This window comes from Streptomyces sp. NPDC107559, assembly GCF_055657365.1.
This window is the reverse complement of record NZ_JBVKBD010000014.1, coordinates 1-57,671: the sequence shown is the minus strand read 5'-3', so window position 1 is coordinate 57,671 and position 57,671 is coordinate 1. Positions and strand designations below refer to the sequence as shown.

Genomic DNA, 57,671 nt, shown 5'->3' with positions numbered 1-57,671 from the left:
ACATCGTCGCCGAGCGGGTGCTGGGACTGCCGTCCGAGCCGCGCACCGACAAGGACGTCGCCTGGAAGGACCTGGCCCGATGAGCACCACGCCGGACCTGCTGTACTCGGAGGAGGAAGAGGCGCTGCGGTCGGCGGTGCGGGACCTGCTGACCGACCGCTGCGACCCGGCCGCGGTGATCGCGCGCACCGAGTCGGACGCCCCGTACGACCTCGCCCTGTGGAAGACGCTCGCGGACGGAATGGGCCTGGCCGGACTGCTGGTTCCGGAGGCACTCGACGGCCAGGGCGCCACCCACCGCGAGGCCGCCGTCGTACTGGAGGAACTCGGGCGGGCGGTCGCTCCGGTGCCGTACCTGACGAGCGCCGTGGTCGCCACCGAGGCGCTGCTGGAGTGCGGCGCCGACGACCTGCTCGCACGGCTGGCCTCCGCCACCTCGATCGGTGCGCTGGCCGTCGGACTGCACACCGCCCCGGGCGCCGCCTTCGCGACCGTTCGGCTGGAGAACGGCGCCCTGCACGGCGAGTTGACGGGCATCGCGGACGCGGCCGTCGCCGACCTGCTGCTCGTACCCGCCGACGACGGCGGGCTGTACGCGGTGGACTCCGCCGCGGTGACCGTCACCCCGCAGGTGTCCCTCGACCTCACCCGCCCGCTCGCCACCGTGCTGCTCGACGGCGTCGCGGGCCGCCGCGTCGGCGATGCCGGACCGGCCGTGCGGCGCGCCCTGCGGGCCGGTGCCGCACTGCTCGCCTCCGAGCAACTCGGCCTGGCCGAATGGACGTTGACGGAGACGGTGCGCTACCTCAAGGAGCGCAAGCAGTTCAACCGGCCCGTCGGCGGGTTCCAGGCCCTCAAGCACCGGCTCGCCGGGCTGTGGCTGGAGACCGTCGGCCTGCGCGCCGCCGCCCGCAACGCGGCCGACGCCCTCGCCACCGGTGAGGACGCCGACGTGGCGGCCGCCGTCGCCCAGGCGTACGCGGCCCCCGTCGCCGTGCACGCCGCCGAGGAGGCCCTCCAGCTGCACGCCGGCATCGGCATGACCTGGGAGCATCCGGTCCACCTGTACCTCAAGCGGGCCAAGGCCGACTCGATCGCGTACGGCACGGCGGGCGCCCACCGATCCGCGCTGGCCGAACTCGTCGACCTGCGCGCCCCCTGACCGGCCCCGGTGAAGCCCGCCCCACCCGGACGCGAACCACTCGCCGCGTCCACCGGGGCGGGCTTCGCCGTGTGCCCGCGCGCAAGGAGTGAACGAGCGGCGGCGGTCCGGCCAACTCCTGGCATGTACAGGCCTGCCGAGGTCCGGGCCGCCGCATACTCCCTGTGGTTCGGACCCGCCCCACAGGGAGGAACGACATGGCCCCCGTCACCCGCCGCAGCGCCCTCACCGCCTTCGGTGCCACGCTCGCCACGGTGCTCGCCCCGCCCGCTGCCGACGCGTTCGCCGACGGTCGAGGGCACGGCCCCCGCCCGCTGTGGCACGCCCACGCCCACAACGACTACGAACACCCCCGCCCCCTCCTCGACGCCCTCGACCACCGCTTCGGCAGCGTCGAGGCCGACATCTACCTGGTCGGCGGCCAACTCCTCGTCGCCCACGACCCGGAGGACCTCGACCCGTCCCGCACCCTCGAATCCCTCTACCTCGACCCGCTCGCCGCCCGCGTCCGGGCCGGCCACGGCTCCGTCTACCGCGGGCACCGCGCGCCCCTGCAACTCCTGATCGACATCAAGACCGAGGGCGCGTCGACCTACCTGGAACTCGACCGCAGGCTCCGGCGGTACCGGCACCTGTTCACCACGTACGCCGGCGGCGGCCGGGTGCACCCCGGACCGGTCACCGCCGTCATCTCCGGCGACCGCGCGGCCCGGTTGCCGATGGAGGCGCAGACCGTCCGCAGGGCGTTCTACGACGGTCGGCTCGCCGACCTCGGCAGCGCCGCGCCCGCCTCCTTCATCTCGCTGATCTCCGACAACTGGACGCTCAACTTCGGCTGGCTGGGCGAAGGCGCCTTTCCCGACGTCGAGCGGCAGAGACTGAGGGACATCGTCAGCACGGCGCACGCGCACGGCCAGAAGGTGCGGTTCTGGGCCACCCCGGACCTCGCCGGACCCGCCCGCGCCGCCCTGTGGACCGAACTCCTCGCGGCCGGGGTCGACTACCTCAACACCGACGACCTGGCGGGCCTGGAGGCCTTCCTCGACTCCTATCGCCCCGCCGCGTAAAACCACTCGTTCGGCGGACAGGTCAACCGCCCGGACGGACCCTCCGCTACGCCACACTTACGGCCGAACGCCGCGAAGCGGACGTGGCGGAGGAGGTTGACGATGGCCATTTCCATCTCTGCGGTGCTGTTGCTGCTGATCCTGGCAGTGATCTTCCTGCGCCACGGCGGACTGAAGATCTCCCATGCGCTGATCTGCGCACTGTTCGGCTTCTGTCTCGCGAGCACCAGCATCGCGCCCGCGATCAGCAGCGGGATCACGGCGACGGCCGACGTCATGAGCGGCCTGCGGCCGTGATCCCGCCCGGGGTCACCCGACGGTGAAGACCCCGATCCCGTTGGCCACGGCGCGTTCCGCCCCGCCCGAGGGGTGGTTGCGCACCGAGACCCGGGTCGCGCCGGGGGCCCTGGCCACCAGCGTCGACGAGCCGCCGCCGTCCAGGCTGAACCCGTCGACCGCGCCCAGGTTCCGCAGCGCACCCGCCACCTCGGCGATCGTGAGACCGCTGCGATAGGCGGGCGCGCCGTCCAGGGCCAGGAGAATCACGCGCCGCCCACCGCCCGCGATGCCCACGGCGGTGCGCACCGCCGACGTCGCGTCGTTGAGGCCGGCCAGCGGAACCCCGCCGCGCAGGACCGGGTAGCCGCCCAGCGCGAAGCGGTAGGGAATCCGGCTGCCCGAGGCCACCAGCCGGTACCGGACCGAGACCGCCTCGCCCCGGAAGAACCTGCGCAGCTGCTGCGCGCCCGCCTCACGGCCGACGAGGACGGTCGTGCCGGGGGCGACGGCGCCGCTGCCGGGCCGGCCGGCGAGCGCGACGACCCTGCCGTGACGGAGCGTCACCTCGTAGGTGTCCGCGCTGCACGACGCGGCCCGCTCGGTGTCCGTGCCGCAGGTGGCCCGCACCCGCGAGACGCCGCCCCAGTCCGAGGTGAACGCGCCGATGGCCCCCACCGGCAGCGCGTACTGATTGAGCCCGCCGAGCGCGAGCGTGCCCGCGGGCGTGCGGACCGACCCGACGAGGCGCAGCCGGTCGAGCCGGGCGCGCCAGTCGGCGCCGACGCCGATCACCTCGGTGGCGTCGGTGCCCGGCGGCAGTCCGGGGCCGAACCGCTGCCCGTCCGGCACCGCCGCCTTGAGGGCCCGGCCGGACACGATCGTCGGTCCCACGGCGGCACCCGTCGCCCGGACACCCGGATGCTGAGTCTCGGTGATGTTGAAGAAGTCGCCGTTGACGCCCGCGACCGCGCCCTGTGCGTCGGCCAGCGCGGAGATCCTGGCCCGTCCCGCCACCGCCTTGGGCCGGAGCAGGCCGAGGCGCACCCCCCGGCGCAGGTCGACGCTCAGCACATGGGCGTGCGTCACCCCCCTGGCTCCCCGGATGTCGAACTGCCGGTACACCACACCCGGCGCGACCGCCGTGCCCTGCGCGGCACCGGCGGGTGCCGCCCCCACCACGGTCGCACCGGCCAGCGCCGTGAACGCCGTGAGAACCGTCAGTGCCGATCTGCCTCTGCCTGCCCCGAACCACGTCCGACGTAAGGTCACCTGATCCCCTGAGGTCGCGTCAACTCACTCGTACGTCGGAAAAGTTCAGCAGAACCCCTTTCGTCACGGGGTGGCCTGCGGGCTACTGCACGAGAACGAGTGAGGGAACGCCTGCCATCGGGTGAATCCCCTCGGCCTGGGTATCAGTGCCGCGGTCGGACGCCGCCGGGCGGTGCCGGATCCGTCACGTTCCGTGCGCGTTTTGCCCGTGCCGGGCGCCGGGCGCAGGCTGGTGGTATGAGCGCTCAGGACGGCCCCACGCTCATCACGTCCGTCCAGCGGGCCTTCCGCCTGCTGGAAGCGGTGAGCGGGCACGTGAACGGTGCGCCCGCCAAACAGCTGGCGCGGGAGACGGAGCTGCCCCTGGCCACCGCCTACCACCTGCTGCGGACGCTGGTGCACGACGGTTACCTGCGCAAACTCGACGACGGCGGCTTCGTCCTGGGCGACAGGATGCAGGCGCTGCACACCACCAGCCGCGAGCAGGCACTGCTGAGCCGGGTCCGGCCGGTGCTCGCCGCGCTGCGGGACGAGCTCGCGACCGCCGCCTACCTCACGTTCTACGAGGAGGGCGAGATCCGGGTCGCCGAGATCGTCGACGGCCCCCGCGCACCCCGGGTGGACCTCTGGGTGGGGTTCGAGGACGCCGGGCACGCCACCGCCCTGGGCAAGTCCGTCCTGCGGGAGCTGGACGAGGACGCCCGCCGGGACTACCTCTCCCGGCACCTGCTGGCCGACCTCACCCCGCGGACCGTCACCAGCTCCCCGGAACTGCTCCGGCGGATCGACTGCTCACCCGTCGCGCCGGCCGTCACGGACCTGGAGGAGTACGCCCTCGGCACCGTCTGCGTCGCCACGCCCGTCTACAGCGGGGACACCCTCGGCTCGCTCGGCGTCTCCATGCCGGCGGCGCGGGCCTCCCGGATCACGGAGGTCCTCGCACGGCTGATCCCGACCGCGGACCGGGTGACCCGGAGCCTGTCGCTCACTATGTGAAATCCCGGTCCTTGTGGCACCTGCCCTCGACGCCTTTACCTGGACATAACGGACATGCCGGGAGTTCCAGAGCGCACGTGAGGACAACGGACGCAAGATGACCCAGGCCCGAGGATCCACCTGTCGGCCCGCCGCGGCCCGGCCGACCGCCAAAGCCGTACTGCCCGTACTGCTCGTCGCCGTCGTGGTGTTCGCCGAGCTGATCGAAGACGGGATGATCTGGCTGCCCCTGCTCGCCGCCGGGCCCGCGCTGGCCGCCACCACCAACCGGCCGCGCGGGGTCCTCCTCGTCGGCTTCCTCGCCCTGGTGTTCGGTTCGATCCTCGGGGCCCGCGCGGACGTCCCGGACGGCGAGCTGGCGGCCGTACTGGCGGGCCTGCTGGCCGTCACCCTGGCGAGTGACCTGGCCAGCGCGCTGCGCGCACGCCGGGAGCGCGTGCTCGCGGCCGTCCGCTCGGTCGCGGAGGCCGCGCAGCACGCCCTGCTCAGGCCCGTACCGGAGACCGTCGGCCCGTTCCGGGTCGCGGTCCGCTACAGCGCCGCCGCGGCCGAGGCCCGGATCGGCGGGGACCTCTACGCGCTGATCTCCACCCCGTACGGGATCCGGATGATCGTCGGTGACGTGCGCGGCAAGGGCCTGCCCGCCGTGGGCACCGCCGCCCTGGTGCTCGGTGTCTTCCGCGAGGCCGCCCACGACGAGCCCGACCTCGTCGCCGTGGTGGACCGGATCGAGCGGAGCCTGGAGCGCAACCTGGACTGCGACGACTTCGTCACCGCCGTGGTCGCCGGATACCCGGGCGCCGGCCGCCTGGAGCTGGTCAACTGCGGCCACGCGCCGCCGCTGCTGGTCCGCGCGGGCGGTGACGTCGTACCGGTGGAGCCCGCCGATCCGGCCCCGCCGCTCGGGCTGCGCGCCCTGTCGGGACAGACTCCCGGTCTCCAGGCGCTGACCTTCGCCGACGGTGACCAGCTGCTGCTCTACACCGACGGGGTGACCGAGGCCCGGGACCGTGACCGGGCGTTCTATCCACTGGCCGAAGGGCTGGCGCGCCATGCGAGCGACGAGCCGGAGCGTACCCTGACCGCACTGCACACCGAGCTGCTGGCGCACGTGGGCGGGCGGCTGGACGACGACGCGGCGCTGCTCCTGCTCCACAAGCCGGCACACGGTACCGGTCTTCCCCTGCGGGGCCGGGTCCGACCGGCGAAGGACCGGGTCTGACCGGTGTGCCGCACAGCACCGGGCCGGCGTCGGCGGTCGCGCCGCGCGTTCGCGGGACCGGGCCGGTCGGCCGGGTGTCGTACGTGTCGTACGTGTCGTAAGTCGGTGCGCGAGAGCGCTCAGGCCGCGACGAGATCGGCCCACCGGGACACGCCGCCGGAGTGGATCCGGATGCCGTGCCGGGTTGCCAGCGCGTGCACGATCTGCTCGCCCCGGCCGTGCTCGTCCGGGTCGATCCCGTCCTGCGCCCGTCCCGTGCCATAGGCGGGACCCGCGTCCGTGACCTCGATCCGCAGGGTGTCGAGCCCCGCGTCCCGGACCCAGGTCAGGCGCAGCTGCGCCGGGGGGAGGGCGTGCACGACGGCGTTGGTGAGCAGCTCGGAGACGACCAGGAGGGCGTCCTCGACGATCTCCGGGCAGACGTCCCAGGCGGCCATGACGTCCGCGGCGCTGCGCCGTACGGCCGAGACGGCCCCGGGCACGGGCGGCAGAGGGCAGACGTGTTCGCATGTCTGCCCGAGCATCGTGTTCAGCTGTGCCGCCATCTGTACTCCTCCGGGACGAACGCTGCCGGACTCCTCCGGTGGACGCTGTCGGTCTGGCGCCGGGGTCCGGCATGGGTGCCGGGCCTCAGAGCACCGTAGGAAGCCGCACGAAGGGGGTCAATGAACACAGGTCGCCATTACCGAACGCAAGCACCGTATCCAGGGGCGAAGCCTCCATCTGTACGTGAAGCGGGCGTCTCCGGGCAGTAATAGGCTCGCCTCATGGCCGGGCCGGTCCAGTCGATCGAACGGGCGGCGGCGATCCTGCGGCTGCTCGCCGGCGGACCCCGCCGGTTGGGGCTGGGTGAGGTGGCCGCCTCGCTGGGTCTCGCGAAGGGCACCGCCCACGGCATCCTGCGCACCCTCCAGCACGTGGATTTCGTGGAGCAGGACGCGGCGACCGGGAAATACCAGCTCGGAGCGGCCCTGCTGCATCTGGGCACCAGCTACCTCGACGTGAACGAACTGCGGTCGCGCTCCATCAACTGGGCCGACGCCCTGGCCGCGCGCAGCGGGGAGTCGGTCCGTCTGGGCACCCCCCTGGAGGGCAGGGTCCTCGTCGTCCATCACGTGTTCCGGCCGGACGACACGCTCCAGAGCCTGGAGGTGGGCTCGCTGCTGCCGCTGCACGCCTCCTCCCTCGGCAAGGTGCTGCTGGCCTTCGGGGCCGCGCCGCTCGAGGAGGCCCTGGAGCCCGCTCCGGAGGCGTACACCCGGCACACCCTGGTGACCCGGGCGCAGCTCACCCGGGCGCTCGCCGACGTCCGTGAGAACGGCTGGGCCGCCGAGGTCCAGGAGATGGACATGGGCGAAGCCGGGGTCGCCATGCCGATCCGGGGGCACGGCGGGCTGGTGGTGGGGGCGATCGGGCTCTCCGGCGCGGTCGAGAGGATCTGCGACGGCCAGGGCCGCCCCCGGCCGGAGCTGGTCACCCTGCTCCGTGACGCCGCCCGGGCGATCTCCCGGGATCTGGGGGCCGCCCGCTGGTGAGCCCGCCCGCCTCCTCGGACCGTCGGAAGGCAGACCCGATCATGGTTGAACGGTATGTGATGTCCATCGACCAGGGCACCAACTCCACCCGATGCATCCTGTTCGACCATCACGGACGGCTGGTGTCGGTCGCCCAGCGTGAGCACCGGCAGCACTTCCCCCGGCCCGGCTGGGTCGAGCACGACGTCGTCGAGATCTGGCGCAATCTGCTGCGTGTCGTGCCCGAGGCCCTGTCCGCCGCGGAGGCGGGCCCGGACGAGATCGCCGCCGTCGGCATCGCCAACCAGCGCGAGACGACGGTGCTCTGGGAGCGGCGCACGGGCGCCCCGCTGGGCCGGGCGATCGTCTGGCAGGACACCCGCACCGCGCCGCTCGTCGAGGAGCTCAGGATCCGGCCCGGTGACGGCTTCTTCCTGGAACGCTGCGGACTGCCTCCGTCCACCTACTTCTCCGCGCTGCGCATCCGCTGGCTGTTCGACCATGTCAAGGGGCTGGAGGAGCGGGCCAGGGACGGCGAGGTGCTGTTCGGCACCATGGAGAGCTGGCTGATCTGGAACCTCACCGGGGGAGTGGACGGCGGGCTGCACATCACGGACGCCACCAACGCCGGCCGCACCATGCTGATGAACATCCGCTCGCTGACCTGGGACGACGAGCTGCTGGCGTTCTTCGGGGTGCCCCGCCCCATGCTGCCCGAGATCCGTTCCTCCGCCGAGAGCTACGGCGAGGCCCGCGCGGCACTGCCCGGCGTCCGGATCACCGCCGCCCTCGGCGACCAGCAGGCCGCACTGTTCGGGCAGACCTGCTTCTCCCCGGGCGAGGCGAAATGCACGTACGGCACCGGCAGTTTCCTGCTGCTCAACACCGGCACCGATCTCGTTCGCTCCCGGCACGGGCTCCTGACGACCATCGCCTACAAGGTCGGGGACGGATCCACGGTCTACGCCCTGGAGGGCTCGATAGCCGTCACCGGCGCCCTGGTCCAGTGGTTCCGCGACCGGCTGGGGCTGATCAGCAGTGCGCCGGAGATCGAGACCCTCGCGCGGACGGTCGAGGACAACGGGGGCTGCTACATCGTCCCCGCCTTCTCCGGCCTGTTCGCACCCCGCTGGCGCAGCGACGCGCGCGGGGTCATCGTCGGCCTCACCTCCTACATCACCAAAGGGCACCTGGCCCGGGCCGTCCTGGAGGCCACCGGCTGGCAGACCCGCGAGGTGGTGGACGCCATGAACGCCGACTCCTCGGTCGGCCTGCGGGAGCTCAAGGTCGACGGGGGCATGACCGCGGACAATCTGCTGATGCAGTTCGTGGCCGACGTGCTCGACGTGCCCGTGGTGCGCCCCATGGTCGCCGAGACGGTCTCCCTCGGCGCCGCCTACGCCGCCGGGCTCGCCGCGGGGTACTGGCCGGACCTGGAGGTCCTGCGGCACAACTGGCACCGGGCGGCGCAGTGGCTGCCGGCCATGGACCCGGCGCGCCGCGTGGCGGAGTACGAGAACTGGCAGCGGGCCGTCGAGCGGTCACTGGGGTGGATCAGACCACCGGGCGTCCTGTGACGGCGGGCCCGGAACCTCGCGCGGCTCTTTTCCCTTCAGGAAAACCGATGATCGGAAATGCTTTGTTCGTGATCGTGTGATGGCATTCTGATTTCGAGCTCCGGGCCGTTCCCCGTGCGGAATTCCCATCGCGCGCCGGGCGTGGCACGCCGTGGAGTATGGTCGCCTGCCTTGGCGTGCGCGGTGCCGTCCGTCGGGTCGTCGGGAAATATTTCAGCGGGGGAATCTCAGCGGGGGAATGCCGTGAACGGTACGCGGACGTCCACCGGGCCCGTCCTGGTGCTGACCGCCCTGCCCGTGGAGTACCGGGCGGTGCGCGAGCTCCTGGTCTCCGTGCGCAGGGGCCCGAGCCACCAGGGCACGGTGTTCGAGGTGGGCTGGCTCAACGGCACGCCGTGGCAGATCGTGCTGGCGCAGACCGGAGCCGGGAACCACGTCTCCGCGGTGCTCGCGAGCCGTGCCATCGAGGCCTTCGGCCCCCGCGCGCTGTTCTTCGTCGGCGTCGCGGGCGGGCTGCGGCCGGACATCGCCCTCGGCGACGTGGTCGTGGCGACCAAGGTGTACGCCTACCACGGCGGCAAGGAGACCGGCGAGGGATTCGCGGCGCGGCCCGTCTCCTGGCAGGCCCCGCACGAGCTGGAGCAACTGGCCCGCTTCGTCGGCCGCGACGGCACCTGGCCGGGGGCGCGGCCCCGGACCGGCGGCGGACACGCCCCGCCGGCCGTCCACTTCAAACCGATCGCCGCAGGCGAGGTCGTCTCCGACGCACCGCAGTCCGCGCTGCGGCGACAGCTGGACCGGCACTACCAGGACGCGGTGGCCGTCGAGATGGAGGGCGCGGGGGTGGCGCACGCGGCCCACCTCAGCAACCGGCTGCCCGCGCTGATCGTGCGTGGCATCAGCGACCGGGCCGACGGCACCAAGCAGCTCAGCGACGAGGCCGACTGGCAGAGCGCCGCCGCCCGCAACGCGGCCGCGTTCGCCCTGTGCGTCGTGCGCGAACTGGCGGCCGGGGACGAGCAGCCGGACGCGTCCCCCGGCTCCTGCGCGTCCCCCGACCCGTACGCCTTCCTCGACCCGTACGCCGCCTCCGACCCGGACGGGTTCCTCGTACCCGACGGATTCTTCGTGCCCGACGGGTACCGGGTACCGGCCGCTCCCTCGGCCTCCCTGGTCCACCGCAGCGAGTCCGCGCCGCCCCTGCCGTCCGGCGCACCGGCGCACCCGGCGCCGTCCCCCTGGCCGCCCTCACCACCACCGTCGCCCCGGCCGGGGTCGCCGTACCCGCCGACGCCGTCGGCCGCGGGGGCGGACGGGCAGCCGTGGGCCCCCGGGCAGCCGTGGACCGGCGGACGCCTCCTGGCCACCCCGGCCTGCCGCTATCTGCTGCACGACGAACTCCTCGACGAACAGCCCTCCCCGGACCACGCCCTCGTCCGGCACCAGGCGGTGGCCTGCCGGCTGGAGCCGTCCGAGGCGGGCACCGCCTCGCCCTACGTCTGGCTGCGGCACGCCGAGGTACGGCAGCCCACCCCCGACGCCCTGGAGGCGCTGGCCGCCCTCGGCCGGGAACACGACCTCCTCGGCCGGATCCACCGACGCGCCCGCGGCCTGCCGGGCCCCGGACGGTACGAGCGGATCGGCGACCGCCGGGCCGTGCTCACCCTGCCCTGGCCGCCGACCCGGTCCGGCCGCCGCTGCGGGACGCTGCACAGCGGCTGGCTCGCCGGCCGGCCCGCCCCCCTGAGCGCCGGCCGTCTGGCGCGGCTGCTCGGCGCGGTCGCGGGGCTGTGCGACACCCTGGCCGCGCTGCACCGGGCCGGCGCCACCCATCGCCGGCTCGCCCCCACGGCCGTCCTGGAGCACGACGACGGACGTCTGGTCCTGCGCGACCTCGGTCTGGCCGCCCACGCCCCGCGCCCCGGCGAAGGACCCACCCCCTACCGGGCGCCCGAACAGTGGCGCGGCGGCCACCGGCCGGGCCTCGTCGGACCGCCCGCCGACGTCTACCAACTGGCCGCCCTCACCTACCACCTGGCCACCGGCCGGCCACCGGAGCCGCAGGGAGCCCCGCCGCCGAGCTCCCGGCTGGAGCGCGCCCCCGGCAGCCTGGACCGCGCGCTGCGCGCGGCGCTGGCCGAGGACCCCGGCGAGCGTCCCGCCGCCCGCGCCCTCGGCACCGCCCTGCGCGCGGCCCGCGACGACCTGCTCGGAGACGCCTGAATGCGCCTGCGCACCGTGGACGTGCCCGGGAACCTCGTCCTGGTCCCGGGCGCCGCCCTCGAAGCCGAACTGCTGCGACGGCGCACCGACCACCTGCCCGAGGACGTCCACGACCTCGCGGCCGATCTCGGCGGCCGGGAGCGCGGCGTACCCGCGATCGTCGCCGAACCCCGACGGCCCGGCGGGGACCGCAGCCTGCTGCTGTACGGCAGGTCCTACGTCGCGCGCCTGTACCGCAGCAGGAGGGAACAGGGCGCCTACCGGGTGGCCGCCGTCCTGCCGCTCGGCTTCCGCCACCATCGCGACATCGAGCGCGGCTGCCTGCTGGTGCGGCCCGGCGGCTGGCTGGCCCGCCACCCCGACGCCGGGACCCCCGCGGGCAGCGACACCCACTGGTCCCTGCTGGAGGACGCGTGGCGACGGCTCACCGAGGAGCTGGCCGCGCGGCACGGCGCACCGGGACTCGCCGAACGGCACGCCCGCTTCCTCGACACCGTCGAGCGGGCCGTCGACACCGTCGAGGAGATCACCGCCGACCGGGCGCGCGAGACCGGCGACTTCCCCTACCGCGCCGCCCGCGCCGCGGGCGAGCGGCGGCACGGCACCCGGGCCGTCTACACCTTCGACCTGGCGGTCGACCGCCTGCCCGACGAGGGCGCCTTCGTGCAGATCAGCGGCGAACGAGACCTGCGCGGACAGGTCGTGCGCGCCCCCGCGGGCGGCACCTCGGTCACCGTGTCCTTCGACCGGGCCGTCGGCTGGGACAGCGTGCCGCGGCAGGGCGCACTCCAGCTCCCCACCGCACAGGCGGTCCACGAACGACGGCGCGAGGCGGTACGGATCCTGCGTGAGCGCCGGTCGCTCAACCCGCACCTGCTGGACGTCCTGGTGGACCACCGGGTCCGCCCCTCGGACCCGGCCCCGGACGTACTCGGCGCGACACGCGACCCCGCCCAGACGGAAGCCTTCCGCAGAGCCCTGTCGGCCGAGGACCTGATGCTCGTGCTGGGGCCGCCCGGCACCGGGAAGACCCGGGTGATCAGCGAGATCGCCCGGGCGGTCGCCGCCCGGCCGACCAGGGAGCGCGTGCTGATCGCCTCCCACAGCAACCGGGCGGTGGACAACGTCCTCGGCCGGCTCCCCAAGGACCTCGTCGTCGTCCGGGTCGGCAACGAGGCCCGGGTCACCCCCGAGGGCCGGCCCTACCTCCTGGAGGAGCAGGCGGCCGGGCTGCGGCAGGAGATCCTCGGCCGGCTGGAGACCCGGCTGGCCGCCCGGGGCGACATCGAGGCGGTCCAGGAGTGGTCCGAGACCCTGGGCCGGCTGCTGGACCGGCTCGGCACCCTGGCGGCCGAGGAGACGGCCCGGCGCGCCGCCCTCGCCGAGGCCAGGCGGGCCGCGGGCGGACCCGCCCTGACCCGGGTGGACGAACTGCTCGCCGAGCGCCGACGCCTCGACCGCGAGGAGGAGCGCAGCACCCGCAGGACCGAACGGCTCACCCGCTCGCGCGACGCGGCCCTGCGCCGCACCGGTCTGCGGCCGGTCGGCTTCGTCTTCCGGTTCCTCGCCCGGAGCCGCGCGCGCCGTCTCGCCCGCGCGGAGGCGGCGGCCGCCGCGCTCGCCGGGCGACGGGCACGCCACCGGCGGGACCTGGCCGAGGCCGAGCGCGTCCTCGACGAGGCCACCGCAGGCATCCCGGCCGTGCGCACGACACTCCGCGCGCTGGAGGAGGCCGCCGGGCGCGCCGCGGCCTGCCGCGCCGAGGCGCGCCACGCGGCCGGCCGCTGCCGGACCCTGCTCGCGGCCGCCGGGGAGCCCGCGCCCGACATGGCCGGGCCGTCGGCGGAATCCGGTGGCGCCGAACCGGAACCGGCCCTGCTGTACGACAGCCTGACGCGGCGGCTGCCGGGCCTGCTGGCCCGGCACACCCTGCTGACCGAATGGCACGACGAGGTGGCGTCGGCGACCGGGCAGCTGCACACGGAACTGATCCGCTACGCCCATGTGGTCGCCGCCACCTGCATCGGGGTGGCCTCCCGCCCCGAGCTGACCGGCCTCGGCTTCGACCTCGCCGTCATCGACGAGGCGGGCCAGATCGCCGTCCCGGACCTGCTCGTCCCGCTCGTCCGGGCCCGCCGCGCGGTACTCGTCGGGGACCACCGGCAACTGCCGCCCTACCTGGACGCCGAGGCCGGCGGCCGGGGCGGGCGCCGTACCGATCCGGACGTCACCGCCCTGCTGGCCACGAGCGCCCTGGAGATGCTGCAACCGCACCTGCCCGGCTCGGCCGTCGTGTCGCTGACGAACCAGCGCCGGATGCCGTCGGCCGTCGCCGACTTCGTCTCGGGCGCGTTCTACGAGGGCAGGCTGCGGACCCCCGGACCCGACCTGCCGCACGACTCCCTGCTGTTCCGTGCCCCGATGGTGTTCGTCGACACCTCGCGGCTGCCGGACGGCCGACGCTTCGAACAGGACGCGGGCGACCCGTCGGGCGGAGCGCGCACGGGATACGTCAACCCGGCCGAGGCCCATCTGCTCACCCTGCTCGCCGCCCACTACGCCGCCCGGGGCGAGGAGTGGGCGGTGATCGTGCCGTACGCCGCCCAGGCCGCGCTGATCGGCACGGCCCTGACCCGGCGGACCGGCCGGGCGGAACACGTCGGGCAGAACCTCGGCACGGTCGACTCGTTCCAGGGCGGCGAACGGGACGTGATCCTCTACGGCTTCACCCGCAGCAACCCCGCCGGCCGGGTGGGGTTCCTGGACGAACTGCGCCGGGCGAACGTCGCGTTCACGCGGGCCCGCCGCCAGCTCGTGCTGGTGGGAGACCTGTCCACGTTGGCCCGGGCCCGGGACCCGGGCTTTCGCGACCTCGTCCGCGCGCTGCGCGAGCACGTCGCCGCCCGCGGCGAGCTGCGGTCGTACGACGAGCTCCGCGCGCTGCTGGACGGTATCGGGACGGAGGGCGGCGGCCGGTGAGCGCGGGGACCCTGCAGGCGCCGTGTCCGCCGTACCTGGCGCTGGAGAACGCCGCGTACACCCTGGGCGTGCGGCCCACCGGCATCCACGCGGTGCTGCTGCCCGTGTGGTGCGTGCAGGTGCGGGCGACGGTCACCGAGGCGCAGCCCTACGACCTGATCGACCGCTTCGTCGAGCGCGGCATCGCCGAGGCAGGGCTCGCCACCGCCGGAGAGCTGGCCTCCTTCCTCGCGCTCGACCCCGCCCTGGTGGCCCAGGTCCTGGCCTTCCTGACCGCGATCGGCCATGTCACCGAGGACGCGGGCCGGCTCGGGCTCACCGCGCTCGGCCATCGGTCGGTGCAGGACGGCAAGCGCTACACGGTCAGGCACGACGACCGGCGCAGCCTGTACTTCGACGGGTTCCGCTCCGGTCCGCTGACCACCGCCCACTACCGCAACGACACCGTCGTCCGCGTCCCGCACGACGGCACGGCGCCCGGGTGGCACCGCGGCAGCCGTCCGCACCGGCTGATGGCGCACCCGTTCCGCGACGAGGCCGTGCGGGAACTGGCGGACGCCCCCGGACGGGAGGGCTTCAACCTGCCCGCGGGCATCGACGACCTCGAACGCGTGGGCGAGCCGGAGTGCCTGCACCTGCCCGCGTACGTCGTCCGCGCGGCCGAGGACGACGGACGGACCCGCCATCTGGTGTACACCCGGGCCCACGACGGCGAGCACGACGTCCTCCTCTCGGCCGCGTGCGAACAGACGCCGGAGTGCGTGCACGCCCTGCGGAACGAGGAAGTGGCCGTCGCCCGGTCGGTCGAGCAGCGGATCACGGGCTGGCTCAGCGATCAGGGCCTCGGGCAGTACCCGCCGGTACGGGACCCGCAGGGGGCCTGGCGCGTCACGCTGCCGCGCGACCGGGTCGGGGCGGGCGGCCCGGTCGGGCTGCACCGGATCGGCGGGTTCGTCGTGCTGGGCGGCTCGTTCTTCCGGTTCTGGTGCGAGGACCGGGACACCAGGGCCTGGGCCCTCGTCGAACGCCTCGACCGGCGGTTCGGCGCCCGGCTGCGCCACGATCCCGTCGGTCTGCGCGCCCGGGTCGACTCCCTCTGCCGGCAGCTGGAGCTGGGGCAGGTGGACCTGGAGGCGTTGCGCCGGGCCGCGGTCGCCAAGGGCAAGCACGGGCTCGCCGAACGGCTGCGCGCGGCCGGGCTTGCGGAGCCGACAACAGGCGATCGGAAATAGGTCATGAATGAACAGACAATGATGGCGAGCGTGCTCGAAAAGGCGAAATATATTTTCGGATGATCGCTAATTAAGAGTGGTCGCTTTATCTGTCGGGGAAAGAGGGGATTCCGGCCAAAAGCGTGGCCCGGTGACACTAATCTCTTCGTGCAGGACGCCACCGAAGGGATGTCGTTCCGGCAGTCGTCGGAATGCGGGGAATTTCGGGGGCTTCGGAATGTGTGGGGGAGCCAAGCGTGACGTATACAACGGGGGCGGTCGGGCGTGCGTGCGCACGCGCCTCGACGACGAAGGAGCACCCCCTCCTCGCGGTGCGCGCAAGGGCGTACCGCCTCGCCGCCGTGGCGCTCGCCGCGGCCGCGCTGCCCGCCGCGGCACTCCCGGCGGCGGCGCTCCCCGGCACCGCGCCGACGGTCCTCGGCACGGACGCCGCGGGACACGGCCGGCCCGCCGCCGTGGCCCCGGCCGCGACGGGCGCCGCCGACGACCCCGTCGACTACGCCGTCGCGGTCGACGAGTCGGCGAGCCTGGGGGCCGGGGAACTCGACCGGGAGAAGGACGCGGTGGCGGCGATCGCCGTCAGCGACCCCTCGCCCCGGTCGAGGATGGTGGTGTTCGGCTTCGCCGACGCCAGGACCGCCACCCAGTCACCCGTCGACGAGGTCTGCCCGATGCGGCAGCTGGACACCGTCGGCCGGGAACAGATCGCCGAGTGCGCGGGACAGCTGCGCGAGCGCACCCCCCAGGGCGGCTCCGGCACCGACTTCATCTCCGCCGTCCGCCAGGGCGTCACCCGGCTGAAGGAGGCACCGGACTCCGAGCGGCCCCGGGTGCTGTTCCTCCTCACCGACGGCTACCTCGACGTCAAGGACAGCTACCGCTACCGGGGCCTCGACGACCGCACCCGGGACGAGCAGGCGAACGAGGACCTCACCCGCGCCCTGCGGGAGGCCGCCGACGCCAAGGTGCAGATCCGGCCGCTCGGCTTCGGCAGGGCCGTCGACCGCAAGCGCCTCGACGAGATGGCCGCCGGCGGCTACCGCAACGGCTGCCGCGACCTGCCGCAGACCAGGCCGCAGGCGGAGGTCGTCGACGCGGAGAACCTCGGCAGGGCCCTGGAGACCGCGTTCGCCGCCGCCCGCTGCCTCTACCGGGACCCGGGCTCGCGGACCAGGCCCCCCGGCGACCTCAGCGTGCGCGTCTCCCCGCTGGCCACCGAAGGCACCATCGTCGTCTCCAAGGGCGACCCCCTGGTCACCGCCACGTACTACGACCCCGAGGGCCACAAGGTCACCGACTCCGGTGACGGCGCCGGGGACGGGGAGTCGTCCTTCGAGTTCACCGGGCGCGGCAAGCCGGTCGAGTCCCTGCGCATCACCCGGCCCCTCGCCGGGACCTGGCGGGTGCACCTCGACGCACCCGCCGGACACCGCGACGGCACCGCCAGCATCAGCGTCCTCTGGCAGGGCGCGGTCCGCTCCGACATCCGGCTGGAGAAGCCCTCCCCGAGCGCCGGAGAACGCACCCGCGTGGAGGTCGAGGTCCTCACCAGGGCCGGCGTCAAACTGGACGAGCGGGACCTGCACGGGATCACCGTCTCCGGACAGCTGACCGGCAAGGGGTTCACGCAGAAGGTCCCCATCACCCTCACCGACGACGGCCGCGGCCAGGACGAGCACGGCCTCGACGGCGTCTTCTCCGGGACCGTCACCGTGCCCCGCGACGCCACCGGCGACCTGCTCTTCTCCAGCACCGTCGAATCCGTGGGCCTGCGGCCCGACACCCGCTCCTACCCCACCGGCATCGCCCCGCTGAACGCGAAGTTCGGCGCCGTCCTCGACATCCCCGCCGCCACCGTCCACCCCGGCGGCCGGGTCACGGGCACGCTCAAGGTCAGCAACAAGGACACGGCGGCACACACCGTGCGGCTCGCCGTCGCCGACGCCGAGGGCACCGGCCTGAGCGTCGACCCCGCCGAGGTACCCGTCGAACCGGGCGCCGCCCGCACGCTCGACGTCACCGTGCGGGTGGCCGACGCCGACGGGCTCGGCGCGCCGGTCGACGACGACGGCACCGCCCTGGGCGGCAAGGTCACCGCCGCCGACGGCACCCGGGTCCTCGACGACGCACCGCTCAGCATCACCGTCACCGCCGTACCCAGCCTCCCCCGGCGCATCTGGGACGCCTGGTGGCAGCTCATCGTCCCCGGGGCGTTCGTCCTCGTCGCCGTCGTCGCCGGGCTGCTCTCCCGCCGTCGCGTCAAGCGCCTGCGGCTCGCCCCGGGCGGACTCCTCCTGGAACTCCTGGACGCCGACGGCACCCCCGTGTGCAGCCGCAAGGCCAAGACGGGCCGGGGCAACCGGTACGAGTTCGACCTCGTCGACGCCGCCACCGACAACCCCCGGATCGAACGCCGCGACCGTGGTACCTACGCGGTCCGGCGCGACCTCGCCGGGGGAGTGGTGCTGCGGGCCGGCGGCCAGGGCGAGCGGACCCTGCGCCTCGGCGAACAACTGGCGCTCACCGGCACCCTCTCGCTGCGGATCGCCGACGGCCGGGGCCGCCGCCCCGTCACCGGCCGTCGCGGCGGCCCGTCCGCCGCGGGCCGGTCACGCACGCCCGGCCGCCCCACCGCCAGGGCAGGCGCCTCCGCCGCGACGGACCACACCGGCTCGTACACGGCGAGCGCACCGGAGCAGGAGCACCCCGACATCTGAGGGACCGCCCTGGACCACCGCGGCAGCCCCGCACATCCCACCGGGCGGGCGGCACCCCGAGCCGCCGCCCGCCCCCACCGGACCGCGCGTCCACGACCGCGGTCCCCCCACCCGTACTCGACCACCAGCGACCGGAACGCCCCGCGTCCCGGCGGAGGACCACCATATGAAGATCTTCCAGCCGATGCTGTTCGTCGGTCTGGGCGGCACCGGCGGACTGGTCGGAGCCGAGCTGGAGCGACGACTGCGGGCCGAACTGTGCGGACCCGACGGAACCGCGCTCAACCGACTCGGCATTCCGCTGCGCTACCAACTGCCGGAGTGCCTCCAGTTCGTCTACGCGGACTTCAGCGAGTCCGAACTCGCCCGACTGCCCCACCTCAGCGCCGACAACGCCCTGCGCGCCGCCTACGGCCGCACCGCCCGCGCCACCCACGACCTGCTGCCCGACCACGACAGCTCCCCCGAGGTCACCCGGGAACTGCGCGCGGTGATGCGCGACGAGGTCAGCGGCTGGCTGCCGCCGCGCACCGGCGAACCCAAGGTCACCCCGCTGCGCAACGGCGCCGGCCAACTGCCCACGGTCGGCCGCGCCGCCCTGTTCGGCACCCTGCGCAACGGACTCGACCCGGTCATGGGGCCGCTGCTCCAGGCCATCGACGCCATCAGCCGCTCCGGCGGCGAACTCAGCCAGCTCGGCGGCGGACCGATGTCCGGCTGCGACGTGTTCGTGGCCTTCTCGGTGGCCGGCGGCACCGGCGCCGGCATCTTCCTCGACTACCTCCACCTGATCGGGGAGGCGTTCCGGGCGAAGAACTTCACGGGCGCCCGGATCTACCCGCTGGTCGTCATGCCGTCCGCCTTCCCCACCTCCTCGGGCGGCGGCCGCGAGGCCGAACTCAACGCCGCCCGCGCCGCGGTGGACCTCTTCCGGCTGGTCGACGAACAGAACGTGCCGACCGCCGAGTCCGACCTCGGCGACACCGACCTGGACGCCGCGACCCACATCCGCTACCCGGGCGTACACCCGATCCGGCTGCGCACCGGCATGGTGCCGACCGCCTTCCTGTTCAGCCGCACCGCCGGAATCCGCCCCGACGACCTGCGCCGCTCCATCGTCTCGCTGGTGATGTCGCTCGTCGGCACCGAACTGGGCGACGGCAGCGGCCCGCGTGCCCGCGCCGACGACGACTACCAGACCTTCGCCGCGAGCTTCATCAACCGCGGCCTGCACCGCGCCGTACGCGCCGCCTCCGGCATCGGCCACCGCGGGGTGTCCACCAGCCTGGTCGCCTCGATGACCGCACCGCTCGACGAACTGGCCGCGCTGGTCTCCTCCCGAATGCTGGCCATGTCCGTACGCCGGCTCACCGAACCCGTCGCCAAGGCCAGCCACGAGTACGCGGGCACCGTCCGCAAGATGTTCGCCGACTCGGGTCTGGACGAACTGTGGACCCGCGAAGCCCTCCCCGTACCCGACCCCGACCCCCTGCCCCGGGGCGGCATCGCCATCGAGCAGGCCCTGCGCGACCGCATCAGCGACATGCAGGGCCTCCTGGACGACCTGCGGCGCAAGGTGGACCGGCGCGCTCCCGCGCTCGCCGAGCAGTTCGCGCCCCGCGCCGCACTGGAGCGGGTGCTGCGCTCCGCCGACCTCTTCCAGGCCGAACGGATCGTCAAAGGGGTGCCCGGCGACCAGGACCCGGTGACCGTGCTCGGCTTCCTCGGCATGCTGGACAACCGCGGTCGCCAGCCCGCACGCCCGGCGGGCGTGGACGCGCAGCCGCCCCCGGTCCCCCGGATCAAGGGCCGGATCGGCGGCCTGTCCAAGGCTCACTGGGGCGATGCCGACGTGGTGGCGGCCGTCGAGGCGCAGGACCGCTGGTACCAGTGGCGCAGCCGGGTCGTCTGGCACGAGGGGTGGCGCCGCCAGGAGCAGCGCTGGCGCCCGGCCGCCGCGGCGCTGAACGCCGAACTGAGCCTCCTGGTCGAGGCGTTCCGCAAACACGTGGAGGAAGAGCCCAGAGCCTTCCAGGAACAGGTGCAGGAGCTCTACGACGACCGCACCGGCGTCTCCTACCTGCTGCCGCCGCAGAGCAACCTCCGCGACTTCTACGACGACCTGCGCGAACGCCTGATCAAGCGGGTCGGCCTGCGGGACAACGACGACGAGTCGGCGCTGCTGCTCAAACTCGTCGACGCCGACTGCTGGCAGTCCTCGTACACCGCGGGCCGGCGCAACCCCGCCGCTGCCGTCGCGACCGTCAAGGCCGCGGTCGAGCAGCGGGTCAAGACGCTCTTCGCGGAGAGCGGCATGCAGGCCGACGAGCGTCCGCTGCTGCCGTCCATGGCGATGCTGCTGAGCGCCGCGGCCGGGGTCGGCGACGCCGCTGAGGAGGTCGGCAAGACCGCGCTGGAGCAGTTCCGGTTCAAGATCGCCGGTCTGCTGCCGCACGGCTTCGTGCCCGAGGGCGGCGGACCGCTGAAGGTCCTCATCGTCTACCCGCGCATCCAGAACAAGGACGCGGTCGAGGAGTACCTGCGCAAGTCCCTGCTGCTGCCCAGGGACGGCAAGCGCTCCATCGAGTTCCGCGGGGTCGAGACGGACTCGATCACCGTGGTGCTCTTCCGCAGCGAGATGAGCCTGACCGAGGTGCCCGAGGCCCGCAACGTGCTGCGCCGCTGGGCCAGGGCCCGTGACGTGGAACAGAGCGAGGACGTGCTGAGCTGGCGGCAGCGGCTCGGCTACCGCGACGACTGGCTGGCCAGCACCGAGGAGGACCGCCGGCACATCCTGCACCGCCTGTTGTGCGCGATGTGGAACGGCCAGCTCACCGTCGTCGAGGGCGACACCGACTCCCCGTCCCGGGTCCGGGTCCGGCTGTACGAGGAGGACGGCCCCGACGTCCCCGGCATGACCCTGCGGCTCGACGACTACCAGGGCGACATCTCCGGCTGGGCCGGACTGCTGCGCTCCTACGAACGCTGGGCGCTGCTGGACGAGGGCCGCATCGTGGAGGACTACTGCGGTGTCCTGATGCGGGTCCAGCCCAAGGGCCTGTCGCTCTCCGGCAGCACCCCCGACCCGCTGTTCGCACGGTTCGTGAACGAGATCGCGCCGCGTCAGCTCCAACTGCTGGAGAAGCTGGAGCAGCAGTCCGGGCACTGGTCCGCCGAATGGATCGGCCCGCTGCGCCAGTTCTGGGCCGAGACCCTGCCCGGCGCCTTGGAGGTGACGTTCACCGAGAAGCGGGCACTCCAGCCGAACCTGCGGTCGCTGGCGGCCACGATGGCCAACGAGCGGTTCACCACGGTGGATCCGGGGCCACCTGGGCCGCCGCGGGCGCCGCGGCGCACGGACACGAAGGACGACTGGGGGACCACGCGGGTGCCCCGGGCGCGCTCCGACGGGGCCGACGAGCCGTACTCCACCGCGGCCCGCAAGGACCGCGCCGCGCCCCGGTCCACCGCCGGACCACGCGCCGCGGAGCCGCGCACTGCCGAACCTCCCCCTGCCGGGCCCCGGTCCGCCGCGGCGCCTCCCCCTGCCGGGTCTCGCGCTGCGGAGCCTCCCGCATCGGAGTCTCGCCCTGCCGGGTCGCGCGCTGCGGAGCCTTCTGCCGCGGAGCCTCGCGCTGCGGAGCCGCCGGCCGCGGAGCGGAAGCCGCCCGCCACAGGCCGGTACGACCTTCTCGACTGGCCCGAGCAACCCCCCTGGCCCGAGCGGTTGACGGGCGAGCCGGACCCGGGCCCCCGGCACGCGCCCGCCGAGCCCCGGCCGGCCGGTGGCGCGTCCTCCGCCTGGGCGGAGCCCCGGGACGCGGACCGCGTCGACGCGGTGGACGACCCGGCGGCCGAGGCGTTCCCGTGGCTGGACGCCGACCTCGACAAGTCCCCATCTCCTGAAGTGGGTTCGGGTTCGGATTCGGCGGGAGGCTTTCACCGGAACCCCACCGGCGGTGATGCGGCCACGGAGCCTTCCGCCACGGGAAGTCCGGCGTACGCCGACGACGACGGCCGCCACCCTCACCCGCAGCAGGACTTCCCCTGGACCACGTCGAACGACTCCGCGTCCGGCGACTTCACCGTGGACCGGCCCGCCGCCGACCCGACGCCGGGCGACTCCGTCTGGCGGGACACCACGTGGAGCGAGTCCACGTGGAGCCAACCTCAGTGGAGCGACTCCGGCAGCGGGGCCGGGCCGGACCACACACCCGACCGTACGGCCGACAACCGTACGGCCCGCGACCCCTGGGAGCGTGACCCCGAGTGAGCGAGGTCAGGGACGGGGCACATGCGGTGATCGTGCTGGACCTGCGGTCCGGAGCGCACCGGCTGACGCCCCCCGGCGCACTGCGCAGAGCCGTCCAGAAGCAGCTCAGGCACGAGGGGCTGCCCGAACCGGGCGACGGACACTACCGGTTCCTCCTGCTGGACACCCCGCGCGGGCTGACGGACCACCACAGCCTGTACGAGCAGGTCCTCGGCTACGGAACCAAGGCCTGGATGCTCGGCCTCGTGATCGGCGATCTGCCGGGCACGGCCGACACCGACGCACCGGGCGGCCCGTACGACGACTTACCGGCCGCCCTGGAGACGGACCCCGACGCCGAGCCCGGCGCCGGGCTCAGCCGCCGCCTGCTGCGGCCCGCGGCCCTGCACGGCCCCGACTCCGGGCTGCTCTGGGCCGGGGACCTGCGGGCCGCCCGCACCGCGGGCGACCCCGTCGGCGCCGACGACCCGGAGGCGCTGGCCGTCCTCGTGGACCTGCTGCGGGCGCTGTTCGACGAGACCCTGGACACGCTCGCCGGGTTCCCGGACGCCGTGGCGGTCCCCGGCGTCCGCGTGCTGGAGCATGACCTGTCCGGCGCCGCCCGGGCGCGCGCCTGGCGCGAGGCACTGAACCGGTTCGCCGGTGAACGGTCCGCCGGCACCCCGCTGTCGACGGACGGCGAGGACACCGCCCGGATCGAACTGCCCAAGCCGGTCGACGAACTCGCCGCGGGCCGGCCCACCGGACCGGTCCCGGGCCATCGGGTCCCCGGCGGCCCGGCCGACCGGGCGTACACGGGCTGCGCCGACGCCCTCGACGACGCCTGCGCGGGCTGGGCGCAGCTCGGCAGCGGCAGCGGACTGCTCCTCGGAGCCGGCCGACGTGCCGTCGCCTCGGCACTCGACACCGCCTCGCGCACCCTCGGCAGCTACCGCGCACTGGTCGCCAGAGCCCTCCAGGAGGGTGCCGCGGGAGCCTCCCCGGCCACCCCCGAATCGGCGCTGGCCCTGGCCGATCTCGGGGTCCGGGTCCCGCCGTACACGGGCAGCCGGGAGGCCGTGGGGGACGGACTGCACCGGCTCGCCGAACGGATGCTCGCCGAGCGGCTGGCCCTGCGCAGTGTCGCCGAACGCTTCGCCGCCCTCTCCGAGCAGGTGGCACCCGCGTCGAGCGCGGGGCTGCTCGCCGAGGCCGACCGGCGCTGCCCGCCCGAACTGCCCGGACTCGTCTCGGCCGACCAGGACTTCGCGGTCTCCGCGACCAGCCCCGGACAGCTGGCCGGCGCCCTGGCCGCCTGCGCGCTCGCGGCCCTGTGGCCCTGGCCCGGGACCCTCGCCGCGCTCGCCGTCCTGCTGGTACTGGTCGGCGGCAGCCTGCTGACCGGTCTGCGGCAGCCCGGCCGCGCCGCCACGGGCTCGGGGGCGGCCGCGCAGGCCGCGGCGGGAGCCGTGGGCGCCCTGGGCGGGGCGCTGCTGAGCGTCACGGGGGTGTCCGTACCGCCCTGGGCGGGGCTGCTGGGCGCCCTGTGCGGAGTGGCCCTGGCCGTCGTCCTCGTGGTCCTGCGCTGGCGCCGGGCCCTGGACCGCTGGTGGGAGCTGACCGGCGCGGACGACGCCCGCCGCGCCCTGGACGGCCTCGACGCGCTGCTCGCGGAGGCGGTGCTGCGCCAGCGCTGGGCCGCCGACGAGCGCCTGCACTGCGCCAACGCCGCCCGTATGGTGGCCGGCGCGCTGCGCGGCGCGGCGGCCACCGTCGAGGAGCTCGAACACCGCCGCGGGGAGCCGGACTTCGTCGCGGCGGCGACGGCCGGGGGCTGGCAGGACCCGCTCCGTGCGGCCTCCGGCTCCGACGGCCGGTACCCCGGCCGGTCCGCGGACCCCGACGGCGGCTTCGCCCGGCCCGGCTGGATGCCGGAGCCGGATCCGCCCGCCAGGCCGGCCACGTCCGGCGGCACCGGCGACGGGTCGCCGGCCTTCGGGCCGGACGGCGCGGACGGCTACGGTCCGCACGCCCCGCGGACGGACCGGGCGTCCGGCGACGGCCCGCGCTGGCTGGACCGGGAGGCGGGCGAGGGCGGACCCCGGCTCGTGGACACCCTGGTCGGCGACCTCACCGACACCCTGGTCGGCGCCCTGGACCCCTACTGGGGCGCCGTGGCGCGGGGACAGGCCGCGGGGCCCGCGCTCAGCAGGGTCGAGGAGCGGATGCGCCTCATGCTGGAGGTGACCCGCCGGCATCTGTTCACCCAGGGGGTCGTCTCACCACCGCCGTACGCCAGGTCGGTGGAGCGCCGGGGCAACGCCGAGGGCCTGCTCGGCATCGGGCACCAGCGGGTGGCCGACGCCATCGAACCTGACCCGCAGGGCCGGCGCATCGTCGATCTCGCGTCACCGCGTCAGACACCGCTGCTCAGCAAGGATCCCACCAGCGTGGAGTGGATCAGGTTCGCGCCCCAGGCGGTCTGGAGCGGCACGGAGGGCCGCGCCGGGGCGGGCGAGGGTGCCGGGCCGGACGGCCGGACACCCGGGACGACGCCGCCCGGGATGCGCAGCCGCTCGGTGTGGACCTCCACCGGGCGCTACGCCGGACTGCTGAAGCTGGTTCCGCTGCGGACCGGCGTGGTGCGGCCGGTCCGCCTGCGCGAATGGGCCGACGACCGGTCCCCGGCCCGGGACCGAAATGGCGACGGCGCCCGGGACCGAAATGGCGACGGCGCCCGGGACCGAAATGGCGACGGCGCCCGGGATCGCCACGGCGACGAGGGGGGCGAGTGAGCGAGCGTACGGACCTCGGTCCGCGGGCCGGCGCCACCGAGATGCCGCCCGACCTGTCCTTCACCACCCCGGGCGGCCTGCGCCACCGCGCTCCCGCCCGCTTCGGACCCGAGCTCAGAAGGGTCGTCCGCCCGCCCCTGCTGGCCCGGGAGCTGCTGCTCGGCGACGCGTGGAAGGGCGTACAGGTGAGACTGTCGTCCGCCGACGTCCGCGACCCGCACGAGTACCTGGCGCTGGAGGCCGAGGTCGGTGCGGCCCTGACGATCCACCGCGCCTTCCTCGGGAGCCCGTACCAGGGGCTGTTCCCGGTCCCGGTCGGCTACGACATGGACGCGGCCGAACCGTTCCTGATCTACGCCACCCCCCGGGGCGAGCCGGCCACCGGCCTCACCCACGGCATCTCCACCACCGACCAGCGGATCATCGAGCGCGATCTGGTGCTCGTGGTCCGTCTGCTGGAGGGCCTCGGACTGGTCCACCGGGGCATCGTGCCCGCGGCCGTCCGCTGGGACGGCGAACGGGCGCAGCTGTGGGACCTGGGCACGACGGCGCGGATCGGTGCCCCGAGGACACCCTGGGGCGCCGCGCCGTACGCGTCGCCCGAACAGCGGGCCGGGGTCGGCGAGGCCGACGCGCGGGACGCGCTGTGGAGCACGGCCCAGCTGATGTACCAGCTCGTGGCCGGCCGCCAGGGCCGGCCGGACGGCCCCCCGGCCGACCTCGACGCCTACCGGTCACTGGCCCAGAGCCTGGGCGACGCGTTCGCCCCCCGGGCCGAGGACCGTCCGACCCCCGCCCGGCTGCTCGGCCTGCTGGTGCCGGACCCGGACCCGGCGACCGTCCTCATGGCCGGTCCCGACCCGCTGGAGCCGTACCGCAGGGAGTTCGACGACACGCTCGCCCGCAGGCGCGAGGCCGTCGGCATCGACGGACACGCCGATCACATGCAACACATCGAGCACATCGAGCACACCGAATACATCGAGTACCTCGGACCCACCGGTGCCGGCGGCCAGGGCGGTCCGGGCAGAGCGGGTGGTCCGGGCGCGAGCGTCGCGGACGGGTACGGCGGACCCCCGGACGGCGGACCGCAGGACGGCGGACCGCAGGACGCACCGAAGCCGTCGGACCAGGAACGGGGCTGGCTGCGCGGCTGGCTGGGCGGCAGCACCGATCGTGAGCGCGGCAGAAACGGAAGGGGACGCCGGTGAGCGTCACGACGGCACCGTCGGTACGGCTCGAACCCGGGCAGATCTTCTGCCCGTACTGCCTGGAGATCGTCGTCTACGACGAGCGGGCGCTGCATGTGCGCAACGAGAAGTCGCAGTACGAACGCCTCGACACCAGCGGCCTCAGCAACCCGCTGCGCCGTGCCGACGTCCTGCGCGGGGCCTTCCAGCTGTGCCGGAACACCGTGGGCGTCAGCCAGCACTACATCCCCGTGCCCTATCTGACCCACGGCCGCCCGCTGACCGTCGCCATGGTCGGCACGTCGGGCACCGGAAAGAGCCATCTGCTGGCCCAGATGGTCGCCGAGATCACCGACGGCTGCCTGGCGCCCTTCGGGGTGCGGTGGCAGTCGGTGAATCCCGCCGACCACTCGGTGTTCCTCAAGGAGCGGGTGGCACCGCTGCGCGCGGGCGAGCAGCTGGAGGCCACCGGGCAGACGCCGTTCGCCGAGTTCGTCGAGGCCCTGCTGCTCACCGGCGCGGACGGCCAGGTGCGGCCGGTGGCCTTCTTCGACCTCGGCGGCGAGGACCTGGTCCGGACGGACGCGCTGCTGAGCTTCCTGGTGGGCGTCGACGCCCTGGTCTTCGTCGTCGACCCGCTGCTCGCCTGCGGCCTGCCCCAGCTCGACGAGCCGCGCGAGCGGTACCGCCTGCGCGTCAGCCGGAGCGACCCCGCGTTCGAGACCGTGCTCGACCGGCTGCCCCGGCAGGGGGCCTACCTCGACGTGGCGACGGCCCTGGTGGTCGGCAAGGCGGACCTGCTGCGCTTCGAACCCCCGGTGGACCGCTGGCTCAGCCGGCCGTCCACGGCCCCGTTCGACCCGCGGGCGGTGCGGGAGGAGAGCCGCGACGTGTACGCGTTCCTGCGTCATCATGCAGCGCCCGCCTGGCTGCGGCCGTTCGACAGCGCCCTGCGCTGCACCCTGCACTTCGCCTCCGCGACCGGGGGCCAGCCGACCAACGGCCGCTTCCCGCACGGGGTGCGCTCCCGGCGGGTGCTGGGCCCGCTGCTGTCGATCCTCGCCATGTGCGGGCTGCTGACCGAGGACCCGGCGCACCGGCCGTCCACGATGGGGATGTGAGCTGACGTGGACCAGCGCAGTGAAGAGTGGCTCGACCAGATCGTCTTCCGCTGGGAGGGCAACCGGGACCGCAACGGCACGGGCATCACCGCGGTGGCGTACTCGTGTGCGGGGGAGCGTGCCGAGGAGCTGAGAGAGGAACTGGCGCCGCTGCTGCGGGTGGAGGGGAGCGAGCGGCCGAGCCAGGTCCGTCAGCTGAGCAGGAGCGGTGAAGTGGTCGTCGTCAACCGCAGGAGCGGCCTCGACGCTCATGGCCGCACCAGTACGGAATCCCACGCCCTGGTCGGCGGGCGCACTGTCCTCAAGCCCCGGTTCTGTCTGACGCTCAGTGAACTCCCCGTGCCTGCGGCGGGTTTGGCCGGTGCCGACCTCCGCGGGCTGCGTCAGGTCGCGCCCGGCGCGTTCGACGAGACGGCGGAGCGGGAGTGGCGGCGGTTCAGCGCGCGGGTGGACACGGTGGCGCGACCGCTCACCGTGGTGACGGCCCAACTGCTGCGCACCCCGGAGCGCTTGATGTCGGTCCGGATCCCGGACCTCTCCGCAACCGGGGCGAACGAGACACCGCTGCTCGTCTGGGGGCTGTGCGGCATCTTCGGCGACTGGCTCGGACAGGACTACTGGACGTACGCGACCTGCGACACCTCCGACACCCATGGGCTGCGCGTGGTGGGTGTACCGGCCTGGCGCAGGTCGGCGACCGAGGACGCGCGGGTGGAGCGGATCACGCTCGGAAACGCACCGCGGGACGAGGCCGACGCGGTCGCGAGGGAGCTGGTCCGACTGTTCGTGGCGGACCCGGACTACCCGGCCGACCTGCGGGCGCTGTTCAAGCAGGTGCCCTTGGAGGCCGAGCTTCCGGCGCCTGAACGACTGCTCGCGCTGGGCCGATTGCTCGGGACGGCCCGCGGCCCGCGGCACCAGCCGACGGCACCCACGAGTGCGCCCTCGCCTACGCCTACGCCCGCGCCTACGAGTGCGCCTACGCCCGCGCCCGCGAGTGCGCCCATGCCCGCGCCCGCGAGTGCGCCTAGGCCCACGAGTGCGCCTCCGGCCACGCTGACGGAGCAGACCGCGCTGACCGAGCCGGACCAGGGACCCCGGCCCGGACTCGAACCCGAACCCGGCTCTGGCGTCGAACCCGGTTATGGCGCCGAGTCCGGCTCTGGCCCGGGTGCCGGTCCCGGACCGGAGACCGTTCGCGGACCGGAGACCGTTCGCGGACCGGAGCCCCGTCCCGGACCAGCGCCCGGACCAGAGCCCGGTCCCGGTCCGGCCTCCGTTCGCGGTCCGGCCGCGAAGACCGTACACGGGCCGGTCGGCCCGGCTTACGGCCCGGTCGGCGGTCGGGTGGGCGGTCCGGTCGGGCGGGGGACCGGCACGGCGGCGGTCCGGTCGCCGGATCCCGCCGATCCGTACGCCGGTGCCCACCACCCCACGTTCCCGGGGGCACGGCGGCCGGACACGGGGACCACCGGCGGCCCCGGCCCGGCCCACGGGACCGACGGATACGCCGGGCCCGACGACGTATCCGGTCCCGGTGCGGACGCAGGACCGTACCGGGACCAGCTGTACGGGCATCAGCGTGAGCGACGGCCGCGCATCCAGCCGCATTCCCCGCCCGCGACGGGCCGTACCCGGTCCACACCCGCTCAGGAGCCGACGTCCGCCACGGCACCGCCGTCGTCCCGGCCGGTGCCGTCCGCCCGCCCGGCGACGGATGCCACCCGGCCCGCGCACACCCGGCAGCAGTCGTACACCGAGCCCCAACCGCTCACCCAGCCGCACCCGCGACCCCGCGGTCCGGTACGGGCGGAGGGACCGCAGCAGGCGACCCCGGAGCAGTCCCCGGCGCACTCGCCGGACGGGCGGCCGCCCTGGCCGACCGGGTATCACTGGGCGCTGCCCGAACTGCCGACCAGAGGTGTGCGCCTGGCGCGCAGGCTCGGCCTCGGCCGCCGGCGGCACGAATCGCGGACGTCGTCGTCGAGTGGCCGCGACCGGATGCCCGACAGCGAACTGCTCGAACGCCTCGCCAAGCAGGACGTCCCGCGGGAGGAGGCCGACCTCATGCTCGCCGCGCTGGCGGTCAAGGCGGGCCGGCGCACCCTGCGGGAGGCGGACCGGGTCTGCCGCCGCCTGCTGAAGCACAAGCTGTTCCTGCGCCACCGCCGTACCGCCGCCGCCGGGGAACCGGGCGAACACGAAGACCACCTCACGGCGGAGACAGCCGTCTGGCTGCTCCACTGGGCCGTCCTCCCGTACGCCGGACACCGGGGCATCCAGGACAGCCTGGTGGTCCTGTTCCGCCGGCTGTGCGAACAGGGCGGCCCGGTGGAGCACCGCTTCCTGGAACTGCTGCTCGACTCCCCTGTCCACGGCATGCCGAAGCTGCCGGACCAGGTCTGGTACGAACTGGTCCGGCACCTGCGCAAGGCCCCCGGCGAGACGTCGCGGGAGGCCGCCCACCAGTCGTCCGGGCCGCCCGCGCCGGTCGTGGCGCGTCGTACGCCCACCGGTGACGGACACCGGGCGGACTCGTCCGACGACCGGTGGCTGATCTGCTTCCTCGCCGTGAGCTGCGTGGCCGTCGTGCTTCTGCTGCTGCTCATCGACCGATGGTGAGCCGGCCGTGGGCGGTGCGATCAGAACGCGCGGGACGAGCCCGGTGCGACGTCCGTGTCGCGCCGGGTGACGGCGAGGTAGCCGACGAACCCGATGATCGCGACCGTCCAGGCGAGGGTGACCGGCGCCAGCCCGAGCCCGAGGCCGCCGCGGGTACGGCCGAGCGCCATCCAGTCGGCGAGGGAGGCACCCAGGGGCCGGGTGACGACGTACGCCGTCCAGAAGGCGGCCACCGCGCCCAGGGCGCCGAAGCGATGGGCCAGAGCGGGCACGCAGATCGCGGCGGCGAAGAGGACGACCGAGCCCAGGTAGCCGAAGCCGGTGGTCGCGGTGAGGTCACCCGCGGCGGTGCCGAGGGCGAAGGTGGCGAGCACGGCCGCCCAGTAGAACGCCTCGCGACGGCGGGTGCCGATGCTGTGGATGGACAGCGTCCGCTCGCTCGCGTACCAGAGGACGAAGACCATGGCCAGCACGGCGAGGAAGGCGGGGGTCGAGACCGCGTACGGCACGCCGAGGCCGACGTGCAGCACGTCGGCGGCCATGGTGCCGAACACGCTGACCATGACGACGGCCGTCCAGTACGCCCAGGCGACGTAACGGCGGAGCGCGAACTGCACGGCGAGGGAGGCCACCAGGGCGAGCCCGCCGAGCCCGACCGCGGGGACCGGGCCGAGCAGCCGCGCGAGGAGGTCCGACGCCGTCTCCCCCATGCCGGTGGTCAGCACCTTGATGATCCAGAAGTAGACGGTCACCTCCGGCACCTTGTTCGCCATCCGATGTACGGGCGGTATGCGGGGCCGGTCGTCGAGGATGTGCTCTGCGGTCATGATCCGCACCCTGGCACCCCGATCCTGAACGCATCCTGAACGGCCTTCCGCGTAGGGATCCGGCCCCGCGCAGGGGGAGTCAGGAGGAGATCAGGAGGCGCTCAGGAGGTGCTCGGACGGAGCTCAGACGGAGTTCAGGGGGAGCTCTCCCCGAGCAGTTCCCGCAGTACGCGCTCCTCGGCCGGGCTCAGCCCGGTCACGAAGTGCTGGAGAGCGGCGACCGGGTCCGGGCCGCGGTCGAGGGCGTCGCGCATCGCCGCGGCGGTCAGCTCGGCCGCGTCGCGCGTGGGCCGGTAGGCACCGCGCCGCCCGTCGGCGTCCCGCAGCACGAGTCCCTTGTCGTACAGGCGCTTGAGGATGGTGTGGACGGTGTTGTAGGCGAGGTCGCCGCCGAGCTCCGCCTGGATCTCGGCCGGGGTCCGGGGCCGTTCCGCCGCCCACAGGGCCGCCAGGACCGCGCCCTCCAATTCGCCCGCACTGCGCCGTCCGGGTCTCTTGTGTGGGCCGGTGCCAGCCATGTCGGCCACCTTACCGAGACGCGCGGATATCTTCTCACCTGCCTTTAACCCTACAAAATGTAGGGTGCGGTGCGACCCTACGGACTGTAGGGGAGTCGATCCCGTGGCGCGCTACGACGAGAGGTGCACGATGGCCGACGGCTCTCCCTTCGTCCGGCGCGCGCGAGGACCGGCGTGACCGCGACCGACCTGCCGGTGGCCGCGGGCCGACGCCGGTACTGGCAGCTGGGGGTCACGCTCGCGGTACTCCTGGCCGCCTGCGGGTTCCTCGTCTCGCACCGGGACGTCCTGGACAGCGGGGCGGACCGGCTCGCCGCCGCCGACCGCGCATGGCTGCTGCTCGCCTGCGTCGCCGCCGTGTCGACCTGGGTGTGCGCGGCTGTCGTCCAGCAGGGCGCGGTCGCCGAACGGTTGCCGCGGCGACGGCTCGTGGCCGCGCAGTTCGCCGCGTCCGCCGCCAACCATCTCCTGCCGGCCGGGGCCGGGGCGACCCTGGTCAACCTGCGCTTCCTGACCCGGTGCGGACTGTCCACGGCCCGTTCGGCGACCGCGCTCGCGGTGAAGGCGGCGGCGGGCGGGCTGGTCCGCTGCGCACTGGGCCTGACCCTGCTGCTGACCTCGCCCGACACCGTACGGGTGCCGGCCCGGGTGCCGCAGGGGCTGGTACTGCTGCTGCCGGTGGCGGCCGGGACCGTGGTGGTGGCCGTCGCGGCGAGCCCACGGCTGCGGCGCGCCGCGGGCCGGGCCCTCGCCGAGGTGCGGGCGGTGCACCGGTGCCGGGCGCGGGCCTGGGCGCTGTGGGGCGGCTCGGCCGCGTTCGTGCTGCTGCACGCCGGGGTGGTCGTCGCCGTCGTCCACGCGCTCGGCCTCGGGCTGTCCACGGGCCGTGTGGTCATGGCGTACCTCGTCGCCAGCGGCGCGGCGGTGCTGCTGCCCACGCCGGGCGGTCTCGGTTCCCTGGACGCCGCGCTCGCCCTGGCGCTCACCGCGGACGGGGCGCCGGGCCAGGCGGCGATCTCGGCCGTCCTCGGCTACCGCCTGCTCACCGCATGGCTGCCGATGGCCCCGGGGCTGCTGGTCCTCCTCCTGCTCGCACGACGCTCGGTGCTCTGAGGACGCCCGTGATCCCGTGCCCAACAGGGCGCGGGATCACCCCTGCTGACGCGCTATTGGCCCTGCATACGTCACACGGTACTGTCGTGCTGATACGACGACGGGATCACGGAAGCCGGTGAGAATCCGGCACGGTCGCGCCACTGTGGACGATGCCTCCTCGACGGGAGCGCATCGCGAGTCAGACCCGGGGCCGTCGTCCTGTGCACCACCGAGATGGGACGCGAACTCCCAGAGGAGGCCCTGCCATGGCGCAGCACGTCGCTCAGCCGACCGCCACCACCCCCGTTGTCACCGGCAAGCTGCCGCTGAAGGACATTGCCCCCTGGGCGGTCTTCTTCGGCATTCTGATGCTGGTCCTGCTGTACTTCGTCGGCGCCGAGCAGGGCGCCACCTCCGTCGTCTCCGGCGAGGACGTCCACGAGTGGGTGCACGACGCCCGCCACCTGCTCGGCTTCCCCTGCCACTGACGAGGGGCACCGAACTCCCGTGAACTCCGCAACAGTCAGAAACCTGCTCGTGCGGGGCATGCTCGCCGGCCTCGCGGCCGGCCTGCTCGCCCTGGTCGTCGCCTACTTCCTCGGTGAGCCGAGCGTGGACAGCGCGATCGGCTTCGAGGAGGCGCACGCGCACGCCCACGAGCACGAGGTCGAACTCGTCTCCCGCAGCCTCCAGTCCACCGCCGGCCTCGCCACCGGCGTGCTGATCTACGGAGTGGCGTTCGGCGGCATCGCCGCTCTCGCCTTCTGCTTCGCCCTCGGGCGCGTCGGCCGCTTCAGCCCCCGCGCCACCGCGCTGCTGCTGTCGGGCACCGCGCTGCTCGCCGTCTACGTCGTGCCGTTCCTGAAGTACCCGGCCAACCCGCCGTCGGTCGGCGACGCCGACACCATCGGCAGGCGCACCACGCTGTACTTCCTGATGATGGTGCTCAGCGTGCTCCTCGCGGTCGCCGCGGTGATCGCGGGCAAGCGGCTCGCGCCGAGACTGGGCACCTGGTACGCCACCGTGGTCGCCGTCCTCGGCTTCATCGCCGTGATCGTCCTGGCGTACGCGTTCCTGCCCGTCGTCAACGAGGTCCCGGCGGACTTCCCGGCCACCCTGCTGTGGCGGTTCCGGCTCTCCGCCCTCGCCATGCAGGCCACGCTGTGGGCGGGCTTCGGCCTCGTCTTCGGCGAACTGGCCGAGCGGCTGCTGCACCCGAAACCCGTGAGGGTCCCATCGGGTTCGGCGGTGGCCGCCCCGTAGCGATCCCGTCGTCACGCCGAGAGGGCCCGCGGAACCGTCCGCGGGCCCTCTCGGCGTCCGGTGCGGTCAGTCCTCCGTGTCGGCGGAGGTCGCCGGACCGAGCGGCCTGCCGAGCCGGAGGTTCCAGCGGTGCGCACGTCCGGTGAGCTCGGTCGCCGTCAGCGGCGGCACGTCGAGGCGCCAGAAGGCGGCCTCGGGAGCGGCCAGCGCATGGATCACCGCGGCCCGTACGATCTCCGGCTCCACCACGGCCAGCACTCTGCCGTCGTGCCCCGCCGACGCCTCCAGCCAGCGGGCGACCCGCTCGCACACCTCCCGCACCGACTCCCCGCCGTGCGGAGCGGCCGCCGGGTCGGACAGCCAGCGTGCCAGTTCCGCCGGCTCCGCGGCGGCTACCTCGTCCAGGGCCAGGCCGCGCCACCGTCCCATGTCCCCGCCCGCGAGCGCCGGTTCGCCGGTCGGGTCGAGACCCAGTTCCGCGGCCGTCTGGCGGCAGCGCACGCTCGGCGAGGCGAGGACCCGGACGGCCGGCGGCAGCGAACCGGCCGCCGCCCGGGCCCGCGCCGCGCCGTGGTCGTCGATCGGGTCACCGTCGTCGAAGCGAGCCCGGCGCATCGACGCACTCGTCGCGGGCGTGATGAAGGTGACACGGCTCGTCACGGGGTCGCTCCTCCGGTACGGACCCCGGACCGCCGGTCCGGGGCCCATGAGCGTATCCGGCTCGGCGTCCTCGTACGCGAACAGTCGCGCGGGAAGGCGATCGAGGTGCCGTGGAGACGGTCGCGGTGAGTGGCGCGTGGGCCGCCTCACCTTTTTGCCCTTATGCGCGCGCCGCCGGACGGTGCGCATCCTCATGAGTTCGAGTTGCGGAGCGCCATCCATGTCGCTGAACACCCTGCCCGCCACCCAGGGACTGCACCTCGTCGGCGGCCGCCGGCGGTCCCGTGGAACGAGGCGGAACGGGATGGAACGCCGGGAGAGGGAGACGAGTTCGACCTTTCCTGGGAGACATGGCGTGGGCATCTCGCGAAGAAGGCTACTGACGACGACCGGAGCGGGTGTGGTGGCGGCGGCCATCGACGCGGGCGGTTTCCGCGCCGCCGCCGAGGCCGCCACCTCGATCGCCGCGGGACAGGCGGCGGCCGCCTCCGCGGCGGACGCACGGGTGCCCACCACGTGGGACCAGACGGTGCAGCGGGCGAGCTACGCCCAGGGCACGGGCTACCAGCGGCTCGTCGCCGGACCGGGGGAGCCGCACACCATCCGCACCGACCTGTGGAACCGCTTCGGCCCCCCGACCCTGGCGCTGGCGGCGTTCGCACAGATGACCGACCTGCACATCGTGGACGACCAGTCGCCCGCCCGCCTGGAGTTCATGGACCGGTACGCCGACGCCGGTGCCCCGCACTACGCCTCGTACCCCACCGATTCGGCCTACCGGGGCCACGAGTTCCTGTCGACACAGGTCGTCGACGCGATGTGCCAGGCCATCGCCGGGATCGGCAAGGGCCCGCGGAGCAGGAAGCCGCTCCAGTTCACCATCGTCACCGGCGACGCCATCGACAACTGCCAGCACAACGAGAACCGCTGGTACATCGACCTGCTCGACGGCGGCCAGACCATCGTCCCGGACTCCGGCCGCATCGGCCTGGACCAGAGCTTCGCCGGCGGCGCCCTGACCGGCGGCGGCACCACGGACGACCACTACTACTACCCCTCGGTGCCCCCGCAGCAGGTGCCGGGCAACCGGTACACCGGCACGTCGGGACTCGGATTCCCCTACGTCCCGGGCCTGCTGGACGCGAGCGGCGTGGTGGGCGCGGCCCGCCGGCCGTTCGTCTCGCACGGCCTCGGCATGCCCTGGTACGCGGCGTACGGCAACCACGACGGCCTGTGGCAGGGCAACGAGCCCATCGACAACAACCTCGTCGACGTGCAGGGCATGACGGTCGGCTCGACCAAGACCACCGGCACCTCGGCCGACCTGCCGGACGACTACGACGACCTCGGCACCTTCGGCAAGCTGATGGTCGCCTGGGAGCTGGAGGGCACCCGGGTCGCCGCCGACCCCAACCGGCGGCTGCTCAGCCGCAAGGCGTTCATCCAGGACCACTTCAACACCGCGGGCCTGCCGGTCGGGCACGGCTTCCAGGGCGTCGGGATCGACAAGGCCTACTACGCCGTCCCGTCCGCGCCCGGCGACCTGATCCGCTACATCACCCTCGACTCGACGAACACCAACACCGACGGCTTCGGCTCGGGGGCCGCGGGCGGATCGATCGACACCGACCAGCTCAACTGGCTGGAACAGCAGCTCAGGGCCAACAGCTCCCGCTACATCGACACCAACAACCACGTCGTCACCCAGAGCGGTGTGCAGGACAGGATGTTCGTCCTCTTCTGCCACCACACGCTGGCCACCATGGACAACCTCGACGACGGCATCCTCGGCGGCATCTTCGGGGACCGGCACACCGGCGACGAGCTCAAGGCGCTGCTGCTGCGCTACCCGAACGTGATCGCGATGGTCAACGGACACACCCACGCCAACAAGATCGTCCCGCATCCGACGCCCGCGGGCAGCCCGATCTACGGCGGCTTCTGGGAGATCTCCACGGCCTCGCACATCGACTGGCCGATCCAGAGCCGCATCATCGAGATCATGGCGAGCCCCGACGCGCAGAACGCGGGCGAGTTCGGCTCCGCCGCCGGACCGGCCACCCTCTCGATCTTCACCACCATGGTCGACCCCGCCGCGCCCCTCTCCTTCGGCGGCGACATCAGCACCCCCGCTCAACTGGCGTCCCTGGCACGGGAGCTGGCCACCAACGACCCGCAGGAGGTGAGCCGCGGCATCACCAACCGCATGGGCGGCAACCAGGACCGCAACGCCCAGCTGCTGCTGCCGGCCCCCTTCCCGCTGCACGCCCCGCACCCGCTCGGCTCCCCGATCGCCGCGGCCCGCAACAAGGACGGACGGCTGGAGCTGTTCGGCACGGACGCGCAGGGCAATCTGTGGAACACCGGTCAGCAGACCGTCGGCGGAAGCCTCCAGCCCTGGACCAAGCTCGCCACCGGCCCCGGCTGGCAGTCCGTCACCGCGAGCACCCACCAGGACGGCCGGGTCGAGCTGTTCGCCCTCGACCAGAACGGCTCCGTGAACCGCCGCGCGCAGACCGGCCCGGGCAGCAGCAGCTACACGGCACCCCAGCAGTTCGACTCAGCCTTCACCTCGGCCACCGCGGTCCAGGACCAGTGGGGCGGCATGCAGGTCTACGCGACCCGCAGCGACAACGGCATCCGCCACCGCTGGCAGGACTTCCTCAACGACGACACCGCCTCCAACGGCTGGTTCACCCCCTGGACCCAGCTCGGCGGCACCGCCGTGCAACTCGCCGTCGAGACCGGTTCCGACGGGCGTGCCGTGCTGGTCGCCATCAAGGAGGACGGCCTGATCATCCAGCGGAGGATGAACGTCGCCAACGCGCAGACGGAGAGCGAGTGGGGCGGGGTGCAGCCGGTCGACGGCATCCTCGACTCCGTCGACATGGCCCGCAACGCCGACGGGCGCCTGGCGATCTTCGGCACCAATGTCGACGGGATGCTCTGGCGCCGCTTCGAGACCGCCCCCGCCGCCGGCACCTGGCAGTCCTGGGCCCAGATACCGACGCAGTCCGGCGGCGTCACGCTGCGGATGCGCCACGTCGCCGCCGAACGGAACGGGGCCGGGCAGATCGAGCTGTTCGCCGTCGACGACACGGGCACGCTCTACCGCTGCACCCAGACCGCCCCCAGCGGCACGACCTGGTCGGCCTGGGAGTCCTGCCAGATCCAGCTCCGTTCCACGCACACCTCCGCCGGGCTCTGACCGCCCCGGCGGTACCGGATCCGTCCCATTGCCCCACCTGAACGCAGGTGTCGGCCCCGCCGCCCGACAGCGGGGCCGACACCCGCGCAGGTTCCGGCCTCCCGCACGGCGGTCCCGTCATTCCGGCCAGTAGGAACACCGCACCCCGGTGTGAACCGCCTGCCGCAGGTGCCCGCCGATCACCGGATCGGCCGCCGTGATGCGGTCCAGCGCCCGCCGGACGGCCTTGCTCACCGCGACCCGGGAGCGCTCCTCCGCCTCGGGGAAGCGCCGGGGCCGGCCGCCCAGACCGGTGGCGCCCGCCAACTGGGCGATCAGCCAGTCGTGTTCGCCCCGGGCCACGGCCGCACGTTCCTGGTCGTCGGCCGCCTCCAAGGCCTCGAGTTCGGAGCGCAGCCCGGCCAGACGGTTGCGGTACTCCTGGGCCGCCACCCGGTCGAGCACCGGCTGCCCGGACAGCGCCGTGTGCTCGGCGGCCCCGTTGAGCGCCGTCAGCCCCGCCACGAGGTCGACGGCCCGGATCTCCTGGCGCGGGTTGGCGATCAGCACCACCAGGTGCAGCATCCCCACGCTGTGTTCCACCAGGACGCTGCGGCCGCCGAATCCGATCCGCCACTTGCGGCCCAGCCGGGTGCAGAACGCCGCGTGCCGTTCCTGTCCGTCCAGGCCCCCCGACGCGCTGCCGCCCGGTCCCCCGGCCCCGGCGAGCGCCGTGGCCTCGTCGGCGGCCACGGTCAGCTCCTCCCGTACGGCGTCGGCCTCGGCCTGACGCCCCGCCCGTACGAGCGCCAGCGCGAGCCGGTCGCGGGAGGCCGCGACCGCGGGCCAGTGCGCGAGGGAGAGGTTCTGCCGTACCGCGTCCCGGAGGTGGGTCACGGCCCGGTCGACGTCCCCCGTGGTCAGCGCGGCCACCCCCAGCGCGTGCTGGGCCGAGCCGAAGCAGGCGACGGCGAGACTGCCCACCATCGGCAGATGGCCGTACGGGCTCAGCAGGTCGTAGACCCGCGCCGCGGTCGCGGTGTCGTCGAGGAGATAGGCGGCCTCCGCGACACCGTGCATGGTCACCATCCAACTGCTCGACCGCGGCAGGTCGCCGAGGTCGCGGCCGCACAGCGTGGCCAGCGCGCCGGCCGCCGTGCGCCGGTCCCCGGCCGTCACCGCGGCAACCGCCAGCGCGGCCAGGGCATGGTCGTCCACCGCGCTCAGCGTCGGGGAGTTGACCACTTCGCGCAGCAGCGGCACGAGCTCGACCACCCGGCCCTGGTACCAGCGGATGGTCACCATCTGCGCGGCCTGCCACACCGTGGCGTTGACGTCCCCGGCGGCGATCCCGCGCTCGGTGCAGGCCTCGGCCAGGCGTTCGGCCTCGTCGAGACGGCCCGCGCGGACGGCCAGCATCACCTGCATCGCGCTCACCACGAAGCCGACCGCCTGATGGTCCCGCTCGGCCAGCAGGCCGCGCAGTTCGGCCAGGCAGCGCTCCGCGTGCGGATCGCCGTCCAGGAACATGTCGACCGTCTGCCACAGCAGGCCCATCAGCAGATCGCTGCGGCGCGAGGTCCGGAAGCTCTCCGCGACCAGCTCGGCGGCCAGTTCCCGGCGCAGCGCGCCGTGCTCCGGACCGACCAGGCAGTGATGGGCCAGGCTCAACGCCTCCGCGCGCGCCATGGGACCGGGCCGCGACCTCGCCAGCTCCAGCAGCGCCAGGACCGCCGTGGTGTCGCCGCTGCGGTAGCCGCTCTCCCCGGCCAGCCGGATCCGCAGCCGCAGTGCCAGCGAGGACTGCGGGTCCAGCAGTTCCAGCGCCCTGCGGATCCGCGACTCCAGGAGCACGGACCCGGCGACCGTACGATGCTCGTGCACCCACAGGCCGCCGAAGCCGAGGGCGGCCACCGCCATCGCCCGTTCGTCGCCGGCCGACTCGGCCATGCGGTAGGCGCGTTCGAAGCGGTCCCGGCCGACGCGCAGATCACCGTCGTCGACGACGGCACGGGTGCCCTCGTCGAGCAGGGCCTGCAGGTCACCGGTCCGCGCGGCGTCGTGCCCGGCCGGGCCGGGAGCGTCCCGCACGGGCGCATCGACATCGTTCACGGCTGTATTTCTCTCCCGAGTGCACTCGACAGCGCCAGGGAAAGCCGCCCGGACCGCCGTGCCGGTCGTGATCGGTGGCCTTGCCACAGGCGGGGAACGGCGAGTGAGCCTATCGCAGCGCCCGCGGCGGGGGAACAGCCGTACGTTGCACGGAAGATGGACACCGCATGATGCCCACGGGCCGGCGCCCACGGTGGACGGCCCGGGGAACGCGATGGCACGGGACGGCACGGCCTGGAACGCCCACCTGTCAGTGACGCATTCACGCGTCCACTTTTTCGAAGGGGAGTCAGGCGTGGGCATCTTCGGGCATCGGCGCTCGGCCCTGGGCGGCGTGCTGACGCTGGCCTTCGGGCTTCTGCTGGGTGGGGGTCCGGCGGTGTCCGCCGCCCCGGCCGCGGCGCCGGCCTTCTCCATCACCTCCAACGGCCAGCAGGACCTGTTCGTGCAGGCGATCGACACACCGGACGCGGTGGTCCGGATCGCCGGGAACGTGGATCTGGATCTGACCGGGCGGGAGTCCCTGCCGGTCGCCCCGGGTGTGCAGATCCTGGGTGACCGGACGCAGCGCGCGCGGGGTCCGCGGCTGTTCACGACGTCGTTCCCGCGCATCCTCTTCCGGGTGGGGAACGACGGGGACGGCACGCACAGCGACAATGTGCGCTTCAGCGGGCTCCGGGTGCAGGGCGCGGAGAGCGACGATCCCTACTCGGCGGTCGACACCAGCGATTCCGACGGGATCCGGGTGGACTCCGGCGTGAACGTGGAGATCGACCACAGCGAGATCGACCACTGGCGTGGCTCGGCGGTGAACATCCAGGACGGACAGAACCGGATCAGCCTCCAGAACGCCTCCACCGTGTGGGTGCACGACAACTACATCCACCACAACCAGCACCCCACCGGCACCATCTGCTGCGGCCACGGCGCGGGCTACGGCGTGGTGATGGGGCACGGTGCCTACTCCCTGGTCGAACGCAACGTGTTCGACTTCAACCGGCACGCCATCACCGGCGACGGCTCGGCGGGGGACGGCTATCTGGCGTACCGCAACCTGATCTGGGGCGGTGGCGGGGACAATTCCCACGTCTGGCACACCCATGAGATCGACATGCACGGCAACGACTCGTCGTGCAGCTACGAGTGCGGCTCGGCGGGCGAGTACATGGACGTGGAGTACAACACGGTCTGGTACACCAACGGCACCGGCGTCAAACTCCGCGGCACGCCCAGTGTCGGCATGACCGTGTCGCACAACGTCTTCCAGCACTCGAGCCTGTGGGTGGGCTCGATCCTGCCCCTGCACGCCGCGCTGGACCAGACGGAGACCGGGCTGCACCAGTCCGCCAACACCCTCGACTCCTACACCGGCGGCCAGCGCAAGTACTGCGACTTCGACGGCGACGGCGTGAACGACGCCTTCATCGCCACCGGCGTCACCTGGTGGTACCAGTCCAGCTCGCTCGGCGGGCGATGGAGCTACCTCGACCAGTCGGCCACGCGCATCGCGGACGTCTCGCTCGGCGACGTCGACAACGACGGCCTGTGCGACGTGGGTTACCCGGGCGGGGTGTTCGTCAACCCGGGCCCGGACGCCTCCTCGAACACCGCGACCGTGGCGGTCGGCACCGGCGACTTCGACGGCGACGGCCGCACCGACATGGCGCTCGGCGGCTCGGACGGATGGCAGGGCCTGCCCGTCAACTCCTCTCAGGGCGACGGCCGTTTCTCGCCGGAGTTCGACGTGGCGGGGGACTTCCCCCGGCTGGCCGCGACTCCGGGTGCCCGGACCTACAGCGGGGACTTCGACGGCGACGGCCGCACCGACCTCGTGGCGACGGGCGCCGCGGGATGGGACACCCTGCCGGTGGCCCTGTCGGCCGGCAACGGGACCTTTCGTGCCACTGATGCCGGCGTGGGCGACTTCGCCGCATGGGCGTCCCTGCCCGGCGTGAAGCCGCAGGTCGGTGACTTCGACGGGGACGGCCGGGCGGACATCGCGCTGGTCGGCGGCCCGGGCTGGGGTTCGGTGCCGGTGGCTTTCTCGAACGGAGACGGCACGTTCCGCATCACCAACGCGTCGGTGAACGGCTTCGCCGGCTGGGCACAGATGCCGGGGGCGCAGGTCGTAACCGGTGACTTCGACCATGACGGCCGTGCGGATGTCGCGCTGGTCGGCGGGAGCGGCTGGGCTTCGGTGCCGGTGGCGTTCTCCAACGGGGACGGGACGTTCCGCGTCACCAACGCCCCGCAGGCCGACTTCGCCGGCTGGGCGTCCGTGGCCGGGGCGAAGACCAGGCTGGGCGACTTCAACGGGGACGGCCGTACGGACATCGCCCTGGTGCCGGGCCCCGGCACCCCCTGGTGGTACACGCTGCCGGTCGCGTTCTCCAACGGCGACGGGACCTTCCGCGTCACGAACACCCCGCTCTCCGACTTCGCGGGGTGGGCGCAGGTGTCCGGAGTGCAGGTGATCGGCGGTGACTTCGACCATGACGGCCGGGCGGATGTCGCGCTGGTCGGCGGGAGCGGCTGGGGTTCGGTGCCGGTGGCGTTCTCGAACGGCGACGGCACCTTCCGCGTCACCAACGGGTCGTCCGTCGACTTCGCCGGCTGGGCGTCCGTACCAGGCGTGAAGGCACAAGCGGGCGACTACGACGGCGACGGCCGCACGGATGTCGCCCTGATCAGAGGCCCGCACACCCCCTGGTGGTACACGCTGCCGGTGGCGTTCTCCAACGGCGACGGCACCTTCCGCGTCACCAACACACCCGCCGACCGCTTCGACCGCTGGGCGTCGATCCCGGCCCACACCCCGGACCCGCCGAGCCCGGACGCACAGGCCGTGATCGGGCTGTAGCCGGAGGCTCGGCGCCCGCGCCGCCGACCGCGATCTTGTCGTTGCCGTGGGGGACGACGAGGTCGAGGGAACGGCGGTGAGCCTTGAGCACCTTGCGCGCGCCTCGGGAAGTCAGCAGATGACCGGGTCGGGCCTTGCGCAGCTCCCTGCGCAAGGCCCGAACGCTGAGGTGCGGGGCCAGCGCGCAGACTCTGCGCAGCGAAGCGGGCCACTGATCCCCGTTCCGTGCGCAGTCGGGCGGCGAATGCGCACAGTCAGGAACGACACCGACGCCAAAGTATCCCGTCTCTACCGCCCGGTTGCGCCCCCGCAGTCCGTCGCAGCCTCGGCGAGCGCGCGTACCAGTGGTGTCGCGCGGTCCGTGCGCCAGACCAGGGCCCACTGGACGGGCGGGGCATCGTGGAGGGGGAGGTAGACGACGTCGGTGTGCGCGTTGTAGCGCCGCCCCTCGTCGGGGACTGTGCAGACCACGTCGCCTGCCGCGACAAGGGCAAGGATCTCGTGGAAGGTGGCGACGGCCGGGCCGCGGCGGACAGGGCGCCCGCTGGGAGTGCGGGCCGGCAGGACGGCGGTCTCCCAGTAGGAGGGAAGGGAACCGCTCAGGCGCGGCACGATGTGGTCGCCGAGGACCTCCAGGCTCACCGACTTCTGCCTGGCGAGCGGGTGATTCGCCGCCACCACCAGGTGGAGCGGTTCCTCGCGCAGCACCACTCCGACGGTCAGGTCCGGCTCGCGGACCGGCAGCCAGGTGGTCACCGCGTGGACCTCGCCAGCCCGCAAGGCTCCGAACGGATCGCTGAAAAACACTTCCCGGAACCGGAGTTCGGCGGACGGGTGCCGAGCTCGGAAGCGGGCCAGGACCGGGGCCATGTCGTGCATCTGCGCTCCCATGACCCCCAACGTCAGCGTGCCGGCCGATTTGCGGGCGACGGTGGTCGCCTCCGCCATGGCTTCCTGAATGCCCTCGTATGCCGGCTTCAGTCGCTGGAGCAGCACCTCTCCGATGGGGGTCATCCGCACGTGGCGGCTGGTTCGCTCGAAGAGCTGGGCGCCGATGACGCGTTCCTGTTTCTTGATCGCCTGGCTGACACGGGCTGGGGAGATATGCAGGCGTTCGGCGCTGCGGCCGAAGTGGAGCTCCTCCGCGAGCGTCAGGAAGATCTCTATGTCCCGCAGTTCCATCCTGTCCCCGGTTCCATCCTGGTCGCCCGGATTCGTAAACCCCTGGGTTAACGACCATATCAAGATCAGCCGTTGTTCCCGGGCTGCCCGGTACGCATGCTGGGTACCGGGCCGGGGGGCCACCTCCCGCGGGTGACATGAGCCGGCATGAGGCTGCAGGACCGGCCCGCTCAATTCGGCCGACGGACCCGAAAGGCGCGGACCGCGCGCGGAAGGCGCGTACCTCATCGGTCATGGGGCCTCGCCGCCCGGGCTCCGCCCGCCGAGCATGAACTCCCACGGAGAGATTCCCGCGTGACATCTGACCCGAGCGCCGCCCAGGCACCTGACCCGGCCACCATCCATCCACTGCCTGCCCACGAGCGGGTCGTCTTTCTCAAGCCACTGGTTGCCGGGACGAACGTCGTAGTGGGTGACTTCACCTACTACGACGACCCCGACGGGGCGACCGACTTCGCGCAGCGCAACGTGCTGTACGCCTACGGTCCGGAACGGCTGATCATCGGCAAGTACTGCGCGATCGCCACAGGCACCCGGTTCCTGATGGCGGGCGCTGACCACCCGTCGATGGGGGTGTCCACCTTCCCCTTCACCATGTTCGGCGGCGAGTGGGCCGAGCAGACCCTCGACCTCGTCACCGGCATGCCCAGCCGCGGGGATACGGTGGTCGGCAACGACGTGTGGTTCGGATACGGAGCCACTCTGATGCCGGGGGTTCGGATCGGCGACGGCGCAGTGATCGCGGCCGGAGCGATGGTCACCGCCGACGTGCCGCCGTACACCGTCGTGGGCGGGAATCCGGCCCGGACGATCAGACAGCGCTTCGACGACAGCGACATCGAACGGCTCACACGGGCCGCTTGGTGGGACTGGCCCGTCGAGCTGGTGACTGCGCACGCCCGGACCATCATGGCTGGATCCCCGCAGGACATCGAGCGCATCGCCACTGCCGAAGGTCTGGGGCAGCGGTGACGCCCCCGGCCATCGAGGAGTACGCGGTGTCCGGTCGCGACAGCGGCCCGTACGCGATCACCACAGGCCCGGACGAGGCGCTCTGGTTCACCATGGTGCACAGCGGCAGGATCGGCCGGCTCGTCCCGGGACAGGAGCCGACCAGTCATCAACTCGCCCCGGACAGCGGCCCGACCGTCATCTGCAACGGGCCGGACGGCGCGCTGTGGTTCACGGCGTACCGGGCGCACCGGGTCGGGCGGATCACGACGGCCGGCCGGGTGACCGAGTTCACGCCGCCGACCGCGGAATGCGGGCCTTTCGGCATCGCCGCAGGGCCGGACGGCGCGCTGTGGTTCACCGAGACCGCCGCCGACCGCATCGGCCGCCTCACCACGAACGGAACGGTCACGGAGTACCCGCTGCCACGCACCGGCGCGTTCCCCTCCGCCATCGCCGCGGCCGGGGACGCGATGTGGTTCACGATGAATCAGGCCAACGCCATCGGCCGTATCGGCATGGACGGTCGCATCACGGTCCACGCGCTCCCCACCGAGGCGGCCGCACCGGTGGGGATCGCCGTGGGCCCGGACGAAAGCGTCTGGTTCACCGAGATCGCGGCCGGTCAGATCGGCCGGATGGCACCCGGTGGCCGGATCACCGAGTACCCGCTGCCCGACCGTTCCGCCCGGCCGCACGCCGTCACCACCGACGCCGACGGCACGGCGTGGTTCACCGAGTGGGGCGGCAACAGCGTCGGCTCGATCACCTCGGACGGCACGGTCGCCGTCCATGACCTACCCACCCCGGCCTCCGAGCCGCACGGGATCACAGTGGGCCCGGACGGCGCTGTGTGGACGGCCCTGGAGACAGGCGCACTGGCCCGCATCGAGCCGGCCACCAGAACCACCACCGATGACACCGAACAGAGGAACGCCTCATGAAATACGCCCTTGTGATCTTCGAGACGCACGCGTCACGCGCCCGGATCCAAGCCGACCGCGACGCCTACCGGAAGGCGTACGAGACCTGGATCGGCGAACTCGCGGCAGCGGGCAAACTGGCGGGAGGTGACGCCCTCGACACCGAGCACCAGGGCCCCGTCACCGTGCGCAAGACGGCGGACGGGTCCGCAGCGGTGACCGAGGGGCCCGTGCACAGCGGCGAGGAGACCCTCGGAGGCTGGTTCGTACTGGAAGTCGCCGACCACGCCGAGGCCATCGAGCTGGCCCGCGGCTTCCCCACCCCGGAGGCGCTCGAGATCCGCCCGATCCTCGAATCGGCCTGAGCCCTGAACTCGACGGCCACGACGAATGCGGTGAGCGCCGCGTACGGCACCACGGACAGGACGTGCGCGACCGCATGCGGCCCTCACCGCCCTCTGCCCGGACACCCTGCGTGCCTGACCAGCACGCCATACCGGGACCGGAGCGCTGTATCCCTTCACAGGAGTCGACTTGCAACCGACATCGGTGGACTACCGGCCTCTGACCGGCCCCGAGGAGATCGATCTCTTCTGTCGGCTCTCCTACGTCCTCGACCACGAACTCGACGAGGACTTCGCCGTCGGCTGCCGCCGCCCCGAGTGGGCCTGGGTGGCCCTGGACGGCGACCGTCTCCTCGCCCGGCTCGCCTGGTGGACGACCCCGGGCGGTGACGTCCCGCTGCAGTTCGACTTCTTCGACATCGACGACACGCTGCCCCGGGCCGACCGCGACGAGATCGGCCTGCGGCTGTTCGAGACGGCGACGACAGCCGTCTTCCCGACGGGCGCGAAGCTGCCTGAGTACGGCCGCTTCGTCCCGCCCGATTGGCACGAGGACCCCGCGGCGCGCGAGGTGGTCGAATCCCGCACGCGCGTGCTGGAGAGCACCGGAGCACGGCTGCTGGTCGAGCGACTGCGGTTGCAGTGGACCCCGTCGTCCCCGCTTCCGGAGTCCAAGGGGCGTCTCGTCTTCCGCCCGGTAGCCCACCGTGCGGACCTCCTCGCCCTGATGACCCCAGTCATGGAGGGCACCCTCGACGCCCACGGCCAGGCGGACCTGGCATCCGGACTGAGCCCGCGCGAAGCGGCGGAACGGCACTACGACGGAGAGTTCGCCAGGTTCAAAAGCCCGCACGAGTGGTGGTGCATCGCCGAACTCCCCGAGGGTGGCGGTCCGGTGGGCTTCGTGGTCCCGGCCCGCAACCGCTACCACCCGATCATCGCGTACATCGGTGTCCTGCCCGCACACCGAGGCAATGGCTACATCGACGAGATCCTCGCCGAGGGCACGCGCATCCTGGCTGCCGAGGGTGTCGACCGGATCAGGGCATCGACGGACCTCGGCAACGTCCCCATGGCGAAGTCCTTCGCCCGCACCGGATACGTCAACTTCGAACGCTCCCTCAACCTGGTCTGGGACTGAACCCGTATCGCGTCGATTGCTGAGGGCGTCCACCAAGTCGGGGTGCCCGGAGCCCAACCAAGCCTCCAGGCACCCCGACTTCAGGCTCTAGAAGAAGCCCAGCTTCTTCGGCGAGTACGACACCAGGAGGTTCTTCGTCTGCTGGTAGTGCTCCAGCATCATCTTGTGGGTCTCACGGCCGATGCCGGACTGCTTGTAGCCGCCGAAGGCGGCGTGCGCGGGATAGGCGTGGTAGCAGTTCGTCCACACGCGGCCTGCCTGGATCGCCCGGCCCGCGCGGTACGCCGTGTTGATGTCGCGCGTCCACACACCGGCCCCGAGGCCGTACAAGGTGTCGTTGGCGATCTTGATGGCGTCGTCGAAGTCGTCGAACGAGGCCACCGACACCACGGGACCGAAGATCTCCTCCTGGAAGACTCGCATCCGGTTGTCGCCTTCGAAGATCGTCGGGCGGACGTAGTAGCCCCCCTTCAGGTCACCGTCGTAGTCGGCGCGCTCGCCGCCGGTGAGGACCTTGGCGCCCTCCTGCACACCGATGTCGATGTACGACAGGATCTTGGTGAGCTGCTCGCTGGACGCCTGGGCGCCGATCATCGTGTCGGTGTCCAGGGGGTGGCCCGGCTTGATCAGCTCGGTGCGGGCGACGGCCGCGTCCAGGAAGTCGCCGTAGTTGCCGCGCTGGATCAGCCCGCGCGACGGGCAGGTGCACACCTCGCCCTGGTTCAGCGCGAACATGGTGAAGCCTTCGAGCGCCTTGTCCCGCAGGTCGTCGTCCTTGTCCCACACGTCGTCGAAGAAGATGTTGGGCGACTTGCCACCGAGCTCCAGGGTGACCGGCTTCAGGTTCTCCGAGGCGTACTGCATGATCAGCCGCCCCGTCGAGGTCTCACCCGTGAAGGCGATCTTCGCCACACGCGGGCTCGACGCCAGCGGCTTGCCCGCCTCCTCGCCGAAGCCGTTGACGATGTTCACCACACCCGGCGGCAGCAGGTCGGCGACCAGGCTCATCCAGTAGTGGATGGAGACCGGGGTCTGCTCGGCCGGCTTCAGGACGACCGCGTTGCCCGCCGCCAGCGCCGGGGCGAGCTTCCAGGTGGCCATCAGGATGGGGAAGTTCCACGGGATGATCTGCGCCACCACGCCGAGCGGCTCGTGGAAGTGGTACGCCACCGTGTCGTCGTCGACCTCGCTCAGCGCCCCCTCCTGAGCGCGGATCGCGCCCGCGAAGTACCGGAAGTGGTCGATGGCCAGCGGGATGTCCGCCGCCAGCGTCTCCCGGACCGGCTTGCCGTTCTCCCAGCTCTCGGCGACCGCCAGCTGCTCCAGGTTCGCCGCCATCCGGTCGGCGATCTTGAGCAGGATGTCGGAGCGCTCGGTCGCCGACAGCCGGCCCCAGCCCGGCGCGGCCGCGTGCGCCGCGTCGAGCGCCCGCTCCACGTCCTCCGCCGTGCCCCGCGCGACCTCGGTGAACGGCTCACCGTTCACCGGGCTCGGGTTGTCGAAGTACTGTCCTCGGGCCGGCGGCACGTACGCGCCGCCGATGAAGTGGTCGTAGCGCGACTGGTAGGAGACGATCGCGCCTTCGGTGCCCGGCGCCGCGTAACGAGTCATGCCGGTCGGCCTCCTTCACTTGCACTGCCCGCCGTTGGGCAGCTTTCGGCGCGAGGCTAGGGACGCGGACGTTGCGACCACGTTGCGTCCTTGTGGAGCGGACGCGGACCGCGCTCGGCGCCCGACGGCCGTACGGGCGCCGCCAGTTCGGCCTCCAGCGCGGACAGCCGTGCCCGCACCGCCGCCGTCGGGCGCACCGCGGCGAGCGCCCGCCATATGTCGAGGTCGTCCTCGCCCCATGGCGTGTGGGCCCAGTCCGCCAGCAGATCGGGATCGCGGCGGGCGATCAGCGCCGCCCGCAGGCCGTCGGCCAGGAGCCGCCGCAGCCGCACCACCGCCGGGGCCTGCGAGCCGGGCAGCAGGGGTCCGGTGTACGCCGCCGCGGCCGCCGTGACCGCACCGGTCTCCAGTCGTCTTTCGACGGCGGCGACATCGGACTCCACCGGGACGGTCAGCCGATAGGGGCGCGACACCAGCAGCCCGGGGCCCAGAAAGCCGCGCAGCCTGGCCAGTTCGGCGCGCAACGTCACCGGTGTGACCGACTCGTTCTCGTACAGCGCGCACAGCAGCTCGTCACCGGTCAGTCCCTCCGGGTGCCGGGCCAGCAGCACCAGGATCTCGCTGTGCCTGCGGCTGAGCCGCACCTTGCGGCCGCCGGCGAACAGCCGTGCCTCGTCGTGCCCCAGCGCGGTCAGTTCGGCCGTGTCCTCGGCCGGTCGCTCGGCGGTCAGCAGGGCCAGCTGGGATTCGGCGGCGCGCGCGACGGCCTGGACGAACCCGAGGCTGTGCGGATGTGCGAGCCCGTCCCCGCCGGTGATGTCCACGGCGCCGAGCAGCCGCCCCGTGCGCGGATCGTGCACCGGGGCCGCCGCGCAGGTCCAGGGCTGTGCCCTTCGGCTGAAGTGCTCGGCCGCGAAGACCTGCACCGGCCGGTCCACGGCGACGGCCGTGCCCGGTGCGTTCGTCCCGACCGCCGTCTCCGCCCATCTGGCGCCGGGTACGAAGTTCATCAGTCCGGCCTGCCGCAGTGTCGCCGGGTGGCCCTCGACCCACAGCAGCCTTCCCTGCGCGTCGCACACCGCCAGCAGATGCCTGCCGTCGGCGGCGAACGTGCCCACCAGCTCGCGGATCAGCGGCATCACCCGTGCCAGCGGGTGCTCGGCGCGGTAGGCGCCCAGTTCACCGTCCATCAGCTCCACGCTCGCGGTGTCGTCGGGCCCGACCCCGGCCCGCGCCGAACGGCGCCACGAGTCCGCCACCACGCCACGCACCGGCCGCGCCACCGTGCCCGCCTCGGTGAACGTGTCGTGCGCGCGGCGCAGCAGCTCCGCGCGCACGACGGGGTCGGCCCCCGGTTCCAGGGCAACCCAGGGATCGGTCAACTCGGCCTCCCGGAAGGCGATGCGACCGCGTTCATGCGACCGCGTTCATACGGCTCGGGCCGTGCGGCTCAGGACATGCGGCTCAGGACATCGTTACTCCGGGTGTGCGTGCCGACAACCGTTTCGACGTCGGCGACCTGAGGAGCGCTCGCCCCGCACGCCCACGGGATGGGCCGGCCGGCCTGACGGCCGGACGGATGAGGCAGGTGAGGCAGGTGGAGCGGACGGGGTCAGTCGGGCGCAGGCGCCGAGCCGGGCGGGTCGGCCGGCCGGTCGGTCGGTTGGTCGGCCGGCCGGTCAGGCGAAGTTGACGAGTCTGATGTAGCGGGTCCAGTCCCAGTTCGGGCCGGGATCGGTGTGGTCCGAACCCGGTACCTCGTAGTGCCCGATGATGTGGGCGCGGTCCTTGGGGATGCCGTACGCGGTGCAGATCGCGGCCGTCAGCCGCGCCGACGACTCGTACAGGGCGTTCGTGAAATAGGCGGGCCGGTCCACCCAGCCCTCGTGCTCGATGCCGATGCTGCGGGTGTTGTAGTCCCAGTTGCCCGCGTGCCAGGCCACATCGTGCTCACGGACACACTGGGCGACGTGCCCGTCGGCGGAGCGGACGACGTAGTGCGCGGACACCTGCTTCGCCGGGTTCCGGAAGATGTCGAGGGCGTCGGCGTAGGTCTCCTGGGTGACGTGGATGATCACGCGGTCGAGGCGATAGGACGTGGGGCGGTTCGACGCCGTGTAGTTGGCGATGCTCGCCGGCTGCCACTCGGCGAGCGGGTAGTCGACCGCCTGGGCCTGCGCACCGGCCCGGGTGGCGGGAAGCAGGGTGTAGGGGACGGCGGCGAGGGCGGCGCCCTGGAGCAGCCTCCGCCTGCTGGGCAGTGGTCTTGCCCGTTCCATGCTGTGTCGCCTTTCGGTGGGGGGAAGGGCCGGCGGTTAAGCCGCGGCGTCGTCAGAGCCGGAGGCCCGACGCGCTCTCCCGCAGTCGCGCGTGCAACCCGCGGTGAGTCTCGCGCGTCGGAAGCCATTCCTTGCGGAGCTTGGCCACGCACGTGTAGTTGGTGTCGCAAACGTTGGCCAACGGTGATTCGACGGCCTGGGTCGCGAACTGGTACGCGTCCAGCTCGCTGAATCCGTAGTCCCGCACCAGCCACTGCACCAGGTCGAGCTGGGATATCCGGAACGCGTCCTCCAACGGGCGGGCGGAACCCGTCGAGATGATGTGCGTGTCCGACTCGATGCGTGGCCACGGCGTGGCGATCCCCTTCAGCAACTCGACGATCACCACGGTGTTCATGGCGCACTCCACCGCGACCCCGCAGGTCTCGCCCTCGCCCTGGCGGGCATGCCCGTCGCCCAGACTGAGCAGCGCGCCCTCGACGTTCACCCCGAGGTAGCAGGTGACGCCCGCCCGCATCTCGGGCGTGTCCATGTTCCCGCCGTGGGCGTCGGGCACCAGGGCCGAACGCACCTCCAGGTTGGCGGGGGCGACCCCCACTGTCCCGTGCATGGGGTCGAGGGGCAGCTCGACCTCGATGTCGCTGTCGTGCGCCCGGAACAGCGCGGTCCTGCGGGTCCGGTCGAGCTGCCAGATCCAGACGGTCTCCGGCAACGGGGGTTGCAGCGTGGCCGTGGTGTGCGTCGAGGTCAGCGCGCCGAACAACGGGACCGTCGTCGAGGCCGCCCAGTCCCGGGCGGGCTCGATCGACACGAAGTGCACCGCGACCGTGTCCCCCGGTTCGGCGCCCTCCACATGGAAGGGGCCCGTCTGCGGATTGAGGAACGGGAACTCGCACACCTCGGACACCAGATCCTTCTCGGATCGCACCCGCCCGGCGAAGCAGTCCTCCGTGTACAGGTCGAGGACCGTCCCGGGCGCGATCCGGGCCAGGGGCGGCGCCCCGCCGAACGTCCAGGCGTATGCGTCCGGTTCGGGCCGCACGGTCAGGATCCGGGGGTCGCTCATCGCGGCACTGCTCCGTTCTGCGCGGGGGCGGCGGGCTCGGTCTCGTCGAGGTGGACACGGGCGGTCTCGGATATGCGCTCGGGATGGCGGCGCAGCAGCACCAGCAGCACCACGACCCCGGCTGCCATCCAGCCGCCGACGACGGGACCCGCGTACGACACCGGGGCGGTCAGCGGGGTCACGAAGTCGAAGACGGGCAGTCCCGCCGCGGTCAGCAGGGCCGGTCCGAACGCGGCGATGCCGAGCAGCGGGAACACCAGGTGCCGTACCGGCTTCAGCGCAGGGCGTCCGCGGCGCAGGAAATAGCCGGCGCAGGCGAGGTTCACGACGATGTACACGCCGATCACGACCGTGACGATCACTGTGGCCAGCAGCAGGAACGCCGTCACGGGGTCGTAGGCGAATCCCAGGCCCAGTACGGCGCCGACCGCCACGACGGCCTGCACGGCGACACCGGCGACGGGGGAGCGGTACCGGGGGTGCAGCGTGGCGAGCACGCCGGGCAGTACACGGATGCGGGCCAGGGCGAAGGCCGTGCGGGTGGAGACGTTGGCACACGCGTTGGCGTTGGCGATCGTGGAGTTGACCACGGCGAGGAACACCAGGACCCAGAACAGCCCGAACGACGCTCTTGCCACTCCCTCCCAGGATGCGGCCCCGGAGGCCCCGAACTCCGCGAAGCGGTCGGGGCCGAAGTACACCGTGATGGCGTACGTCGTGACCACGTAGAACACCCCGATCGCCAGGGCCGCGCCGAGCACCGCGCGGTGCATCGTGCGGCGCGGGTCCCTGGTCTCCTCGGCCAGCGGGGCCGCCGCCTCGAACCCGGCGAAGGCCAGCACTGTGTAGACCGAGCCGGCGAACACCCCGCCGACACCGCCGTAGCCGTCGGCCGTGTGGGACGTCCCGAACACCGACAGGGTGTTGTCGGCGCCGGCCCTGCCGATCAGCCAGACGGCGAACACCAGGAAGACCAGGACCTCGAAGACGCCGAGCACCGTGCCGAAGCGGGCGGAGGCACGTACACCCAGGTATCCGGTCACCGTGATGACGGCGGCGCCGGCCAGCGACCACGGCCACCAGAGGTCGGCCGGATACGAGGACCACTCCTGGTGCAGGGTGCCCGCCGTGGTGAACCCGAGTTGGAGCAGCAGCAACGGCGGGACCAGGGCCTCCACGAACACATAGCCCCATCCGACCAGGAAGCCGAGCGCCGGGCGCAGGCCCTGCGCTGCATAGGTGGCCACCGAGCCCGCGGCCGGTAACTCCCTTGCCAGTTCCGCCACGCAGGAGGCGGTGAACAGACAGGCCACCAGCGCGATCAGGACGGACAACGGCAGGCTGCCACCGGCGAAGACCGCTCCCGACGGAATGGACGCGGCCACCGCGGCGGCCGGAGCCATGGCGGTGACGCTCTGGAAGAGGACCTCGCGCAGACCGATGGCGTCGCGCCGCAGGCCGGCGGAGGCTGGTGGTTGAGCCGACGATTCTCCGGACATGTGTGCATCCCCCGTCCACCCGACAGAGCTGCCGTCGTCACGACGAGACGGCTGCGCCTCGCGTGAATCACGGTACGGCGCCGACGGGTTGGGCAGAAGAGCCCGGCGGGCTTCCGTGGACGGCGCAGACGTTGTGGACAACTCGGCCACCCGAACGGGTGAGTTCGTTCTCGAGAGCCGCAGTCGGCCGGGGGGTGCCGGCCGCCCGAAGGCCCGGCGGGCAGGCGCCCTGTCGGTCGGCGCGGGACCCGACCGGAACCGACCGAGCCCGACCGGACCCGACCGGCAGGCGCGGGGCTCAGCCCCGCTCCGCCACCGCCGCCGGATCGTCCAGCACCGTCCGCACCACCGAATGCGCCGCCCCCAGCAGCGGCCCTTCGGGACCCAGGCGCGAGACGGACACGGCACAGGCCGGACCGGCCGTGCGCCGCGCCAACTCCTCGCGCAGGGACGGCAGCAGCCAGGGGGCGAGACCGGCCAGCGCACCACCGAGCACGACACTCTCGGGGTCGAGGAGGTTGACCGCTCCGGTCAGCGCGATGCCGAACGCCGTTCCCGCGTCGCGCAGCGCCTGCCGTACGGCCTCGTCGCCCGCCGCCGCCCGCCCGGCGAGCAGTCCTACCCGGTCCCCGCCCGGCTCCAGGCCTGCCGCGCGCAGCACCGCCTCCTCACCGGCGTACTGCTCCAGACAACCCCGCCCGCCGCACGCGCACTCGGGCCCGTCCGGCCGGACCGGAACATGTCCCAGTTCGCCCGCGAACCCCCGTGTCCCGCGCAGCAGCCGCCCGTCCACCACGACCGCCGCGCCGATGCCGATCTCGGCCGACACATGGAGGAAGTCGCGCGGGGTGCCCTCGCCGAGCCACAACTCGGCCAGACCGCCGAAGTTGGCCTCGTTGTCCACGGTCAGCGGCAGTCCGGCGGGCAACGACGCCCCGAGGTCGAGGTCCTGCCAGCCCAGGTTCGGAGCGCGTACGACGGTCCGGGCGTCGGGCGCGACCAGACCTGGCACGGCTATGGCCAGTCCGGCCGGCCACAGCCCCTCACGTTCCGCGTCGGCGACGACGAGGCGCAGCAGCGAGCCGAGCTCCTCGAGCACCGGCCCGGGCGCGCGGCCGCGGTTCGTGCCGTGCCGCACCGCCCGCGCCCGCACCTCCCCGCGCAGGTCCACCGCACAGACCGCGAGGTGGTCGACCCCCACCTCCGCGCCGATCCCGGTGGGACCGCGCCCGCTGACGGCCAGGGCGGACCCCGGCCGGCCCACCCGGCCCGGCCGCTCCGGGCCCAGTTCCTCCAGCAGCCCGGAGCGGATGAGTTCGTCGACGAGCGTCGACACCGCCGCCCGGGTCAGTCCGATGCGCGAGGCGACCGAGGCACGGGAGAGCGGGCCCTCGGCGCCCACGGTGTGCATCACCCGGGCGAGATTGCGCCGGCGCATGCCCTGCTGGGTGTCGGGCAGGGCCCGACCGGGTCCGGTCGGGTGTCCCTCGTGCAGCGGTACGGTCATCCTTGCGGTCAGTCCTCGTTCGTCGTCCTTCAGCGGGCGTTCGGCTCTCGTTCCAGCAGCGTGGCCGCGTCGGAGAGTACCCCGGAGATCCTTGCCAGCGTCTCCTCGTCCCGCTCCACCGCTTCCAGTACCGGTCCCTGCGCGGTGTTCCAGCGCCGGGCGACCGCCGCCGGGTCCTCGCCGGTCAGCAGGCCGGCGGCCTGGGCCGCGGCACCGAGCGCGACCAGTTCCCTGGCCTCGGGGATCTGGACCGGCCGCCCGGAGAGCCGGCGCACGGTCTGCTGCCACGCCTTGCCCCGGGCGCCGCCGCCGATCAGCAGCAGCGGCGCGGTGCGGTCCGCGTCCTCGTCGAGCACCAGGTCCAGCGCGCCCAGCAGGGAGTGGACGGCGCCGTCGTAGGCGGCCTGGAGGAGTTGGCCGCCGGTCGTGTCGTGACGCAGACCGTGCAGGAGCCCCGACGCATGGGGCAGGTTCGGGGTGCGCTCGCCGTCCAGGTAGGGCAGCAGCGTGACCCCGGTGGCGGGCTCCACCGCCTCCCGGTCGAGACCCAGCAGCGCGGCGAGGCGGTCGACGGCGAGCGTGCAGTTCAGTGTGCAGGCCAGCGGCAGCCAGTCGCCGTGGGCGTCGGCGAAGCCCGCCACCGTCCCGGTCGGGTCGGCCGGACGCCGCTTCGACACCGCGTAGACGGTGCCCGACGTGCCCAGACTCAGCACCGGGGTGCCCGGGCGCAGTCCCAGTCCCAGCGCCGCGGCGGCGTTGTCGCCGGTGCCGGGGGCGACCAGGGTGCCCTTGGAGAAGGGCAGGTCGTGGCTGTCGCGGACGGTCCCGGCCACCTCGCCCGGCCGGACCACCCGGGGCAGCAGTGCTGCGTCGAGCCCGACGTGGGCGAGGATCTCCTCGTCGTACGCCTCGGTCCGCGACGACCACCAGCCGGTGCCGGAGGCGTCACCGCGGTCCGTCGTGCCCTGCCCGGTCAGCCGCTCGGTGAGGTAGTCGTGGGGGAGGCGCACGGCCTTGGTGGCGCGGACCGCCTCCGGCTCGTGCTCGGCCAGCCAGGCCCACTTGGTCACGGTGAACGACGCGCCGGGCACGCTTCCCGTGCGGTCCGCCCACTCCTTCGGTCCGCCCAGTTCCTCGACGAGCCGGCGCGCCTGCGGCGCCGAGCGGACGTCGTTCCACAGCAGTGCCGGACGTACGGGCTCGCCCTGGGCGTCCAGGGTGACGAGCCCGTGCTGCTGCCCGCCGATCGACACCGCGGCGGCCTCGCGGGCGGCGTCGCCGCACTGACGCAGGGCCCTGTGCAGCGCGTCCCACCACTGGCGCGGATCGCTCTCACGGCCCGCTCCGGAGGAGACGGTGTGCGGCGCCTGACCGCTCGCGACGACCTGTCCGGTGGCCGCGTCGACGACGAGCACCTTGGTCGACTGGGTGGACGTGTCCACGCCGACGACGAGCGGACCCTCGGCTGCTGACATCGGGCTCTCCCTGCTTATTTTCCGCGGCTCTGCGGGGGCTGACCTGCTGTTTTTCTGAAATCCGAGGGTCTGGAGACCTGGATCTCACCCTTCGGGGACGTCGTGTCCCTTCCCAGGGATGTGCTGGCATACTAATTTGTAAACGGCCATGACGAAATAGTTCAGCTAGCAAGGAGCCGCCGTATGAGCTACCAGCCCACCCCCGAGGACAGGTTCACCTTCGGCCTGTGGACCGTCGGCTGGCAGGGACGGGACCCGTTCGGTGACGCGACCCGGCGGGCCCTGGACCCGGTCGAGACGGTGCAGCGTCTGGCCGAGCTGGGTGCCTACGGAGTGACCTTCCACGACGACGACCTGATCCCGTTCGGGTCCTCGGACAGCGAGCGCGAGTCGCACATCAAGCGGTTCCGCCAGGCGCTGGACGCGACCGGTCTGACCGTGCCGATGGCCACGACGAACCTGTTCACGCACCCGGTGTTCAAGGACGGCGCGTTCACCGCGAACGACCGTGACGTGCGCCGTTACGCGCTGCGCAAGACGATCCGCAACATCGACCTGGCAGCGGAGCTGGGCGCGAAGACGTATGTGGCCTGGGGCGGGCGCGAGGGTGCGGAGTCCGGCGCCGCGAAGGACGTGCGCGTGGCGCTGGACCGGATGAAGGAGGCGTTCGACCTTCTGGGCGAGTACGTCACCGGGCAGGGCTACGACCTGAGGTTCGCGATCGAGCCGAAGCCGAACGAGCCGCGCGGTGACATCCTGCTGCCCACCGTCGGTCACGCGCTGGCGTTCATCGAGCGGCTGGAGCGTCCGGAGCTGTACGGCGTGAACCCGGAGGTCGGTCACGAGCAGATGGCGGGGCTGAACTTCGCGCACGGGATCGCGCAGGCGCTGTGGGCGGGCAAGCTGTTCCACATCGACCTCAACGGTCAGTCCGGGATCAAGTACGACCAGGAC

At 73.1% G+C, this 57,671-nt stretch carries 41 protein-coding genes and 1 riboswitch (1 of these 42 running past the window's edge); of the genes, 27 read left to right on the top strand and 14 right to left on the bottom strand.

The window, feature by feature from the left end; all coding sequences use genetic code 11:
* The 4 genes from ACZ7OY_RS32265 to ACZ7OY_RS32250 all read left to right on the top strand — a co-directional run.
* A protein-coding gene (locus tag ACZ7OY_RS32265) for an acyl-CoA dehydrogenase family protein (RefSeq protein ID WP_384730172.1) crosses the window boundary here: on the top strand, positions 1 to 83 show its end. 1,102 nt of this gene lie to the left of the window's left edge; the window shows 83 of its 1,185 coding nt (coding positions 1,103-1,185); its start codon lies beyond the left edge, outside the window; the stop codon is at positions 81 to 83.
* A complete protein-coding gene (locus ACZ7OY_RS32260; RefSeq protein WP_471914721.1) occupies positions 80 to 1,162 on the top strand; it encodes an acyl-CoA dehydrogenase family protein in 1,083 nt (360 codons plus the stop codon). Before ACZ7OY_RS32265 ends, ACZ7OY_RS32260 begins: the two co-directional genes overlap by 4 nt.
* 197 nt (positions 1,163 to 1,359) lie before the next feature.
* Complete coding sequence (locus ACZ7OY_RS32255; RefSeq protein ID WP_471914720.1) at positions 1,360 to 2,229, top strand: phosphatidylinositol-specific phospholipase C/glycerophosphodiester phosphodiesterase family protein; 870 nt, start codon at positions 1,360 to 1,362, stop codon at positions 2,227 to 2,229.
* Positions 2,230 to 2,331: 102 nt separating this feature from the next.
* Entirely contained in the window at positions 2,332 to 2,526 is a 195-nt protein-coding gene (locus ACZ7OY_RS32250; protein WP_351600431.1) for a hypothetical protein, read from the top strand.
* A 12-nt stretch (positions 2,527 to 2,538) separates the two neighbouring features.
* Here the strand turns inward: ACZ7OY_RS32250 and ACZ7OY_RS32245 are convergent, their stop codons facing one another.
* Positions 2,539 to 3,777, bottom strand: a complete 1,239-nt coding sequence (locus ACZ7OY_RS32245; protein ID WP_471914719.1) for a phosphodiester glycosidase family protein — start codon at positions 3,775 to 3,777, stop codon at positions 2,539 to 2,541.
* Positions 3,778 to 4,014: 237 nt separating this feature from the next.
* On the opposite strand from ACZ7OY_RS32245, the gene ACZ7OY_RS32240 reads away from it, so the two are divergent.
* Together ACZ7OY_RS32240 and ACZ7OY_RS32235 are read left to right on the top strand one after the other, a co-directional pair.
* Complete coding sequence (locus ACZ7OY_RS32240) at positions 4,015 to 4,773, top strand: IclR family transcriptional regulator (RefSeq protein ID WP_471914718.1); 759 nt, start codon at positions 4,015 to 4,017, stop codon at positions 4,771 to 4,773.
* Between the two features lie 97 nt (positions 4,774 to 4,870).
* Positions 4,871 to 5,995: a PP2C family protein-serine/threonine phosphatase gene (locus ACZ7OY_RS32235; RefSeq protein WP_471914717.1), complete on the top strand. Its 1,125-nt coding sequence runs from the start codon at positions 4,871 to 4,873 to the stop codon at positions 5,993 to 5,995.
* 119 nt (positions 5,996 to 6,114) lie between these two features.
* On the opposite strand, the gene ACZ7OY_RS32230 is transcribed toward ACZ7OY_RS32235, so the two are convergent.
* Positions 6,115 to 6,540 carry an ATP-binding protein gene (locus tag ACZ7OY_RS32230; protein WP_471914716.1) on the bottom strand — a complete coding sequence of 142 codons (426 nt, stop codon included), beginning with the start codon at positions 6,538 to 6,540 and terminating at the stop codon, positions 6,115 to 6,117.
* 222 nt (positions 6,541 to 6,762) lie between these two features.
* Between ACZ7OY_RS32230 and ACZ7OY_RS32225 the strand changes: the two genes are divergently transcribed.
* The 11 genes from ACZ7OY_RS32225 to ACZ7OY_RS32175 all read left to right on the top strand — a co-directional run bounded on the left by ACZ7OY_RS32225 (position 6,763) and on the right by ACZ7OY_RS32175 (position 30,217).
* On the top strand, positions 6,763 to 7,530 hold the full coding sequence (locus ACZ7OY_RS32225) for an IclR family transcriptional regulator (RefSeq protein ID WP_471914715.1): 768 nt from the start codon (positions 6,763 to 6,765) through the stop codon (positions 7,528 to 7,530).
* A 41-nt stretch (positions 7,531 to 7,571) separates the two neighbouring features.
* Positions 7,572 to 9,086, top strand: a complete 1,515-nt coding sequence (gene glpK, locus ACZ7OY_RS32220) for a glycerol kinase GlpK (RefSeq protein WP_471914714.1) — start codon at positions 7,572 to 7,574, stop codon at positions 9,084 to 9,086.
* A gap of 243 nt (positions 9,087 to 9,329) precedes the next feature.
* Positions 9,330 to 11,309, top strand: a complete 1,980-nt coding sequence (locus ACZ7OY_RS32215) for a phosphorylase family protein (protein WP_471914713.1) — start codon at positions 9,330 to 9,332, stop codon at positions 11,307 to 11,309.
* Positions 11,310 to 14,288, top strand: a complete 2,979-nt coding sequence (locus ACZ7OY_RS32210; protein WP_471914712.1) for a DEAD/DEAH box helicase — start codon at positions 11,310 to 11,312, stop codon at positions 14,286 to 14,288.
* Positions 14,285 to 15,520 (top strand): hypothetical protein, encoded by a 1,236-nt coding sequence (locus ACZ7OY_RS32205; RefSeq protein ID WP_471914711.1) that lies wholly within the window; start codon positions 14,285 to 14,287, stop codon positions 15,518 to 15,520. Before ACZ7OY_RS32210 ends, ACZ7OY_RS32205 begins: the two co-directional genes overlap by 4 nt.
* 236 nt (positions 15,521 to 15,756) lie before the next feature.
* Positions 15,757 to 18,237, top strand: a complete 2,481-nt coding sequence (locus ACZ7OY_RS32200) for a VWA domain-containing protein (protein WP_471914710.1) — start codon at positions 15,757 to 15,759, stop codon at positions 18,235 to 18,237.
* A gap of 166 nt (positions 18,238 to 18,403) precedes the next feature.
* Positions 18,404 to 22,510 carry a tubulin-like doman-containing protein gene (locus tag ACZ7OY_RS32195; RefSeq protein ID WP_471914709.1) on the top strand — a complete coding sequence of 1,369 codons (4,107 nt, stop codon included), beginning with the start codon at positions 18,404 to 18,406 and terminating at the stop codon, positions 22,508 to 22,510.
* A complete protein-coding gene (locus tag ACZ7OY_RS32190; protein ID WP_471914708.1) occupies positions 22,507 to 25,284 on the top strand; it encodes a hypothetical protein in 2,778 nt (925 codons plus the stop codon). The genes ACZ7OY_RS32195 and ACZ7OY_RS32190 overlap by 4 nt, the downstream gene beginning before the upstream one ends.
* A complete protein-coding gene (locus ACZ7OY_RS32185; RefSeq protein WP_471914707.1) occupies positions 25,281 to 26,495 on the top strand; it encodes a protein kinase family protein in 1,215 nt (404 codons plus the stop codon). Before ACZ7OY_RS32190 ends, ACZ7OY_RS32185 begins: the two co-directional genes overlap by 4 nt.
* Positions 26,492 to 27,595 carry a hypothetical protein gene (locus ACZ7OY_RS32180; RefSeq protein WP_471914706.1) on the top strand — a complete coding sequence of 368 codons (1,104 nt, stop codon included), beginning with the start codon at positions 26,492 to 26,494 and terminating at the stop codon, positions 27,593 to 27,595. Before ACZ7OY_RS32185 ends, ACZ7OY_RS32180 begins: the two co-directional genes overlap by 4 nt.
* A gap of 6 nt (positions 27,596 to 27,601) precedes the next feature.
* Complete coding sequence (locus tag ACZ7OY_RS32175) at positions 27,602 to 30,217, top strand: hypothetical protein (protein ID WP_471914705.1); 2,616 nt, start codon at positions 27,602 to 27,604, stop codon at positions 30,215 to 30,217.
* A 20-nt stretch (positions 30,218 to 30,237) separates the two neighbouring features.
* Here ACZ7OY_RS32175 and ACZ7OY_RS32170 read toward each other — a convergent pair whose 3' ends face one another.
* Together ACZ7OY_RS32170 and ACZ7OY_RS32165 are read right to left on the bottom strand one after the other, a co-directional pair.
* Positions 30,238 to 31,044, bottom strand: coding sequence for a COG4705 family protein (locus tag ACZ7OY_RS32170; RefSeq protein ID WP_471914704.1), 807 nt, complete (start codon positions 31,042 to 31,044; stop codon positions 30,238 to 30,240).
* A 134-nt stretch (positions 31,045 to 31,178) separates the two neighbouring features.
* Positions 31,179 to 31,562 (bottom strand): BlaI/MecI/CopY family transcriptional regulator, encoded by a 384-nt coding sequence (locus ACZ7OY_RS32165; RefSeq protein WP_471914703.1) that lies wholly within the window; start codon positions 31,560 to 31,562, stop codon positions 31,179 to 31,181.
* 174 nt (positions 31,563 to 31,736) lie between these two features.
* On the opposite strand from ACZ7OY_RS32165, the gene ACZ7OY_RS32160 reads away from it, so the two are divergent.
* The 3 genes from ACZ7OY_RS32160 to ACZ7OY_RS32150 all read left to right on the top strand — a co-directional run bounded on the left by ACZ7OY_RS32160 (position 31,737) and on the right by ACZ7OY_RS32150 (position 33,920).
* A complete protein-coding gene (locus ACZ7OY_RS32160) occupies positions 31,737 to 32,675 on the top strand; it encodes a lysylphosphatidylglycerol synthase domain-containing protein (RefSeq protein WP_471914702.1) in 939 nt (312 codons plus the stop codon).
* Positions 32,676 to 32,734: 59 nt separating this feature from the next.
* A riboswitch (cobalamin riboswitch) is annotated at positions 32,735 to 32,888 on the top strand.
* Between the two features lie 35 nt (positions 32,889 to 32,923).
* Positions 32,924 to 33,145 (top strand): CbtB domain-containing protein, encoded by a 222-nt coding sequence (locus tag ACZ7OY_RS32155; RefSeq protein ID WP_152894620.1) that lies wholly within the window; start codon positions 32,924 to 32,926, stop codon positions 33,143 to 33,145.
* 19 nt (positions 33,146 to 33,164) lie between these two features.
* Positions 33,165 to 33,920, top strand: coding sequence for a CbtA family protein (locus ACZ7OY_RS32150; RefSeq protein ID WP_471914701.1), 756 nt, complete (start codon positions 33,165 to 33,167; stop codon positions 33,918 to 33,920).
* 66 nt (positions 33,921 to 33,986) lie between these two features.
* Here ACZ7OY_RS32150 and ACZ7OY_RS32145 read toward each other — a convergent pair whose 3' ends face one another.
* Positions 33,987 to 34,580 (bottom strand): histidine phosphatase family protein, encoded by a 594-nt coding sequence (locus ACZ7OY_RS32145; RefSeq protein WP_471914700.1) that lies wholly within the window; start codon positions 34,578 to 34,580, stop codon positions 33,987 to 33,989.
* A 355-nt stretch (positions 34,581 to 34,935) separates the two neighbouring features.
* Here ACZ7OY_RS32145 and ACZ7OY_RS32140 point away from each other — a divergent pair, with 355 nt between their 5' ends.
* The gene (locus ACZ7OY_RS32140) at positions 34,936 to 37,788 is read left to right on the top strand and encodes a TIGR03767 family metallophosphoesterase (RefSeq protein WP_471914699.1); all 2,853 of its coding nucleotides are present in this window, start codon (positions 34,936 to 34,938) and stop codon (positions 37,786 to 37,788) included.
* A gap of 117 nt (positions 37,789 to 37,905) precedes the next feature.
* Here ACZ7OY_RS32140 and ACZ7OY_RS32135 read toward each other — a convergent pair whose 3' ends face one another.
* On the bottom strand, positions 37,906 to 39,879 hold the full coding sequence (locus ACZ7OY_RS32135; protein WP_471914698.1) for a hypothetical protein: 1,974 nt from the start codon (positions 39,877 to 39,879) through the stop codon (positions 37,906 to 37,908).
* 295 nt (positions 39,880 to 40,174) lie between these two features.
* Here ACZ7OY_RS32135 and ACZ7OY_RS32130 point away from each other — a divergent pair, with 295 nt between their 5' ends.
* Positions 40,175 to 42,739: an FG-GAP-like repeat-containing protein gene (locus tag ACZ7OY_RS32130; RefSeq protein WP_471914697.1), complete on the top strand. Its 2,565-nt coding sequence runs from the start codon at positions 40,175 to 40,177 to the stop codon at positions 42,737 to 42,739.
* Between the two features lie 288 nt (positions 42,740 to 43,027).
* On the opposite strand, the gene ACZ7OY_RS32125 is transcribed toward ACZ7OY_RS32130, so the two are convergent.
* Entirely contained in the window at positions 43,028 to 43,921 is an 894-nt protein-coding gene (locus ACZ7OY_RS32125) for a LysR family transcriptional regulator (RefSeq protein WP_471914696.1), read from the bottom strand.
* Between the two features lie 294 nt (positions 43,922 to 44,215).
* Here ACZ7OY_RS32125 and ACZ7OY_RS32120 point away from each other — a divergent pair, with 294 nt between their 5' ends.
* The 4 genes from ACZ7OY_RS32120 (at position 44,216) to ACZ7OY_RS32105 (ending at position 47,280) form a co-directional block, all read left to right on the top strand.
* A complete protein-coding gene (locus ACZ7OY_RS32120) occupies positions 44,216 to 44,893 on the top strand; it encodes a CatB-related O-acetyltransferase (protein WP_471914695.1) in 678 nt (225 codons plus the stop codon).
* Complete coding sequence (locus tag ACZ7OY_RS32115) at positions 44,890 to 45,816, top strand: Vgb family protein (protein ID WP_471914694.1); 927 nt, start codon at positions 44,890 to 44,892, stop codon at positions 45,814 to 45,816. The genes ACZ7OY_RS32120 and ACZ7OY_RS32115 overlap by 4 nt, the downstream gene beginning before the upstream one ends.
* Complete coding sequence (locus ACZ7OY_RS32110) at positions 45,813 to 46,160, top strand: YciI family protein (RefSeq protein ID WP_150504607.1); 348 nt, start codon at positions 45,813 to 45,815, stop codon at positions 46,158 to 46,160. The genes ACZ7OY_RS32115 and ACZ7OY_RS32110 overlap by 4 nt, the downstream gene beginning before the upstream one ends.
* A gap of 184 nt (positions 46,161 to 46,344) precedes the next feature.
* On the top strand, positions 46,345 to 47,280 hold the full coding sequence (locus ACZ7OY_RS32105; protein ID WP_471914878.1) for a GNAT family N-acetyltransferase: 936 nt from the start codon (positions 46,345 to 46,347) through the stop codon (positions 47,278 to 47,280).
* 87 nt (positions 47,281 to 47,367) lie between these two features.
* Here ACZ7OY_RS32105 and exaC read toward each other — a convergent pair whose 3' ends face one another.
* The 7 genes from exaC to xylB all read right to left on the bottom strand — a co-directional run bounded on the left by exaC (position 47,368) and on the right by xylB (position 56,717).
* On the bottom strand, positions 47,368 to 48,891 hold the full coding sequence (gene exaC, locus ACZ7OY_RS32100) for an acetaldehyde dehydrogenase ExaC (protein ID WP_471914693.1): 1,524 nt from the start codon (positions 48,889 to 48,891) through the stop codon (positions 47,368 to 47,370).
* A gap of 56 nt (positions 48,892 to 48,947) precedes the next feature.
* A complete protein-coding gene (locus tag ACZ7OY_RS32095) occupies positions 48,948 to 50,273 on the bottom strand; it encodes a winged helix-turn-helix domain-containing protein (protein WP_471914692.1) in 1,326 nt (441 codons plus the stop codon).
* 297 nt (positions 50,274 to 50,570) lie between these two features.
* Positions 50,571 to 51,170: an N-acetylmuramoyl-L-alanine amidase gene (locus ACZ7OY_RS32090; protein ID WP_471914691.1), complete on the bottom strand. Its 600-nt coding sequence runs from the start codon at positions 51,168 to 51,170 to the stop codon at positions 50,571 to 50,573.
* A gap of 52 nt (positions 51,171 to 51,222) precedes the next feature.
* On the bottom strand, positions 51,223 to 52,236 hold the full coding sequence (locus ACZ7OY_RS32085; RefSeq protein ID WP_471914690.1) for an acetamidase/formamidase family protein: 1,014 nt from the start codon (positions 52,234 to 52,236) through the stop codon (positions 51,223 to 51,225).
* Positions 52,233 to 53,735: an APC family permease gene (locus tag ACZ7OY_RS32080; protein ID WP_471914689.1), complete on the bottom strand. Its 1,503-nt coding sequence runs from the start codon at positions 53,733 to 53,735 to the stop codon at positions 52,233 to 52,235. Before ACZ7OY_RS32080 ends, ACZ7OY_RS32085 begins: the two co-directional genes overlap by 4 nt.
* A 298-nt stretch (positions 53,736 to 54,033) precedes the next feature.
* A complete protein-coding gene (locus tag ACZ7OY_RS32075) occupies positions 54,034 to 55,242 on the bottom strand; it encodes an ROK family protein (protein ID WP_471914688.1) in 1,209 nt (402 codons plus the stop codon).
* A gap of 29 nt (positions 55,243 to 55,271) precedes the next feature.
* The gene (gene xylB / locus ACZ7OY_RS32070) at positions 55,272 to 56,717 is read right to left on the bottom strand and encodes a xylulokinase (RefSeq protein ID WP_471914687.1); all 1,446 of its coding nucleotides are present in this window, start codon (positions 56,715 to 56,717) and stop codon (positions 55,272 to 55,274) included.
* A 183-nt stretch (positions 56,718 to 56,900) separates the two neighbouring features.
* Here xylB and xylA point away from each other — a divergent pair.
* Positions 56,901 to 57,671: xylose isomerase (gene xylA, locus ACZ7OY_RS32065; RefSeq protein WP_471914686.1), on the top strand; the 771-nt coding region annotated here is incomplete at its 3' end.

What these genes read in the sequence shown, in the direction of transcription:
- ACZ7OY_RS32260 (WP_471914721.1), top strand. Translation starts at nt 80, where the DNA reads ATGAGCACCACGCCGGACCTGCTGTACTCGGAGGAGGAAGAGGCGCTG.
- ACZ7OY_RS32255 (WP_471914720.1), top strand. Translation starts at nt 1,360, where the DNA reads ATGGCCCCCGTCACCCGCCGCAGCGCCCTCACCGCCTTCGGTGCCACG.
- ACZ7OY_RS32250 (WP_351600431.1), top strand. Translation starts at nt 2,332, where the DNA reads ATGGCCATTTCCATCTCTGCGGTGCTGTTGCTGCTGATCCTGGCAGTG.
- ACZ7OY_RS32240 (WP_471914718.1), top strand. Translation starts at nt 4,015, where the DNA reads ATGAGCGCTCAGGACGGCCCCACGCTCATCACGTCCGTCCAGCGGGCC.
- ACZ7OY_RS32235 (WP_471914717.1), top strand. Translation starts at nt 4,871, where the DNA reads ATGACCCAGGCCCGAGGATCCACCTGTCGGCCCGCCGCGGCCCGGCCG.
- ACZ7OY_RS32230 (WP_471914716.1), bottom strand. Translation starts at nt 6,540, where the DNA reads ATGGCGGCACAGCTGAACACGATGCTCGGGCAGACATGCGAACACGTC.
- ACZ7OY_RS32225 (WP_471914715.1), top strand. Translation starts at nt 6,763, where the DNA reads ATGGCCGGGCCGGTCCAGTCGATCGAACGGGCGGCGGCGATCCTGCGG.
- glpK (WP_471914714.1), top strand. Translation starts at nt 7,572, where the DNA reads ATGGTTGAACGGTATGTGATGTCCATCGACCAGGGCACCAACTCCACC.
- ACZ7OY_RS32210 (WP_471914712.1), top strand. Translation starts at nt 11,310, where the DNA reads ATGCGCCTGCGCACCGTGGACGTGCCCGGGAACCTCGTCCTGGTCCCG.
- ACZ7OY_RS32195 (WP_471914709.1), top strand. Translation starts at nt 18,404, where the DNA reads ATGAAGATCTTCCAGCCGATGCTGTTCGTCGGTCTGGGCGGCACCGGC.
- ACZ7OY_RS32170 (WP_471914704.1), bottom strand. Translation starts at nt 31,044, where the DNA reads ATGACCGCAGAGCACATCCTCGACGACCGGCCCCGCATACCGCCCGTA.
- ACZ7OY_RS32165 (WP_471914703.1), bottom strand. Translation starts at nt 31,562, where the DNA reads ATGGCTGGCACCGGCCCACACAAGAGACCCGGACGGCGCAGTGCGGGC.
- ACZ7OY_RS32155 (WP_152894620.1), top strand. Translation starts at nt 32,924, where the DNA reads ATGGCGCAGCACGTCGCTCAGCCGACCGCCACCACCCCCGTTGTCACC.
- ACZ7OY_RS32125 (WP_471914696.1), bottom strand. Translation starts at nt 43,921, where the DNA reads ATGGAACTGCGGGACATAGAGATCTTCCTGACGCTCGCGGAGGAGCTC.
- ACZ7OY_RS32110 (WP_150504607.1), top strand. Translation starts at nt 45,813, where the DNA reads ATGAAATACGCCCTTGTGATCTTCGAGACGCACGCGTCACGCGCCCGG.
- exaC (WP_471914693.1), bottom strand. Translation starts at nt 48,891, where the DNA reads ATGACTCGTTACGCGGCGCCGGGCACCGAAGGCGCGATCGTCTCCTAC.
- ACZ7OY_RS32090 (WP_471914691.1), bottom strand. Translation starts at nt 51,170, where the DNA reads ATGGAACGGGCAAGACCACTGCCCAGCAGGCGGAGGCTGCTCCAGGGC.
- ACZ7OY_RS32085 (WP_471914690.1), bottom strand. Translation starts at nt 52,236, where the DNA reads ATGAGCGACCCCCGGATCCTGACCGTGCGGCCCGAACCGGACGCATAC.
- ACZ7OY_RS32080 (WP_471914689.1), bottom strand. Translation starts at nt 53,735, where the DNA reads ATGTCCGGAGAATCGTCGGCTCAACCACCAGCCTCCGCCGGCCTGCGG.
- ACZ7OY_RS32075 (WP_471914688.1), bottom strand. Translation starts at nt 55,242, where the DNA reads ATGACCGTACCGCTGCACGAGGGACACCCGACCGGACCCGGTCGGGCC.
- xylB (WP_471914687.1), bottom strand. Translation starts at nt 56,717, where the DNA reads ATGTCAGCAGCCGAGGGTCCGCTCGTCGTCGGCGTGGACACGTCCACC.